The organism is Aquitalea sp. FG25, assembly GCF_057809375.1.
In genome coordinates this window covers 1-57,671 of record NZ_JBMDJV010000024.1, presented here as the reverse complement: position 1 = coordinate 57,671, position 57,671 = coordinate 1, and the positions used below count along the sequence as shown (strand labels likewise).

The window sequence follows — 57,671 nt, the reverse complement described above, 5'->3', positions numbered from 1 at the left end:
TCTCCTTGAAATTATTCGCTTCCGAAAAGAAATGTTCATTCACATTCCAATGCGAACATAGAATTTTCGCACTCATTCGAATGTATACAATCTTCGGGATACAATGCTATTCATTACAGCAAGACATACCTAGCCAGAAAAATTTCATGGCTCGGCCTGCAAAGCCCGGCTAAAACAGCAAAAAACTGCTGATAGACGGCACTAGAGCAAAAGTCGGGCCAGATTTTCATGACTGAATTCCTGTTTTCTGCCCCACAATGCAGCAAGAAAGACTGGTCTGCCCCATAACAGTACAAAAGCCACCCACAGGTGGCTTTTTGCTTGGCGTGCTGGCATGCAGGCAGAATGCATCGGGGACACCTTCTTGCTCTGCCTGCCAGTTCATCACGCTAACTCAGCTGGAAGGGATAAACCGAACCCAAGCGCATGATGCGGGTAAGCTCATCCAGTGCGGTGCGGCACTCGTTCAGCAATGCCGGGTCAGCCAGATCGTCCACACTCAGGCGATCCCGATAATGGCGGTCCACCCAGGCGTTCAGCGTCGCGAACAGATCATCGCTCATCAGCACACCCTGATTGACTGCCGCAATTTCCGCTGCGGACATCGCCACGCGCAAACGCAAGCAAGCCGGGCCACCACCGTTCTGCATCGATTGCTTGAGGTCGAACACGCGGATTTCATTGATCGGGCCGCCGCTCGTGCTCATCTTTTGCAGATAAGTCCACACACGCTCGACATTGCGGCACTCTTCCGGCACCACAATAATCATGCTGCCATCGGCCTTGGACAGCAGCTGGCTGTTGAACAGATAGCTCTTCACCGCCTCGGCCACGCTCACTTCGGCATCCGGCACTTCCACCGGGACAAACTGCCCGCCAGCAACGGCCAGCTTGCGCGACAGCTCCTCCAGCACCCTGCCCTGTTCCAGGAAGGACTTTTCATGATGGAACAGCACATTGCGGTTGCCCACCGAAATCACATCATTGTGGAATACACCCGCATCAATGGTGGCCGGATCTTGCTGGGCATATACCACGCCGGATTCCGACAAGCCATGCAGACGGGCTACTGCCTGGCAGGCTTCCAGCGTCTGGCGCGCCGGAAAGCGCTGCGGCGCCGGGTAACGGCCATCAAATGCTGCTGCGCCAAACACGAAGAACTCTACCCCGGCACCGTCATATTCGGCACAGAAGCGGGTATGGTTGGCCGCGCCCTCATCGCCAAAGTGCATCTGCGCCGGCAGCGCCTCATGCACCATGAAATGCTGCTCATCAGCAAACATCGCCTGCAGCAGGCGGCGGGTGGTGGGATGCTCGATGGAACGGTGGAACTTGTTGTTCAGATTGGCCGGGGTAAAGTGCACCCGCTTGTCGGCAGTATCGCCAGACGGGCTGACCGTGGCGGCATTGGCCGTCCACATGCAGGAAGCCGACGAGGCTGCCGCCAGAATGGCCGGGGCTTCCTTGGCGGCGCGTGCCACCACTTCGCCGTCGGTGCCGGAAAACCCCAGCCGACGCAGGCTGGCCACATCAGGCCGCTCGTGCGGGGCCAGCACGCCCTGCTTGAAACCCAGGTCGTGCAGTGCCTTCATCTTGGCCAGGCCCTGCTTGGCAGCCAGCTTGGGGTTGGACACCGCCTTGGTATTGCTGGTGGAAGCCACATTGCCAAAGGACAGGCCGCTGTAGTTGTGCGTCGGGCCCACCAGGCCGTCAAAATTCACTTCGTAGGCGTTCACAGTGTAATCCCCGGAGAAAGTTGGGCGGGCACGGTCAGGCTGTCGCACTCCAGCGAAGCCACCGGGTAGGCGCAATAATCAGCGGCGTAATAGGCGCTGGGACGATGGTTGCCAGAGGCACCGATGCCACCGAACGGAGCGGCACTGGAAGCACCGGTCAGCGGCTTGTTCCAGTTGACCACGCCAGCGCGGCTTTCCAGCAGATAGCGTTGGTATAGTTCACGGCTATCCGACAGCACACCGCCAGCCAGGCCGAAGCGGGTGTCGTTGGCAATGGCAATGGCTTGGTCAAAGTCGGTATAGCGGATGACTTGCAGCAGCGGGCCGAAGAATTCCTCATCCGGACGTGCAACCGCTGTACTGTCGACAATGCCCGGCGACAGGATGGCAGCATCTGGCGTCAGGCGACGCATTTCCAGCAGGCTGACACCGCCGTTATCCAGCAGCCAGGCCTGGGCCTTGAGCAAGGCTTCGGCGGCGGCATTGGAAATCACCGCACCCATGAATGGTGCCGGTTGCTCGTCATACTTGCCGACCTTGAGCTTGGCGGTAACTTCCACCAGACGCGCCAGCAGTGCATCACCCCACGCGCCTTGCGGTACCAGCAAGCGGCGGGCACAGGTGCAACGCTGACCGGCGGAAACAAAGGCAGACTGGATAATGTGATGCACAGCCGCATCCACATCGGCCACGTCTTCTACGATCAGCGGATTGTTACCGCCCATTTCCAGCGCCACGATCTTGTCCGGCTGACCACCGAAATTGCGGTGCAGCAGTTCGCCAGTGGCCGAGCTGCCGGTAAAGAACAGGCCGTCGATGCCTTTGTGGCCGGCCAGGGCGATGCCGGTTTCGCGCGCGCCTTGCAGCAGGGCGATCACCCCGGCCGGCAAACCAGCCTCAGCCCACAACCGTACGGTTTCCTGCGCGGTCCACGGTGTCAGCTCAGACGGTTTGAACAGCACGCAGTTACCGGCCAGCAGCGCGGGGACGATATGGCCATTGGGCAGATGGCCGGGGAAGTTGTACGGGCCAAACACCGCCACCACGCCATGCGGTTTGTGACGCAGCACCGCCTGGGCATCACCCATGGTCGCGGCGCGCTCGCCAGTACGCTCGTGATAGGACTTCACCGAAATATCCACCTTGTTGACCATGGTGGTGACTTCGGTCAGCGCTTCCCACATCGGCTTGCCGGTTTCCTTGGCAATGATGGTGGCCAGTGCTTCCTTGTTGGCAGTCAGCAGCTCGCCAAAACGGCGGGCAATGGCAATGCGCTCATCCAGTGCGGTACGCGCCCAGGCCTTGAATGCCTGACGTGCATGCGCAACGGCAGCATCTACTTGTGCGGCATCAGCCCCCTGCCCTTGCCAGATGACGTCGGCAGTGGCCGGGTTGGTCTTGCTCAGGGCTGCACCGTTACCGGCCAGCCATTCACCGTTGATAAACAGGGTGCTCATGCTTTCTCCTTGGGCGACAAGGCCACGCAACGTACGTGTTCGCCCTCCTGCACATTCAGGGCCTGCGCTTGTTCTGGCGTCAGGAAGAATTCGTGGGTGGGTGCCGGGGCCTCGGCCAGAATCACCCGAAAACCGGTCAGCGACTCATTGGATACCAGATAGTGGCAGCGCTCGCCTTCCGGCAGCGGGTCGGCCAGTCGCACCGCCACGGTGCGGCTTTCCTTGACCGCACGGATTTCACTGGTATAGGCCTGCACGGTGGGGCCAGCATCAAAGATGTCGACATAACCCTCGTAGCGGAAGCCTTCGGATTCCAGCATGGCCACCGCTGGCCGGGTGTTGTCGTGGGTCTTGCCGATTACCGCCTGGGCATCTGCCGGCAGAAAATCCACATACACCGGGTGCTTGGGCATCAGTTCAGCCACGAAAGCCTTTTGGCCGACGCCGGTGAGGTAATCCGCCTCGGCAAAGTCGATGGAGAAGAAGTGACGCCCCAGGCCTTCCCAGAAGGGAGAGCGGCCATCGGCATCGGATACGCCACGCATTTCCGCCACCACGGTTTTGCCGAACAGCTGCGGAAATTGCGCCAGAAACAGGAAGCGGCTTTTGGACAACAGGCCGCCATTACGGTTGGCGCGGAAATCCGGATGCAGGAACAAGGTGCACAGCTCGGAATAGCCCGTATGGTCGTTGGACAGGAACAGGGTTTCGTGACGCGAGTACACGCCCAGTTCGTCCGAGGCATGCACAATGGTGCCCACGCGATAGTTGTACCAGGGCTCTTTCAGGCCGACGGCGGCTTCCAGCGCGCAAATGCCGCCGACCTGGCCGGTTTCGCTGTCTTCCAGCACGAACACATAGCCCTGGTCGGCGCGGTCCAGCTCGCCAGCAAAGGACAATACCGAGCGGCTGATACGGCGTGACAAGCGGTCTTCATTCACCGGCAAGGAGGTAAGGCCCACACCGGCACTACGCGCCAGATTCATCAGGCCGGGCAGATCGCTATGTGCGATCGGACGGATAATCATCATGCTGTTTCTCCTCAGCCTTGCTGCAAGCCGACCACACGTACGGTGTCGCCACTGCTTACACCCAGCGCTTGGGCGGCATCCGGATTGATGAAGGCCACACCGTCGACAATGGCCACACGGATGGCAGTGGCTACAAAATCACCCACTTGCAGATTGCACACCAACTGCAGGCTGGCCTGGGCTGGCAGGCTGGCCGACACCTCCACCGGATGACAGCGATTACGCTCCAGGGTTTGCAGGCGATCCAGCTCGGCGGTCAGCACTGCGCCGCCATCAAAGATGTCGATATAGTTGTCCGCCTCGAAACCTTCGGTAGTCAGCATGCGACAGGGGCGTTCGAAATTGGCGTGGATCTGGCCGATCGCGTTTTGCGCCTCATCCGGCAGCAGCGGCACATAGATCGGATAGCTGGGCATCAGCTCGGCGATGAAGGTTTTGCTGTGGCCGACAAAGGCCTGCTCCACCTGCAGGAAATCCATATTGAAGAAGCGGCGGCCAATGGCGTTCCAGAACGGTGACTGGCCGGCATCATCATGAATGCCCTGCATTTCGGCAATGATGCGGCGGCCAAAGCGCTCACGCGCCGAGGCGATAAACAGCAAACGCGCGCGTGACAACAGCTCGGCGGCCAGCGGCTCCAGCACGGTGTCGGCATAAAAGCCGCACAGCTGCACCATGCCGGTGAGGTCGTGGCAAATGTTCAGCACATGCACCCGGTTGTTCACCTTGAGGGTGCGTGAGGCATGCACGAAGGTTTCGCTGCGGTAGCTATAGAACGGCTCGTCAAAACCGGCACAGGCGCTGATGGAGGCGGTACCGACTACCTCACCGGCCGATTCCAGCACGAACATATAATATTCACTGCCGGTTTCTGCAGTGGCTTCAAACTCGAAAGATGATGAAGACTGCTGGATACGTTCGAACAGCTTGTCCCGGTTGTTGGGCAGGCTGGTCACACCGATGCCGCTGGCAACAGCCATTCTTTCAATGGCCGGCAGGTCGGCAGTGCGAACAGGGCGCACGATAAACATGGGGAACCTCCCTCTGGGGGGTAAGCCGCTGCGCCGTTTTGCGGGCGCAGCCGTACCCACAGCCACGGCAAAGCCAGGCTGTGGTATCTCTTGCAGGATAAAACGGGGCTTACTTGGCGGCGACGATGTCGGCCACGGCAGCATCAAAACGCTGCAGGGCTTCATCAATGTCGCGGTCTTCCACCACCAGCGAAGGTGCCAGGCGCACAACATTGACACCGGCAACCAGCAGCAGCAGCTGATGCTTGGCTGCGGCAGTGATGAAGTCTTTGGCGCGGCCAGCAAAGGCATCGGTCAGTACGCAACCCAGCAGCAGACCCATGCCGCGCACTTCCTTGAATACCTGGTACTTGGCATTGATGGCGTTCAGACCATCACGCAGGCGCTGGCTCTTGGCGCGTACACCGGCCAGCACTTCCGGGGTGTTGACGATTTCGATTACCTTGAGCGCAACCGAGGCAGCCAGCGGGTTGCCGCCGTAAGTGGTACCGTGGGTGCCGACCGAGAAGCTCTTGGCGATTTTATCGGTGGTCAGCATGGCTCCGATGGGGAAACCACCACCCAGCGACTTGGCGCTGGACAGGATATCCGGCGTCACGCCGTATTCCTGATAGGCATACAGCGAGCCGGTACGGCCCACGCCGGTTTGCACTTCATCAAAGATCAACAGCGCATTGTGCTGGTTGCACAGTTCGCGTGCAGCTTGCAGGAAGGCCTTGTCGGCCGGCAGCACGCCGCCCTCGCCTTGCACCGGCTCGATCACCACGGCGCAGGTTTTGTCACTGATGGCCGCCTTGAGCGAATCGATATTGTTGAACTCGAAATGATGAATACCAGCCGGTACCGGCGCAAAGCCCTCGGTGTACTTGGGCTGGCCACCCACGCTCACGGTAAACAGCGTGCGGCCATGGAAGGAATTCTTGCAGGAAATGATTTCGTTCTTTTCCGGGCCAAAATGATCGGCAGCGTATTTGCGCGCCAGCTTGAAGCAGGCCTCATTGGCCTCGGCACCGGAGTTACAGAAGAAGGCACGGTCGGCAAAGGTGGCGGCGGTCAGTGCATGCGCCAGCTTCAGCACCGGCTCGTTGGTAAACACATTGGATACATGCCACAGCTTGCCAGCCTGTTCGGTCAGCGCAGCCACCAGTTGCGGGTGGCAATGGCCCAGCGAATTCACGGCGATACCGCCAGCCAGATCAATGAATTCACGACCATCCTGATCCCAGACACGCGAACCCAGGCCCTTGACCGGAATGAATGCCGCCGGGCCGTAATTGGGGACCATGACCTGGTCGAAATCAGCGCGGGTGATCGAATTGCTCATCTTTTTAGTTTCCTTCCTGCTTGGTCCTCCGTTTCTGCCTGCTGTCCGGGGCAGTAAACGGCATTGTTATGATTTAATACGCTTGAAATGATTCTAATCGAATCTTCCGACGATCCCATATCCGGTTTGCGACATCAGCTTATAAAATTACTTGACCTATCTCAAAGCAGGCCAACGAGCACAATCCCCATTATTTTCAATTGCTTGTAGCACATTCCACCACCAGCAGCCCTGTATTCCGGCCCCAAAAGTCAATTTCCCTGCCACGCACTGCGGCAATGGCGACATGCAACAACAACTTGCCAGCCCTCGCCCTCGGACCCAAGTCACCGCAGTATGAGTCACAAAAGCTGGCCTGCTGGCGCACTACAGGCGTAAAAAAGCCCGCACAAGCGGGCCACTACATTGATGCTGAAGAAGTGAAGTTATACCTGCTTAGCTACTTCCACCCCCCATGACGGTCCAGCATAATCCCAGCCCTGTCCATGGGGCAGGTAGCCATTCTCAAGGTAGTACTTAGCAGTCATTTTATTACCAATAAAAGCCATCACAAGATTGCTAACTCCCCAAGTCAGGATACCGGCAATGATGAAGGCAACTGCATGTAGCGGCATACCTCTGAAGAAAAAGGGAAAACCACCAAAGAAAAAGATCGTCCAGGAGAAACCTACTTTGGCTTCACGAATCACTCCTGCTGGATTTTTGAATTGTACTTTCATGTTTTCTCCAAAATTTTATGAAATCAACATGATATTTTATTTCTTTGGCATGACAAAGGAAATAGGAATCCGTACTCCACACACTCAAAGTTCAAAAGAAAAAGCCCGCATCGCTGCGGGCTTTTTGCTTCAGACCAAGCGGAATTACTGCTGAGTCTTCAGACCGAAGGCGTCGGCGGTTTCGCGCGCAACCTTGGATTCGTCTTCCAGCAGGGCCTTGATGGACAGGCGGATACGACCACGATCGTCCATTTCGATGGCCTTGACCTTAACGATCTGGCCTTCTTTCAGGTAGTCGGACACATTCTTGATACGCTCGTTGGCGATCTGGGAAATGTGTACCAGACCATCCTTGCCCGGCAGGATGGAAACGATGGCACCAACGTTGTTGTCGAGGATCTTCACTACGGTACCTTCGTAGATCTTGCCCACTTCAACTTCAACGGTGATTTCTTCAATACGCTTCTTGGCCGCTTCGGCGCCTTCACCAGAGATGGAGGCGATGGTGATGGTGCCATCTTCCTCGATATTGATTTCGGTGCCGGTATCCTTGGTGATGGAGCGGATGGTTTCGCCGCCCTTGCCGATCACGTCACGGATTTTCTCCGGGTTGATCTTCATCACGTACAGACGCGGAGCGTGAGCGGACAGCTCTTGCGGGCCGTCCACGGCTTCCTTCATCAGGCCCAGGATATGCTGACGGCCTTCCTTGGCTTGCGCCAGGGCAACCTGCATGATTTCCTTGGTGATGCCCTGGATCTTGATGTCCATCTGCAAGGCGGTAATGCCTTCGGCAGTACCAGCCACCTTGAAGTCCATATCACCCAGGTGATCTTCATCACCCAGGATGTCGGTCAGCACGGCAAAGCGGTTACCTTCCAGAATCAAGCCCATGGCGATACCAGCCACATGCGCCTTCAGCGGTACACCGGCGGACAGCAGCGACAGGCAGCCACCGCAAACCGAAGCCATGGAGGAAGAACCGTTGGATTCGGTAATTTCCGACACCACGCGCATGGAGTAACCGAATTCGGTTTCCGGCGGCAGCACGGCGATCAGCGCGCGCTTGGCCAGACGACCGTGGCCGATTTCACGACGCTTCGGCGGGCCCATGCGGCCAGCTTCACCGGTGGAATACGGCGGGAAGTTGTAATGCAGCATGAAGCGTTCGGTATATTCACCGGCCAGCGCGTCGATGATCTGCTCGTCTTGCTTGGTGCCCAGCGTGGTCACCACCAGACCCTGGGTTTCGCCACGGGTAAACAGGGCGGAACCGTGGGTGCGCGGCAGGACGTTGCTGCGGATGCTGATCGGGCGCACGGTGCGGGTGTCGCGACCGTCGATACGCGGTTCGCCAGCCAGAATCTGGCCACGCACGATTTCCGCTTCCAGACCCTTGAAGATGCCCTTGATCTCGTTAGCCTTCAGAGTGTCGGTATCTTCATTGATCAGCGCAGCCTTGACGTCGCTCCAGGCGTCGTTGATGGCCACGGTACGGGCTTGCTTCTGACGCAGGCGGAAGGCATCGGCCAGCTTGGCACCGGCAATGCCGCGTACTTGGGCGATCAGCTCTTCATTCTTGGCCGGAGCGGCCCAGTCAAACATCACCGGGTTGACTTCGTCAGCCAGTTCGTTGATGGCCTTGATGGCGGCTTGCATCTGGTCGTGACCAAATACCACGGCACCCAGCATCACGGACTCGTTCAGTTCCTTGGCTTCCGATTCCACCATCAGCACGGCGCGTTCGGTACCAGCAACCACCAGATCCATTTCGGAAGTGGCCAGTTCGGTCTTGGTCGGGTTCAGGATGTATTCGCCATTGGCGTAACCCACGCGGGCAGCGCCGATGGGGCCGGCAAACGGCAGGCCGGAGATGGCCAACGCAGCGGAGGCACCAATCATAGCCGGGATGTCGGAATCCACTTCCGGGTTCAGCGACAGCACGGTGGCCACGATCTGTACATCGTGGTAGAAGCCTTCCGGGAACAGCGGGCGGATCGGACGGTCGATCAGGCGGCTGGTCAGCACTTCCTTCTCGGACTGCTTGCCTTCGCGCTTGAAGAAGCCACCCGGGATTTTACCGGCAGCGTAGGTACGCTCCAGATAGTCTACGGTCAGCGGGAAAAAGTCCTGACCCGGCTTGACGTTCTTGCCACCGACAACGGCAACCAGAACCACGGTTTCATCAACGGAAACAATAACGGAGCCGGAAGCCTGGCGCGCTACTTCGCCGGTTTCCAGGGTAACGGTCTGGTTACCATACTGAAACGATTTGGTAATTTTATTGAACACAGGGCATCCCTTAGTCAAAAATGTTTTTTCAAGCTGAAAACACAACGGGAACCCCTAAAAATTCGGACCGGTTTCGATCAAAATTTCTAGAGGCTCCCCCCGTTGTCACAGTAATACAGCGTGCTTGAAGGCCAGCGTGAAAAAGTCGCAGACTTGCTGCGACTTTTTCAAACCTGAACCAATTACTTGCGCAGACCCAGACGGGCAATCAGAGCGCGGTAGCTGTCAGCATCGGTACGCTTGAGGTAGTCAAGCAGGCGACGACGACGGCTCACCATTTTCAGCAGGCCACGACGGCTGTGGTGATCTTTGGTGTTGGCTTTGAAGTGCGGGGTCAGGTCGTTGATACGAGCGGTCAGCAGTGCAACTTGCACTTCGGACGAACCGGTATCGCCTTCCTTGTGTTGGAAGCTTTTAACGATGTCTGCTTTTTGGGCGGCGGTCATTGCCATTTTGGGTAACTCCAAATCAGGTAAGGATCTTGCGATCCGACAAGTGCAGCGAGCCGGTTGCCCAACCCATCCGCACTTCGCTAGCAGGCTGTCTGTTTGACAGCCAGGAGTCTGATCGGGTGCAGCATGTCATCATCCCGCAGCTCGGCCAGACCCAGAAATTCCGCATCAACATCGCTGTAAACACGAAAGCGCGTCATTCTCGCACACTCACCGGCAAAACGCACGGCCTGTCCGTGAATAAAACGCGCAACGCTGGCTGCATCCAGCGTATGTGCCGGAAAGTGTTGCACCAATACGTCGACAGGCAGCAGCAGCGCTTCACGCCCGGCCATCTCCAGCGCTTCTACTGCCGCCAGGGTATGGGCCTGGGACAACTGAAAACCACCGGTGGTGGTACGGCGCAAGCCGGTCAGATGGGCCGCACAATCCAGTGCAATGGCAATGTCTTCCGCCAGGGTGCGGATATACGTGCCCTTGCTGCACAACACGTCGATCACTGCCTCCACCCCGTCAAAGCTGATCAGCTTGAGCGAATGAATGGTGATGTGCCGTGGCTCGCGGTGGATTTCTATGCCTTCGCGGGCATATTCATACAGCGGCTTGCCCTGGTGCTTGAGCGCCGAATACATCGGAGGCACCTGGCTGATTTCGCCGACAAACTGCTGCATCACTTGCAGCAGGCGGGCTTCATCAAATACAACCGGGCATTCACGCACCACTTCGCCTTCGATATCACCGGTACTGGTGGCCGCACCAAAGCGTACCGTGGCACGGTAACCCTTGTCGGCATCCAGCAAATAGGAGGAAAACTTGGTGGCCTCCCCCAGACACATCGGCAACAGGCCGGTAGCCAGCGGGTCCAGCACGCCGGTATGCCCTGCCTTGGCGGCATTGAGCAACCAGCGCGCCTTTTGCAGCGCGTTGTTGCTGGAAATATCGTAGGGCTTGTCGATCAGCAGCACGCCATCAATCTGGCGGCGGTTGCTGCGCGGCTTACTCATTCGGCGCTACCTTCTTGCTCTTGCCCGGCAGCGGCACCCTCGCCTTCGCCAGCACCGAATTTTTCCGCATCTTCTTTGGCCACCTGGTTGATCAGGCTGGTCATGTGCATGCCACGCGATACCGATTCGTCATAGACAAAGTGCAGCTGCGGGGTGGTAAACATCTTGATGCTGCGGCCCAGTTCGGAGCGCAGGAAACCGGCGGAGTGGTCCAGCGCTTCCTGGCTGACTTCGCGGGTTTTCTCATCCATCACGGTGTAAAACACCTTGGCATGGGAATAATCACGCGTCACTTGTACGGCGGTAATGGTGATCCAGCCCACGCGCGGGTCTTTCAGACCGGTACGAACCAGTTCGGCCAACTCGCGCTGAATCTGCTCAGCAATGCGGTCGGAGCGGGAGAAACCTTTTCTGGCTTTAGCCATGATTTCCATCCTGTCTTTATAAAAGCGGCCAACAGCCAGCCGGGCTTGAACCCGGCCTTGTGTCAGCCGCCTTGAATGCAAAAGGCGAGCGCCTTCGAGCCTTCGCCCGAAGCACGCTCGCCGGAGAGCTGCCGCTTACAGCGAGCGAGCCACTTCCACGATTTCGAAAGCTTCCAGTTGGTCGCCTTCCTGGATGTCGTTGAAGTTCTTCAGCATCAGGCCACATTCGTAACCCTGCTTCACTTCCTTCACGTCGTCCTTGAAACGCTTGAGCGAGTCCAGTTCGCCGGTGTGCACCACTACGTGGTTGCGGATCAGACGGATCGAAGCAGTGCGCTTGATCATGCCGTCGGTCACCATACAACCCGCAATATTGCCTACCTTCGACACCGGGATCACCTGACGGATCTCGACGGTACCCAGGATTTGTTCCTTCTTCTCCGGAGCCAGCATGCCGGACAGGGCGGCTTTCACTTCGTCCACGGCATCGTAGATGATGCTGTAGTAGCGAATGTCCACGCCTTCGTTTTCAGCCAGCTTGCGCGCTGCGGCATCGGAACGGGTGTTGAAGCCGATCACGATGGCCTTGGAAGCGATCGCCAGGTTGATGTCCGATTCCGAGATACCACCCACGCCGGAGTGCAGGATGCTGACGCGCACTTCGTCCGTGGACAGTTTCTGCAGGCTGCCAGCCAGGGCTTCGTAGGAACCCTGCACGTCGGCCTTGATGATGATGGACAAGGTTTGTACCTCGCCACTGCCATCGGCCATCTGGGCGAACATGTTTTCCAGCTTGGCGGCTTGCTGCTTGGCCAGGCGTACATCACGGAACTTACCAGCGCGGAACAGGGCGATTTCACGCGCCTTGCGTTCGTCGGTCAGCACCATGGCGTCTTCACCAGCCTGCGGCACGTCGGACAGGCCCAGAATTTCTACCGGGATAGCCGGACCAGCGGTGTCGATGGCCTTGCCGTTTTCGTCCATCATGGCGCGAACACGACCGAATGCCGTACCAGCCAGTACCACGTCGCCCTTCTTCAGGGTGCCGGACTGAACCAGCAGGGTGGCAACCGGGCCACGACCCTTATCCAGACGCGCTTCCACGATGATGCCCTTGGCCGGGGCTTCGATCGGTGCATTCAGCTCCAGTACTTCGGCCTGCAGCAGGATGGCTTCCAGCAGTGCATCGATGTTGGTGCCTTGCTTGGCAGAAACTTCGATGAACTGGGTATCGCCACCCCAATCTTCCGGCACCACTTCGTGCGAAACCAGTTCCTGACGGATGCGCTCTACGTTAGCACCCATCTTGTCAATCTTGTTGACCGCCACCACCATCGGCACCTTGGCAGCCTTGGCATGGTGAATGGCTTCAATGGTCTGCGGCATCACGCCATCATCGGCAGCCACTACCAGCACCACGATGTCGGTTGCCTTGGCACCACGGGCACGCATGGCGGTAAACGCTTCGTGACCCGGAGTATCCAGGAAGGTAATCATGCCGCGCGGGGTTTCCACGTGGTAAGCACCGATATGCTGGGTAATGCCACCGGCTTCGCCCGCAGCCACTTTGGCGCGACGAATGTAGTCCAGCAGCGAGGTCTTGCCGTGGTCAACGTGACCCATGACAGTAACCACCGGCGGACGCGGCAATACTGCCACTTCCACTTCTTCGCCTTCCGGCTTTTCCAGGTAGGCTTCCGGATCATCCGCCTGTGCCGCACGCGGCTTGTGGCCCATTTCTTCCACCACGATCATGGCGGTTTCCTGGTCCAGTACCTGGTTGATGGTCACCATCATGCCCATCTTCATCAGGACCTTGATCACTTCGACGGCCTTGACGGCCATGCGGTGAGCCAGATCGGCCACGGAGATGGTTTCCGGCACCAGCACTTCATGAATGATGGGTTCGGTCGGGGCCTGGAAAGCATGCTGATTGTTCTGCTTGTGCTTGCCCTTGCCACCACGGGATTTCCAGTCGCTGCCGGCATCGCCGCCCTTGGTCTTCAGACCACGGCCTTTTTTGCCTTCTTCCCAGCGCTCGTTACCCTTCTTGGCGCCGCCCTTCTTGGCATCCGGACGACCTGCTACGGTAGCAGGAACGACCGGAGCACCCGGTGCTGCAGCCGGACGCGGGCCACGATTATCGGCACCAGCCGGACGCGGACCACGGTTATCAGCACCCGCCGGGCGCGGACCACGGTTATCACCAGCCGGGCGCGGGCCACGATTGTCACCTGCCGGGCGCGGGCCACGGTTGTCGCCAACCGGGCGCGGACCACGGTTGTCGGCACCAGACGGGCGCGGACCACGCTCATCGCGGCGCTCGTCACTGCGTGCCTCAACCGGCTTCGGCGCTTCAACCGGCTTGGGAGCCGGGGCCGGTGCGGGTTGCTGGGCAGCCAGACGTGCAGCCTGACGGCGCTCTTCGCGTTCAATCTTTTCGCGCATCAGTTCTTGCTGACGGGCACGGAAAGCAGCCTGGCGCTTTTCTTCCGCTTCGCGGGAGGCTACTTCTTCCGGCGACAGAATGGAGGCTACCGTGCGTACCGGAGCCGGTGCAGGCTTGGCAGCAGGTGCGGCTTCCTTGGCCGGGGCTTCCGCAGCCGGGGCTACCGGTGCGGCGGGCTTGGATTCCACCTTGGGTTCAACCTTTACTTGCGGTTCCGGCTTTGCTTCCGGTTTAACTTCAACCGGCTTGGCTTCTGCCGCCGGAGCGGGGGCAGAAACAGGTTCGGCGGCCTTGGCTACCGGGGTGGCAGCCGGCGCAACTTCCGCCGGAGCAACAACCGGACCATCTTCCGGACGAACCACTACGCGCTTCTTGCGCGTTTCCACTTTTACTGTACTACCGTCTGCGGTCTTGATTTCACTGGTGGACTTGCGGGTCAGCGTAATACGCGACTCATCACGGGCGCCATGCGAACGCTTCAGGTAGTCAAGAAGCTGGGATTTATCCTGCTCAGAGAGCATATCATCCGGCGCGCGCTTGGACACACCCGCCGCACGAAGCTGTTCCAGCAATCGTTCAGGCGTGAGGTTCAGCTCACCGGCAAACTGTTTTACATTCGTCAATACCATGCGTCTTCCCAAATTCCGTAAATACTTCCCGAAGAAGCCTTACTGGTTGAACCAGTGTTCGCGCGCTTTCATGATGATTGCACGTGCAGCTTCAGCTTCAATGCCGGTCATGTCCACCAGATCGTCGACGGCCAGATCGGCCAGATCATCCCGCGTGGACACGCCGTTCTCGGCCAACTTGCGAACCAGTTCGGCATCCAGACCTTCGATATCTTTCAGGTCTTCGGATACACCTTCGACTTTCTCTTCGGACGCAATGGCCTGAGTGAGGATGGCGTCACGTGCACGGCTGCGCAGCTCATTCACCAACTCCTCGTCAAAACCGTCGATCTCCAGCATTTCGGTGATCGGCACATACGCCACCTCTTCCAGGGTGGCAAAACCTTCCTGTACCAGCACGGTGGCCGTCGCTTCATCCACACCCAGATGCGTGACGAACAGATCGCGCAATTGCGCGTCTTCCGCCTGGTGCTTCTCTTCCGCTTCGGTCACGGTCATGATGTTCAGGTACCAGCCGGTCAGCTCGGCAGCGAGCTTCACGTTCTGGCCGCTACGGCCAATAGCCAGGGCCAGCTGGTCTTCCTCGACCACCACGTCCATGCTGTGGTTGTCTTCGTCAATCATGATGCGGTTTACTTCAGCCGGGGACAGTGCGTTGATCACGAACTGCGCCGGTTCCGGTGCCCACAGCACGATATCGATGCGCTCGCCTGCCAGCTCCTGGGTCACGGCCTGTACGCGGGAACCGCGCATGCCGATGCAGGTGCCTTGCGGGTCGATGCGGGCATCATTGGCCTTGACGGCAATCTTGGCGCGCAGGCCGGCATCGCGGACTGCCTCCTTGATTTCCAGCAGGCCTTCTTCGATTTCCGGCACTTCCAGTTCGAACAGCTTGATCAGGAACTGGCTGGAAGTACGCGACAGCACCAGCTGCGGACCACGACCCATACGGTCGATGCGCAGCAGGAAGGCTTTCACGCGGTCGCCCACGCGCAGGTTTTCCTTCGGAATCATCTGATCGCGCGGCAGTACGGCTTCCAGCTTGCCGCATTCGATGATGGCATTGCCACGTTCGATGCGTTTGATGGTACCGGTAATCAGGTGCTCGCGACGCTGAAGGAATTCGTTCAGCAGTTGTTCGCGCTCAGCATCGCGGATGCGCTGCAGGATGACCTGCTTGGCAGTCTGCGCACCGATACGGCCAAATTCGACCGCTTCCATCGGCTGCTCGATCACGGCACCCACTTCGATGCGCGGATCATCATCGCGTGCGTCGGTGATGGTGAGTTCACGGCTTTCGTTTTCGATCAGCTCGTTCTGCACTACGGTCCAGCGACGGAAAGTCTGGTACTGCCCGGTGTGACGGTCGATTTCGACACGCACATCCATTTCGTCATCGGTAAACTTCTTTTTGGTTGCCGAAGCAAGTGCCATTTCAAGGGCGGAAAAAACCACGTCCTTGCTGACATTCTTCTCGCTTGCCAGGGCATCAACCAGCAGCAAAATCTCGCGACTCATGCATTCCTCCGAATTTTTGTCCTTGTGCGCGGCACGCGGCCTCGCCTACGCTCAAAACTCAGGCTCTAGCCTGGCTTTGTCGATATTGGTCAGGGCAATCGCCACGATGCGGCCGCCATCTACTTCCAGCTTGACCGCGCCATCTTCAACCCCGACAAGACGACCGGCAAACTTCTTTTGCTGCTCAACCGGCATGCGTGTCTTGATCTTGGCAAGCTGTCCGGCAAAGCGCACGAAGTCGGCCTCTTTCTTGAGAGGACGATCCAGCCCCGGGGAGGAAACCTCGAGCCGTTCGTAATTAACGTTTTCAACCATGAACAGACGGGTCAGGTGGTTGCTAACCTGCACACAGTCTTCAACCGTGATGCCACCAGGCTTGTCCATAAACACGCGATAACCGCCACCCTGGGTCATTTCGAAATCGACCAGCTCATAGCCTAGACCTGGCAGGGTGTTTTCCAGCAGCAAACGAACATCCATTGCTTCTTTCCACAAATAAAAAATGGGCGAAACGCCCATCCCTAAACATCGCGATTGTAACCCATTCCCACAAAAAAGAAAACCGAAGCCTGTCAAGGCCCTATCCGCAGGGGCTGCGCCCACCAGCCTGTGCTTTGCGCGAGTTTTTTACATACTGTAAATTAGCCGCAACCTGACGGAGTTCAGGTATATAGGAAGGGGCGCAATGCCCGTTCGAAAATTCAGAAACAATTATATAGAAGACGCTCGCCACCGCACTTGCTGCAGGCGCGGCACTCTCGTATCAGCACGATGGAGAAACCCTACATATGGAAAAGGTTTGGCTTAAGAATTACCAGCCGGGGGTAGCACATGAAATCGACATCAATCAGTTCCAGTCGATTGTCGAGGTGTTTGATCGCAGCGTTCACAAGTTCCGTGACCGCCCTGCCATGGCCAATATGGACAAGATCCTGCGCTATGGCGAGCTGCAAACGCTAACCGAACAATTTGCGTCCTTTCTGCAAAACACCCTCAAGTTGCGCAAGGGGGATCGCGTAGCCGTGATGATGCCCAATCTGCTGCAGTATCCGGTGGCGGTATTTGGCACACTGCGCGCTGGCTGCACCGTGGTCAACGTCAACCCGCTCTACACCCCGCGCGAGCTGGAACACCAGTTGAACGATTCGGGTGCGGAAACCATCGTTATCCTGGAGAACTTCGCTAATGTGCTGCAAGACGTGATTAGCCGCACCAAGGTCAAGAACGTCATCATTGCCTCGATTGGCGACATGCTGGGCTTTCCCAAGCGCCTGCTGGTGAACTTTGTGGTGCGCAAGATCAAAAAGATGGTGCCGCCATGGAGCATTCCCGGCCATGTCCGCTTCAACGACGTGCTGGCAGCGGGTGCCGCCCAACGCTTCACACCGGTGGAAATCGGCCATGAGGATATCGCCTTTCTGCAATACACCGGCGGAACCACGGGGATTTCCAAGGGTGCCATGCTGGTTCACCGCAACATCATTGCCAATATGCTGCAGGCTGGTGCCTGGGTAAAACCGGTGGCGCGCGAGGGGCAGGAAATCATCGTCACCGCCCTGCCGCTCTATCACATCTTCTCGCTGACAGCGAACCTGATGATCTTTACCGAGCTGGGTGCGCTCAACATCCTGATTACCAACCCGCGCGATATTCCCGGCTTCATCAAGGAAATCAAGAAATACCGCGTTACCGCCATCACCGGGGTCAACACCCTGTTCAATGCCCTGCTGAATAATCCCGAATTCAAGACCGTGGATTTCTCCACCTGGCGTCTGGCACTGGGTGGCGGCATGGCGGTGCAAAAAGCCGTGGCCGACAAGTGGAAGCAATTGACTGGCGTCACCCTGGCCGAAGCCTATGGCCTGACCGAAACCAGCCCGGCCGCCTGCATCAATCCACTGGACATCAAGCAATACAATGGCACCATCGGCCTGCCGGTGCCGTCCACCGATATTGAAATTCGCGGGGCTGATGGCCAGGCGCTGCCGCAAGGCGAGCAGGGTGAGCTGTGCATCAAGGGCCCGCAGGTGATGAAGGGCTACTGGAACCGCCCTGACGAAACCGCCAAGGTCATCGACGCACGCGGCTTCCTGGCTACCGGCGACATGGCCATGGTGACACCGGAAGGGTTCGTCAAGCTGGTGGATCGCAAGAAGGACATGATTCTGGTGTCCGGCTTCAATGTTTACCCCAACGAGGTGGAAGACGTGATTGCCAGCCACCCGGGCGTACTGGAAGTGGCCTGCATCGGTATTCCTGACGACAAGTCCGGTGAGGTGGTGAAGGTATTCGTGGTGAAGAAGGATGACAGCCTGACGGAAAAGGACATCATTCATCACTGCCGCGAAAACCTCACCGGCTACAAGGTACCCAAGCTGGTGGAGTTCCGCAGCGAACTTCCCAAGACCAATGTCGGCAAGATCCTGCGGCGCGCCCTGCGCGACCAGGAAGTCGCCAGACAAGCCTGACTCATCAGCAAATAAAGCCCGCACAAGCGGGCTTTTTTAATGTCGGCTGTCGCTCACCGCCGACTGCAGGCACAATACGTCTATATAAAAGACAGTGTACTGTCAGAACACCCATTCATTTGTATCGGGAATACCAACCATGCTGATGCTGCCATTTTTCAAGTTGATGGCCGACAAACAGGCCAGCGACATCTTTTTCACGGCGGAAGCACCGCCGCAGATCAAGATTGACGGCATAACACTGCCCATCAATGACAAGCCACTGTCTGCCGATATCGTGCGTCAGCTGGCCTACAGCCTGATGAATGAAACCGAAATCGCCACTTTCGAGCGCGAGCTGGAAATGAACTTCGGCCGTCTGGTGGAAGGGCTGGGCAATTACCGTGTCAACATTTTCAAGCAGCGTGGCACGGTGGCCATGGTGGTGCGCTTTATCCGGCCGCGTATTCCGTCACTGTCCGAGCTAAACCTGCCGGATACCTTGCAGGCACTGGTACAGCAAAAGCGTGGGCTGATCATCGTGGTGGGGGCAACCGGCAGCGGCAAGAGCTCCACTGTGGCGTCCTTGCTGGAACACCGCAACCAAAGCCAGTCCGGCCATATCCTGACGGTGGAAGACCCGATCGAGTTTGTTTACCGCCATCAAAAATCCATCGTCAACCAGCGCGAAATCGGCGTGGATACTTTCTCTTACGAAAACGCGCTGAAAAACGCCATGCGCGAGGCTCCGGACGTGCTGATGATAGGCGAAATCCGCGATGCCGAAACCATGACGCACGCCATCAACTACGCGCAGTCCGGCCACCTGTGCATGTCCACCCTGCACGCCAACAACAGCTATCACATGCTCAACCGGGTAATCAGCCTGTTCCCGACGGAAAGCCGCAATGCCCTGCTGATGGACCTGTCGGTTTCGCTGCGCGCCGTTATCTCGCAGCGGCTGGTGCCCACCAAGGATGGCAAGCAGATTCCAGCGCTGGAAATCCTGATCAACACGCCGCACATTGCCGAGCTGATTCGCAACGGCGACGTGGACCAGATCAAGGAAGCCATCGAAAACAGCATGAGCGAAGGCGCACAAACCTTCGAGCAATCGCTGTTCCGCCTGTATCAGCAAGACCGCATCCTGCTGGACGATGCCTTGAAAAATGCCGACTCGCCCACCAACCTGTACTGGCTGATCAACCATGCCCAGAGCAAGCAGGCCGAGGCAAACCCGGTCAGCAATAGCCAGCCGCAGGCCAATCAAGACCCAGACAAGGCTGCCACCAGCTTTGACGGATTCACCCTGGATTTATAAGCACACACACCATGATCACCCTCTACGGCATTCCCAACTGCAATACGGTTAAAAAAGCCCGCCAGTGGCTGACCGATCATCACATCGACTTTGCCTTCCACGACTTCAAGAAGCAGGGTGTCAGCACCGAACAGCTGCACGCCTGGATTGACGCCGTGGGCCTGGACAAGCTGATCAACCGCCAAGGCACCACCTGGCGCGGCCTGTCCGACGAACTGAAAGCCCAGGCCGCCACGGCTGAAGGTGCCATTGCCGTGCTGCAGGCACAGCCATCCATCATCAAGCGGCCGGTGCTGGAACGCCTGGGCAGAACCAGTGTTGGCTTTAACGAAGCCGCCTGGGACGAGGAGTTCCGCGCATGAGCAAGACGCTGGAGCTGACTTGCGAACTGATCCGCCGCGATTCCGTCACCCCCTACGATGCTGGCTGCCAGCAACTGCTGGCCGAACGTCTGCAGGCGCTGGGTTTTGTTATCGAACCGATGCGCTTTGGCGAAGTGGACAATCTGTGGGCACGCCGTGGCAGCAGCGGCCCGCTGCTATGTTTTGCTGGCCACACCGATGTAGTGCCCAGCGGCCCGGTGGAACAATGGGACAGCCCGCCGTTTGAACCGCGCCAACGCAATGGCCTGCTGTACGGGCGTGGTGCGGCGGACATGAAAGCCTCGCTGGCTGCCTTCATCACCGCCATCGAAGCCTTTGTGACCGCTCATCCACAGCACAGCGGCAGCATTGCCCTGCTACTGACCAGTGACGAAGAAGGCGTGGCGGTGGATGGCTCAGTCAAGGTGGTGGACGCGCTGGAAGCGCGTGGCGAGCTGATTGACTACTGCATTGTCGGCGAACCCACCTCCGACCAGCAGCTGGGCGACACCATCAAAAACGGTCGCCGTGGCTCGCTGTCCGGCCGTCTGGTGATTCACGGCATTCAGGGCCATATCGCCTATCCGCATCTGGCCAAGAACCCGGTGCACCTGATGGCTCCGGCGCTGGCCGAACTGGCCAGCACCGAGTGGGATCAGGGCAATGACTTTTTCCCACCCACCAGTTGGCAAGTGTCCAACATCCACGCGGGTACCGGCGCGGTCAACATCATTCCCGGCCTGTGTGAAATCCGCTTCAACTTCCGCTTCAGCCCGGAAAGTTCGGTGGAATCGCTCAAGGACCGTGTGCATGCCATTCTGGACAAGCATGGCCTGGGCTACGAGCTGCACTGGTCGCTATCCGGCATGCCTTTCATTACCGCACCGGGCGCACTGACCGATGCACTGGGCGAAGCCATCTACCAGGTCACCGGCCATAGCGCCGAACTGTCCACCACCGGCGGCACCTCGGATGGCCGCTTCATCAAGCGCATTGCGCGCGAGCTGGTGGAGTTTGGCCCGGTCAACGCCACCATTCACAAGCTGAACGAATGTGTGGAAGTTGCCCACCTGGAACCGCTGGCCGACATTTACCAGCGCACCCTGGAAAAGCTGCTGACCTGATGCGGCATCAGCTGGCGTCAGCTGGCACTCACGGCGCGGCAGGCGGATTGCACAGCGGGCAGGTCGGATCGCCACATTTGAGGGCGTAACGGGCCAGCATGGCGTGCAACTGCTGCGCCGGGTTCACGCACTGATAGCTGCTATTGGCGGGTGCGGTCTGCTGCAAGGCCGCCACACCGGGCGGCGGTTCTGCCGCTGGCATCCCCGCGTGTGCGGCTGCCATCAGGCCGCAACACGCCATGCCAAGGTAAGGTGTATGATCCATGCTTTGCCTGCTCCCGTGACAATCCGGCGATGCAGGCAGTGTAGCATTGCCGACACGTTGCGCTAGCGCTGCCTGCCCCCGTCTCACGACTATGACGACATCCCCCTCTGCACTTGCTGATGCTGCCGCCGGACAGGAATTACTCTACCGGCGTTGCGCCCTGCCATGCTTGCTGCTGGCGCTAGCCTGCCTGCTGGGCGGGCTGCTGCTCTCCGGCTGGACCGCGCGCCTGCTGTGCCTGTCGCTGTCCGCCAGCCTGTGGCTGCTGACTGGCGCGCTGTACAGCAGTAGCAATCTGGCAGGCTGGCGCCGCAGACGACAGGCCTTGCCAGCACTGCCCTTATTCCCCCTGCTTCTGCCAGGCAAATCCAGCCCCGCCAACAATACAGTCCGCACCCACAGCACACCTGGCAAATACAGTCTGCGCCGCTGGCTGCTATGGCCACGCCTGCGCCGCCTGATTGGCCGCCGTACCGGCTGGGCAGTACTCCAACAAGCCAGTGCCAGTCTGCTGACCTTGGCCATCAGCCTGCTGGTATTGCAAGCCACACCGGACAGCCAGATCAACCCGGACGGCCTGCTACCCACCTTGCTTGCCGGGCTGGGCTTGAGTTTTGCCGTGCTGCTGCTGGAACGCAGCCTAGCCTTGAAAGAGGGCAGCCAATGGCCGGAAGCAGACCGGCTGCAAGCCATACTGCGCGCCGTACTGCTGTCCATGCTGCTGCCCTCACTGGTGGCGGCTGGCCTGCTGCTGGGGCTGGGCTGGCTGTTACGCCTGATGCAAGCCGGTGCGCTGCTGATGGCCCTGCTGGCTGGCGAACTGGGCTTGCGGGCGCTATGGCAAATTTTTCAGCCTTACCAGCGCCAGCAGCCTGCCGCCCTGCCTTTCAACAGCCTGCTTGCCAGCCTGCTGGGGCGGGATGGTGTGCGTAACTGGCGTAGCCGCCTGCAACAGGGGCTGGGACTGGAGCTGCGCCAAAGCTGGGCCTTGCAGTACCTGGGCCGCGCCATGCGACCATTTGCACTGGCGCTGCTACTGGGCGGCTGGCTGCTGAGCAGCGTCAATACCATCAATAGTGATCAGCGCGGCGTGTACGAACGCTTTGGCCAGCCGGTGGCAGTGTGGCAGGCGGGCTGGCATCTGGGCCTGCCATGGCCGTTTGGCAAGGTGCGGCGGCTGGAGTATGGCGTGGTGCATCAGCTGGCCAGTGGCCTGCAACAAGACAGCCAGGGGCGTTGGCAAAACCCGGACAGCAATACCACCCCAACGGGTAACAACCATTTGTGGGACGGCAACCATGCTGCCGAAACCACCCAGCTGATTGCCAGCCAGCAAGGCGAGCGCCAGAGCACCCAGCTGGTGGGCCTGGATGTGCGACTGGTGTACCGTCAGGGCCTGCGCGATGCCGACGCCCTGGCGCTCTACCATCAGGCCGACCCCACCGCCCTGTTGCACGCCATGGCCGACCGCGCCTTGTTGCATTACTTTGCCGGGCAGCAGCTGGATGATTTGCTGGGCGAAGCCCTGAATGCGACCGCCCGCCAGTTGCAAGGACAGATCCAGCAGGCGCTGAACCAGTCCGGTAGCGGACTGGAGCTGCTGGCGGTGGTGATCCAGGCCATTCATCCGCCTGCCGCCGCCGCCAATGCCTATCACGGCGTGCAGGCCTCGACGATTCTGGCGCAGGCTCGCGTGGCCGCCGAACGCGCCCAGGCCGTACGCAGCCATAGCGCAGCCATTCAGGCGGCGGTGCAGGCGGCGCGAGAAGCCAGTGCCAGCGCTGCCGAACGGGTGGCGCGCAGCAAGGTGGACGCCATTGCCTTCCAGGCTGATCGTCAGGCCGCCAGTGTTGGCGGGCAGTCCTTCCTGCTGGAACGCTATCTGCACGCCCTTGGCCAGGGGCTGCGTCAGGCACAGCCCATCATCATCGACCATCGCATTCCGGCCAGCGCCCTGCCCACCATTGACCTGCGCCCGGCTGCCAACAACCCCGGCCTGCCCGCCATCGACCTGCATGGCGCGCCGATTGCCACCGAACCGCCCCCCGCCATCGCGGGAACGCACCCCTGAGGAGCCTGAATTGGCGCTGTTTCACCACCACCCTCACGCGAGCAACAGCCCGAGCAGCGGCTGGCGACACTGGAAAACCGCCGCCGCGCTCGGCGTATTGCTGCTGGCTGGCCTGTCCGCCTGCATGCTGCAAGTGCAGTCGGGCGAAGCACTGGTGATTACCCGCTTTGGCGCACCGGTGCGGGTATTGCTGCAACCGGGGCTGGCCTGGCGGCTGCCGCCACCGCTGGAAACCGTGGTTCCGGTCGACCTGCGCCTGCGCACCACCTCCAGCGGCTTGCAGGACGTGGGCACCCGCGACGGCCTGCGGGTGATCATGCAAAGCTATGTCGCCTGGCAAGTACCAGCCGACAGCAGCCACATCACCCGTTTTCTGCGCGCGGTACAAAACCAGCCGGACGAAGCGGCGCGGCAGATTGCCACCTTTGCCGGTTCGGCCATGGAAACCGGCAGCAGCCGCTTTGCGCTGAGCAATCTGGTGAATACCGACCGCAGCCAGTTACGCATCAGCCAGCTGGAACAACAGCTGCGCCAGCAACTGGCTCCGCAATTGCTGGAAAGTTATGGCGTACAGGTGGTGGATGTCGGGCTGGAACGCCTCACCCTGCCCGCCGTCACGCTGGATGCCACCGTGGCGCGCATGCGCGCCGAGCGCGACACCATTGCGGCCGAACGTACCGCCAGCGGCAATGAACAAGCCGCCGCCATTCGCGCCAATGCCGCCCGTGATGCCCGCATTCAGCAAGCCGATGCCAGCGTGGCCGCTGCCGAAATCGAAGCCGGTTCACGCGTACAGGCCGCGCGGATTTACGCCGATGCCTGGCAGAAAGCCCCCGAGCTATACAAAACCCTGCGCTCGCTGGACACCCTCAACGGCATGGTGGGCTCCGGCACGCACTTGATTCTGCGTACCGATGCCGCCCCGTTCCGCGCGCTGGTGGATGGCCCGCCCGGGCTGAACGCAGGCAAAGCGGCAAAGGGCAAATGATGGCGGCCACCCCCTTGCCCGCCAGTGCGCTGCTCCAATCACTGCGACTGGGCCATCGCCTGCTGCTGGCCATCACCCTGTTGGCCGGGCTGGCCTGGTTGCTTGGTCATGTCAGGCCGGTACCCGCCGACAGCCAGGCGGTGGTAGTGCATTTTGGTGCCATCGACCGGGTGCAGCGCGCCGGACTGCTGCTGGCCTGGCCCAGCCCCATCGACAGCATCATCTGGCTGCCCGCCACGGAAAGACTGCAACAACGGCAGGTGGAGGGCCTCAGCCGCAATGCGCATGCGCTGGCACTGGATGGCGCCGGTACATCATTGCAACAAATGGGCGACGAACTGGCCGGTTCGGGATACCTGCTGACCGCTGACGTAGGCGTGGTGCAGCTCAATGCCACCGTGTATTACCGCATCGATGATGCTGCCGCCTACGCCCGACAAGGCGAACAGGCCCTGCCCGCACTGGACCGGCTGGTGAGCGCCGCCGCCTTGCAACTAAGCGCAGGGCGCGATCTGGACAGCATTCTGGTGACGCGCAGCAACCAGCCCTCCAGCCAACAAGCCACCCTGCGCGAACGGCTGCGCGGCGAGCTGCTGCAAGCGGTCAACCAGCGCCTGCAGCAACTGCGCCTGCGCGGGGTGCCGCTTGGCCTGCAAGTGGCGCGCATCGACCTCACCTCCAGCCTGCCGCATGCCGCCCAGGCGGCCTTTGACGCGGTACTGACCGCCGACCAGACGGTAGAGCGGCAACTGGCCCAGGCCCAGACTGCCGCCGCCCAGCAACAGCAACAGGCCAGCGCTGCGGTCAGCACCATCCTCAATAACGCCCATGCCCGCGCCGATGAACGACTGGCGCTGGCACGCAATGAAACCAGCGAAATCCTGGCGCTGGCGCCGCGCATGCAACATCCGGACGGACCAGCCCTGCTGCGTCAGCTGTATCAGGACAAAATCCAGCGGGTACTGGCCAAGGCAGGCCAGGTCACCACCCTGGACCCGGATAGCAGTGGCCGGGTGATTGTGCCGGGAGTGCGTCCATGAGCCAGTGTTGCCCGCATCCACACCACGGTCTGCTGGACGCAGCGGAACAACGGCGAACCGCCCGCCAGCTGCAGCTGGCCTTGCTGGCCATCGGCTTGTTGCTGCTGGCGGCTGTCTGGCATTTCCTGATTCCCGACGGGCAGATCATCGCCCAATGGCTGACCAGCACCGCCGCCTTACTGATGGCCGTACCGCTGCTGCGTGCCGCCTGGCACAGCTTGCGGCACCCCGATCTGCACGGCATGACCGACCTGCTGGTGGCACTGGCCATGCTGGGCGCCTGGGCCAGTGGCGACACCCTCAGCGCCGCCCTGCTACCCATCCTGATGGTGCTGGGCCATGTGCTGGAAGAGCGCAGCCTGCTGGGTTCGCAAGAGGCCATTCGCGCGCTGGCCAGCCTTACCAACAGCCGCTGCCGCCGCTATCTGCCCGATGGCAGTCTGGAAGAGGTGGACAACAGCCAGCTGGGCAGTGGCGACCGGGTGGAAGTGCGCCCGGGGGAACGCATTCCGGCCGATGGCATGGTGGTAAGCGGGCAATCCAGCCTGGACACCTCGGCCATCACCGGCGAAGCGCTGCCGCAGGATGTCGCGCCCGGCAGCCAGGTGTATGCCGGGGCGGTCAATCTGCAAGGCCTGCTGCAGCTGGAAGTCAGCCATACCGGCGCACAATCGGCACTGGGCCGCATCAGCGCGCTGATGCAACAGGCCGAACAAGCCAAGCCCCCCGTCACCCGGCTGGTGGAAAGCCATGCGGCGTCGTATCTGGGACTGGTGCTGGCGATTGCCGCGCTGTGCTGGTTTGTCAGCCACGACAGCCAGGCCATGCTGGCGGTGCTGGTGGCGGCCTGCCCCTGCGCGCTGGTGCTGGCCGCGCCCTCCACCGCCGTGGCCGGGGTGGCGGTGGCAGCACGCCATGGCGTGCTGATTCGCGGCGCGGCCTTTCTGGAAGAACTGGCCGATGTCAACGCACTGGTCATCGACAAAACCGGCACCCTCACCAGCGGCCAGTTGCTGGTGCAGTCGGTGGAAACCCTGGTGAGTGACAGTCCGGCAGACCCCATCCAGCTGGCAGCCGCGCTGGGTGCCTGCAGCACGCACCCGGTCAGCCGCGCACTGGCCGCTCTCGCCACAAACCAAGCAGTGCCCGCCTTGCGCAATGTGCAGGAACAATCCGGCATGGGCATGCAGGCCGATAGCGACTGGGGGCCGGTGCTGCTGGGCCGCCCTGCCCTGTTACAGCAACAGGGAGTGGACTGCACACTGCCTGCGCGCAATGGCGGCGCCGTCACCGGGCTGGCGCTGGATGGCCGCCTGCTGGCCTGGTTTCATCTGGCCGACAGCCCGCGCGCCGAGGCCGCCGAAGCCATGCAACAGCTGCGGCAGCTGGGATTGCAACGGCAAATGCTGCTGACCGGCGACCATCCACAAGCGGCAGAGCCCGTCGGCCAGGCCCTGGGCATGGACCGCGTGGTGGCGCAGGTATTGCCTGCAGGCAAGCTTAAGGCGGTGCAGGCAGAAATCAGCGCTGGTTACCGCCCGCTGGTGGTGGGCGATGGCATCAACGATTCGCTGGCGCTCAAGGCCGGGGCGGTTGGCGTGGCCATGGGTGCCTCCGCTGCCGACATTGCCGTGGCGGCAGCCGATGTGGTGCTGATCAGCCACGACCTGCGCCGTCTGGCCACCGCCATCAGGCTCAGCCGCCGGTGCCGCCGCGTGCTGGCGCAAAACGTCGGCCTGGGGTTGGGCTGGGCAGTAATGCTGACCTTGCTGGCCGCCTTTGGCCTGTTGGGCAGTGCCGGCGTGCTGCTGGCGGCCTTGCTGCACAACCTGAGCACCCTGCTGGTGATGGCCAATGCCGGACGCCTGCTGCGCTTTCATGAGCCCTTGTCCGCTGTCACGCACAAGGGCTGACCGGCAAACCCGGCCGGGTGCGGCTATGCTGCATGAAATTCCCGCCAGCACTGGCGCAAGCCTGCAGCTTTATGTCCCGCCGCTGAATGCCAGCGCAACAGCTTTCACCTAGCATGGATGCACCATGGAACTCGAAATCGCTAAAATTTTTGTCGCCCTGCTGGTGCTGGTCAACCCGCTGGGGGCCATTCCCATCTTTATCAGCCTGACGCCCACGTCCAGCCAGCTGGAGCGCAAGCGTATCGCCAAAACCACCACCCTGGCGGTCGCGGTGGTGCTCTGCCTGTTTGCCCTGGTGGGTGAAACCCTGCTGCGCTTTCTGGGCATCAGCATCGGTTCCTTTCAGGTGGGTGGCGGCCTGCTGGTGATGCTGATTGCCATTGCGCTGATGAATGCCAAACCGGCACCCACCAAGACCACCAAGGAAGAACAATCCGAAGCCGAGGCCAAAACCAATATCGCGGTGGTGCCGATGGCCATCCCGCTGCTTACCGGCCCCGGCACCATTTCCACCGTCATCATTTATGCCTCCACCGCCCACTCTTGGGTGCAGGTGGTGTATCTGCTGATCAGCAGCCTGCTGGTGGCCATTACCTGCTATGGCGCGCTGGTGCTGGCGTCCCCCATCAGCCGCCTGTTGGGCCAGACCGGCATCAATATCGTCAACCGGGTGATGGGCATGCTGCTGGCGGCGGTATCGGTGGAGATCATCGTCGATGGCCTGTACCGCCTGTTTCCCCAGTTGTCGCGCTAGGCAAGCTATTTGATCTGGCGCAAGCATCTGTACCGAATCTGTATGCACACCGGCAAGCAACACCTTCCCCGCCCATATCACAAGATATTGAATAAAAAGAATAATTCACAATCTGTACTGATAAACACAGCCTGATCTGTGCATTGTCTGTCATGGTGACAGCGCCTAAAAAGGGCGGGTTATCTTACCGGACTTCGCACCATGACCCAGCCCGTCCCCATCAAGATTTACCCGCGCCTGACCAGTGGCCGCTTCAACAACATCCGTGTGGCACTGGTCATCCTCACCCAGTTGCTCTTCCTCGGCCTGCCCTGGCTGCAATGGAATCATCGCCAGGCCGTGCTGTTTGATCTGGAGCGTCATCAGTTCTTTGTGTTTGGTGCCAGTTTCTGGCCGGAAGATTTTGTCTACCTGGCTGCCCTGCTGGTGGTGAGCGCACTGGGCTTGTTCTGGTGGACCACGCTGGCCGGGCGACTGTGGTGCGGCTATTCCTGTCCGCAAACGGTGTATACCCAGATCATGCTGTGGATTGAGCGGCTGGTGCTGGGCGACCACAAGGCCAGACGCAAGCTGGATGCCGCACCCAACAGCGCCGGCAAGCTGCTGCGTCTGAGCACCGCCCATGCCCTGATGCTGCTGTTTTCGCTGTGGACCGGCTTTTCCCTGGTGGCCTACTTTGCCCCGGCGGGCCAGCTGGCCAGTAATCTATGGCAGGGCCAGGCCGGGCCGTGGGAAGTGTTCTGGATATTGTTTTACGCCGCATTTACCTATTTGCTGGCGGCGCTGTTACGCGAAAAAGTGTGCAGCCATATGTGCCCTTATGCCCGCTTTCAAGGCGCGATGTTCGACCGTGACACGCTGATCATTTCCTACGACGCACAACGCGGCGAACCGCGTGGCAAACAGGCCGATAAAAGCAGCGGCGGTTGCATCGACTGCGGCATCTGCGTGCAGGTCTGCCCCACCGGCATCGACATCCGCAACGGCCTGCAATATGAATGCATCGGCTGCGCCGCCTGCATTGACGCCTGCGATCAGGTGATGGATCAACTGCACGCCCCGCGCGGGCTGATCCGCTACACCAGCGAAGCCGCGCTGGCAGGCGACAGCACCAGTAAACCCGCCTGGCAACGCCCGCGGGTGCTGTTTTACAGCAGCCTGCTATTGGGCATCATCGTCCTGTCCGTGGTCAGCTTTACCCAGCGCCTGCCATTCAAGGCCGACATCCTGCGCGACCGCGCCAGCCTGGTGCGGGAAACCGACGATGGCTGGCTGGAAAACAGCTATAGTGTGCGGCTGATCAATAGCAGCGAAACCGGCCAGCGCCTGGCTATCAGCGTGGAAGGACTGCCCGGCATCCGGCTGGCGCATGCCAGCGAGCAAATTGCACTGGCAGCCACCGCCACCGAAACCATCGGCTTGCGGGTACAGGTTGAACCACAAAACGCTGCCCGTGGTGCCAATGACATCCGCTTCATCATCCGCTCGCTGGATCAGCCCGGCCATGTACTACATGAAAAGAGCAGCTTTATCGGCGAGTAACGCCCTCATTTGCGAGCCCCGTATCCATGAGCAAAACCCAGCAACTGGCGCAGCTGTTCCGCCATGCCATTGAGCAAGGGCAGCTACGCGCCGGTGACCGTATGCCCTCGCTGCGCCAGCTGTGCCACGACCATGCCGTCAGCCTGACCACCGCACAGCGCGCCTATGCCGAGCTGGAACGGCTGGGCCTGCTGCAGGCGCTGCCGCGCTCCGGCTTTCGGGTGCGTGCCACCCCGGATCGCAGTAGCAGCAACGTAACCGAGCCTGGCAGCACCCTGCGCATGGAGCACCTTACCACCGCCCTGCCCATGCCCTGGGGCTGCCCTTTCATCAATCCGGCGCTGATCAACACCACGCCGATGAACCGGGCGCTGGGGCGTGCTTTGCAGGACTACCGCGCCGCCCTGTCCAGCACGCCGCTGGAGGGTTTTGACGGCTTGCGGCGCGAGCTGGGCCTGCATTATCTGAGCCAGGGCATTGGTCTGGCTGGCGACGAACTGCTGATCACTTGCGGCGGCATGGAAGCGCTCACCCTGGCCATGCGCGCCGCAGTGAGCGCTTCCGGCAGCCAGAGCATGGTGGTGGTCACCCCGGCCTTCCCGGCGGCGCTGGAACAACTGCGCCACCTGGGCATTGCCATCCTGCCCGCCGCCCTGTCCGAACAAGGCAGCCTGGATTTGAGCGCACTGGAAGACATGCTGCGGGAACAACGCCCCGCTGGCATCGTGCTGATGGCCAACTTCCAGCACCCCACCGGGCTACTGATGCCGGAGGCGCAAAAGCGCGCGCTGGTGGCGCTGGCCGAGCAATACCGGGTGTGCATCATCGAGGACGACACCTATCGCGAGTTGTACTTTGGCACGCAGGGAGCCACCCCGCTCAAGGCCTATGATCGCAGCGGCACGGTGCTGCACTGTGCATCGTTCAGCAAATCGCTGGCCCCCGGCTACCGGGTGGGCTGGATAGCCGCCGGGCGGCTAAGCGATACCGTGCGCGGCTTAAAGCTGTGCAGCTCGCTGGGCACGCCCTTGCCCAGTCAGATGGCGCTGGCGCGGCTACTGGCCACCGGCCAGCACGGCGACATGCTGACCCGGCTGCGCGCCAGTCTGCGCCAGCGGCGCGATGCCATGGCACAGCAGATCATGGAAAGTTTTCCGGCGGGCAGCCGGCTGCTACAGGCAGAGGGCGGCTATTTCCAGTGGGTAATCTTGCCGGAGGATCTGGACTGCGCCGCGCTGCTGCCACTGGCCATCGAACAGGGCATTCACTATGCCCCCGCCACCCTGTTCTATCCGCATGCAGTCAATCCCAATGCCTTGCGGCTGAACTTCAGCTTTTTTGATCCGCTACACCAGCGCGAAGGCGTGGCCCTGCTGGGTGCGCTGCTGCGGCAGGCGCAGGACTAAGCCTGCTAGCCGGACTGGGCTGCAGAGTCTGCAGGCACGGTGAGCGACTTGCGTTCGTACACCGCCTGCGCCAGCGTGCTCAGATCGACATACTCCAGCTCGCCACCCACCGGCAGCCCGCGCGCAATACGCGACACCTTGGGGCCACGGCCCTTTAGCAGCTCGGCAATCATGTGCGCGGTCACCTCGCCCTCGGCGGTGAAGTTGGTGGCAATCACCACCTCTTCCACCACCTCGTCCAGCGCGCGCACCATCAGCTTGTCCAGGTTAACTTCCTTGGGGCCGATATTGTCCAGCGGCGAGATACGCCCCATCAGCACGAAATACAGGCCCTGATAGCATTTGGCCTGTTCCAGCGTCATCAGGTCGGCGGGCATTTCCACCACGCACAACTGATCGGGCCGACGCTCGGGGTCGGCGCAGATGCTGCACAGCGGCGTTTCGCTAAAAGTATTGCAGCGCTCGCAATGGGTGAGATGGTTTAGCGCCCGATCCAGCGCCCGCGCCAGCTTGTCCGCCCCGGTCTTGTCCCGTTGCAGCAAATGGAAGGCCATGCGCTGGGCGGTTTTGGGGCCGACACCGGGCAGCACTTTCAGGGCAGCAATCAGTTGTTCAAGCGCGGGTGGATTTTTCATCAGGCGGGCAAACGGGAAGGAAGGGAAAACAAGGGCAACGGCAATGGCCTGCGCACAGATCAGGCCGGGAGACATTGCCTTCGCCAGAAAGCAATGCCACCCAGGCAGAAAATCAGAACGGCAGCTTCATGCCAGCCGGCAGATTCAGGCCATTGGTAAAGCCGGACATTTTTTCCTGGGAAGTGGCTTCCACCTTGCGCACGGCGTCGTTGACGGCGGCGGCAATCAGGTCTTCCAGCATTTCCTTGTCTTCCTTGGCATCGTCCAGCAGGCTGTCGTCGATGGACACGCGTTTCACATCGTGAGCGCAGGTCATGACGATTTTCACCAGACCGGCACCAGACTGGCCTTCCACTTCCACATTGGCCAGCTCTTCCTGGGCCTTCTTCATGTTTTCCTGCATTTGCTGGGCTTGCTTCATCAGACCAGCGATACCGTTTTTACCGAACATGTCACAACTCCTGCAAAGGTTGAATCGTTTCCGCCACCAGCGTGGCACCCATTTCGCGCACCAGTTGCTGGATCACCGGATCGTTTTCCAGGCATTGTCGGGCCTGGGCCAGTTGTTCCTGACGATGACGGGCACCCTGCATGGCCGGTGTTTCCAGCCCCAGTTCCTCTATCGTCACCACCAGTTCCACCGGCTGAGCAAATTGCTCGCTCAGCGCGGCCTTGAGTTTTTCCTGATAGTCGCGCGTGGCCATGTGACGGAAGCTGTCCGGCACTGCCAGTTCCAGCCGCGACTGACTCCAGTTTTTCAGTACTGCATTATGAGCCAGCATGCGGGCCGCGCCCAGCTTTGTCCCCAGCAGGCTCACCAGCGCACCCCAGTCGCCATCAAACTGATAGCTTGCAGGCTCGGCCAGCTCGGCTTCTTCCGCCATGGCGTAGGCTGGCAGCGCATCGTCGGCCTCATCCGCATTATCCCAAGGCGCGGCGGTTTCCAGCTCGCTATCCGGCTCCTCGGCTTCATCCGGCTCTTCAACAGGATTGCTGGCTGCTGCGCTCTGCACCACGGCAGGCGGGGTTACCGGCCTTGCCGTTGGCTCAACAGCCGGAGCCGGAACAACGACAGGCGCAGGCCGGGGGGCAGGTTCTGGGTCGGCGTCGGCCGCCGGGGAAGCCTGCTGCTCAGCCGGACGGCTGGCCGGCTTGCGATTAGCCAGCCCGGCCAGCAAGGCGCGGGCGGCAGCAGAACCATCCGTGGCCTGCTCGGCGACGGTTGCTGCCACCGGGGCGACAGCCGGGGCCGGGCGATTGCCTGCGGTGGCGGCATTGCTGCGCGGTGCAGCCACGCTGTCTGCCTGGGCATGGGCCGGGTGGAAGGCCAGCATGCGCAGCAAGGTCATGCTGAAGCCAGCATGCTCGTCCGGTGCCAGTGCCAGATCTTTGCGGCCATGAATGGCAATCTGGTAATACAGTTGCACGTCTTGCGGGGCAATCAGGCTGGCCAGCGCAAACAGTGCGTCGCGTTCGGGTTCGTCGTCGGCAATGGCGCTGGGCACGGTCTGCGCCATGGCCAGTTGTTGCAGCAGGACGGCCATTTCCGCCAGCACACTGTCAAAGCCGATGCCACGTTGCGCCAGTTGCTCGGCCTCGGCCATCAGACGCGGGCCGTCTCCGGCGGCCAAGGCATCCAGCAACACAAACAGATAACGACGATCCACCGCGCCCAGCATGGCGCGCACGCCCTCTTCCCTGACCTCGCCCATGCCGTAGGCAATGGCCTGATCCAGCAGCGACAGCGCATCGCGCATCGAGCCGGCAGCAGCACGGCCCAGCAAGGCCAATGCAGCCGGTTCAAAGCTTTGTTGCTCCACGTCCAGTACATGCGCCAGATGGCCAGCCACCTGCTGCGGCGTCATATTGCGCAGCGAAAACTGCAGACAGCGTGACAGCACCGTCACCGGCACTTTTTGCGGATCAGTCGTCGCCAGGATGAACTTGACGTGTGATGGCGGCTCTTCCAGCGTCTTCAGCATGGCGTTGAAGGCACTCTTGGACAGCATGTGCACTTCGTCGATGATGTACACCTTGAAGCGGCCGGAGGTAGGCGCGTACTGGGCGTTTTCCAGCACTTCGCGAATATTGTCGATACCGGTATTGGAGGCGGCGTCGATTTCCAGCAGGTCGACAAAACGACCGGCGTCGATCTGGCGGCAAGCGGAACACTCACCGCAGGGCTCGGCGGTGGTGCCGGTTTCGCAGTTGAGGCTCTTGGCCAGAATGCGTGCGATGGTGGTCTTGCCCACCCCGCGCGTGCCAGTCAGCAGATAGGCGTGATGCAGCCGCTCTTCTTTCAGGGCATTGGAGAGGGCGCGCACCACATGCTCCTGACCGACCAGATCGGCAAAGCGTTTGGGACGCCACTTGCGGGCAAGGACTTGATAGCTCATGGGGGCGGATTTTAATGGCAATCGGCCAGCAAGGCGACTCCTTTTGACAGAGCGCCCCGCCAGTCAGGCCGGTCTTACTGGGCCGGGGTTGACGCTTCGGGCTGGGAAGCCGCAGGCTGAGCCGCCTGCAGTGCCTGGGCGTTCAGGTAGCGCAGGCGCAGCTCGCCAGCCAGTTCCTGTGCCACCTTGGCATACAGGGTGCTCTTGTTATAGCGGGTGATGACATAGAAATTGTTCAGCCCCAGCCAGTATTCAGTGACACCGGGCGCGGTTTCCAGCGGCACCAGCACCGCCTGCACATTGTCCGCCACCTGCGCCTGCGGCAAGATGCCGCGCGCTTTGAGTTCACCCACCGTCAGGTGCAGGTTGAACTTGTCTGCCACCAGGGCGCTGATGTCCACACCGGGCTGCACCGCAGCCGGGATGATGATGTCGTCGCCATGACGCCAGCCTTGCAGCTGGAAGTAATGCGCCACGCTGCCGATGGCATCGTCGACGTTATTCCAGATATCGCGATGGCCGCTGCCGTCAAAATCCACCGCCCATTTGCGGAAGCTGGACGGCATGAACTGCGGCAAGCCCATCGCCCCGGCGTAGGAGCCTTTCAGCGTCAGCGGATCCATGCCCTCTTCCTTTGCCAGCTTGAGAAATTCGGTCAGCTCGCCACGGAAATACTCGGCCCGGCGCGGGTAGTTGAAGGCAATGGTGGTCAGCGCATCCGCCAGGCGGAAGCTGCCGGTATTGCGGCCGTAATTGGTTTCAATGCCCAGAATGGCCACGACCATTTCCGGCGGCACACCATACACCTGCTCGGCACGCTGCAAGGTGGCGGCATGCTGCTGCCAGAAGGCCACGCCGCTCTTTAGCAGCCGTTCGTTATAAAAACTGGAACGGAACTGATACCAAGGCCGCGAGGTGGACGGTTTATCCAGAATGGCGATGATATTGGGCTTGAGCTCCACATTGGCAAACACGGCTTCCAGCTCAGGACGGTTGAAGCTGCCGGTGGCCACTTGTTCGTCGATATAGCGTTGTACATCGGGCCGCGCCAGCAAGGCGGCATCAGCCTGGGCCAAGGAAGACATCACGCCGCCGGCAAGGGCGGCGGCCATCAAAAATCGTTTCATCGGGAATTCCGTGTTTTGCCGTCAGTGCGGCTTAATAAGAGAGCGCGCTGGAAACCAGCCGCGCGGTGATGTCCACAATGGGAATCACCCGTTCATAGGCCATGCGGGTGGGGCCGACCACACCCAGCGTGCCCACCACCATGCCATTGATGCTGTAAGGCGCAGTCACCACCGAGCATTCGTCCAGCGTCATCACACCGGACTCTTCGCCGATGAAAATGTTCACTCCTTGGGCATCCTGGCCCTGATTGAGCAGTTTCAGCAGTTCGGTTTTGCGCTCGAAAGTGGCAAACAGCTCGCGCAGTCGTGACAAGTCTTCCGACAGGTCACGCACATTCAGCAGGTTCATGCCGCCGGCAATCACCACGGCGTCACTGGGGCTGCCCAGCGAGCTTTGACCAAAGCGCACCGCAGCGGACATCAATTCGGTGATATTGCCCTGCAGTTCGCGCAGCTCCACCGCCACGCGGCTGGCAATGGCGCTCAGGCCCTGGCCGGCATAATGCTGGCTGATGAAATTACCCGCTTCCACCAGTTCGCTCGGGCTGTAATCGCGCTCGGTGGTCAGCAGGTGGTTCTGCACGTCGCCATCCAGCGTCACCAGAATCATCAGGATGCGGCGCTCGGACAGGCGCAAAAATTCGATCTGGCGGAAGGCCACATCGGAGCGCTGCGGCGTCACCACCACCCCGGCAAAATGGGTGAGATCGGACAGCAAGGTGGATGCCGCCTGGGCAATGCGCTGCGGGCTGTCCGGCTGCAGATTGCTTTCCAGCTCGCGCATGGCCAGCTCTTCCAGCGGCTGGATGGTGAGCAGGTGATCGACAAACAGGCGATAGCCCTTGGCCGTGGGAATGCGCCCGGCCGAGGTGTGCGGCGAGGCAATCAGCCCCATGCCCTCCAGATCGGCCAGAATATTGCGGATGGATGCAGATGACAGTTCCATGCCAGACAGCATGGACAGGGTTTTCGATCCCACTGGCTGACCATCGGCAATATAGCGTTCGATCAGCGTTTTCAGCAGACGTTGTGCGCGCTCGTTCATCATGCTCTCATTTTACCCGACCAGACGATTCCGGCCAGTCTCTCCATGAATACCATGTTGCGCGTGTCGGTGTCATTTCAAGCCGCCAATCGCATTTGTCGGCTCTTGGCTTTGTGCGATAATCCCCCATCTATCGATTCCACTACACGCAATTGGAGACAGCATGGCGTCAGAAGACAAGAGCCGCGCATTGGCGGCAGCCCTTGCCCAGATCGAAAAGCAGTTCGGCAAGGGTTCGATCATGCGCATGAGCGACAACCAGATCAATGAAAACCTGCAAGTGGTATCCACCGGCTCACTGGGCCTGGACCTGGCGCTGGGTATCGGCGGTCTGCCGCGCGGCCGTGTCGTGGAAATCTACGGCCCGGAATCCTCCGGTAAAACCACGCTGTGTCTGCAGGCTGTGGCCGAAGCACAGAAGCTGGGCGGCACTTGCGCCTACATCGACGCGGAAAACGCGCTGGACCCGATCTACGCCCAGAAGCTGGGTGTCAAGGTGGAAGACCTGCTGATTTCCCAGCCGGATACCGGCGAGCAGGCACTGGAAATCTGCGACATGCTGGTACGCTCCAGCGGTGTTGATGTCATCGTGATCGACTCGGTAGCCGCCCTGGTACCCAAGGCCGAAATCGAAGGCGAAATGGGCGACAGCCACGTTGGCCTGCAAGCCCGCCTGATGAGCCAGGCGCTGCGCAAGCTGACTGCCAACATCAAGCGCACCAACACCCTGGTGATCTTCATCAACCAGATCCGCATGAAGATTGGTGTGATGTTCGGCAACCCGGAAACCACCACCGGTGGTAATGCGCTGAAGTTCTACGCCTCCGTACGTCTGGACATCCGTCGCGTTGGCGGCATCAAGAAGGGTGACGAAGTCATCGGTAACGAAACCCGCGTCAAGGTAGTGAAGAACAAGGTATCGCCGCCGTTCCGCCAGGCTGATTTCGACATTCTGTACGGTGAAGGCATCAGCCGCGAAGGCGAAATCATCGAACTGGGCGTCAAGCATGGCTTTGTTGATAAGTCCGGTGCCTGGTATGCCTACAACGGTCAGAAAATCGGCCAGGGCAAGGACAACACCCGCGAATGGCTGAAGTCCAACCCGGCCATTGCCCAGGAAATCGAAGCCAAAATCCGTGACGCGGTCGGCATCAAGGTGGAAATCACCGAGAACGATGCCGAAGAGATGGCTGACGACGTACTGGACGTATAAGCACCCGGCTGGCTGATGGAAAAAAGCCTGAAGGCGCGAGCCGTCGATCTCCTGTCCCGCCGCGAATACACACGGCGGGAACTGGAGCGGCGGCTCGCGCCGTTTGCCGAAAGTGCGGAACAACTGGCCACCCTGCTGGACGAGCTGGCCGAGCGCAACTGGCAGTCCGACAGCCGTTTTGCCCAGCAGTTTACCGACAGCCGTGGCCAGAAATACGGCAGCCGCCGCCTGCAACAGGAAATGCGCCAGCGTGGCGTCAGCCAGGAGCAGATCAGCAGCGTGCTGGATGGTCGCAACGATTTGGCACTGGCCCGGCAACAGTGGGAAAAAAAGTTTGGCAGCGTAGCCAGCACGCCGCAGGAAAGGGCAAAACAGATGCGCTTTCTGGCGGCACGCGGCTTTGCCATGGACATCATCCGTCAGGTGATGGCAGGCAGTGCCGAAGACGATGACTTCCCCGGCGATCCGGACGACTAGTTCCGCCTGCGGTTGCTACCGCAGCATGACCCTTGCCAGCCTTGCCGTGGCTTGACACAATCGGGCATGACTGTAATGGCCGCAGCATGCTGCCCCGCGCCGCTACTAATGTATTCAATCTCGACGAAACCGACATGAAAACCTCCGAAATTCGCCAGAAGTTCCTGGATTTCTTCGCCTCCAAAGGCCACCAGGTAGTAGCCTCCAGCTCGCTGGTACCGTGGGAAGATCCCACCCTGCTGTTTACCAATGCCGGCATGAACCAGTTCAAGGACGTATTCCTCGGCTTTGACAAGCGCCCCTACACCCGCGCCACCACCAGCCAGAAATGCGTACGCGCCGGCGGCAAGCACAACGACCTGGAAAACGTCGGCTACACCGCACGTCACCACACCTTCTTTGAAATGCTGGGCAACTTCAGCTTTGGCGACTATTTCAAGCGTGATGCCATCCACTTTGCCTGGGAATTCCTCACCGGCGAACAATGGCTGGCGCTGCCCAAGGACAAGCTGATGGTGACGGTATACGCCACCGACGACGAAGCCTTCGACATCTGGAACAAGGAAATCGGCGTTCCGGCAGAAAAGATTGTCCGCATTGGCGACAACAAGGGCGCGCCTTACGCCTCGGACAACTTCTGGCAAATGGGCGACACCGGCCCCTGCGGCCCGTGTACCGAAATTTTCTACGACCACGGCGCACACATCTGGGGCGGCCCGCCGGGAAGCCCGGAAGAAGACGGTGACCGCTTCATCGAAATCTGGAACAACGTGTTCATGCAGTTCAACCGCGATGAAACCGGTGCCATGAACCCGCTGCCCAAGCCGTCGGTAGATACCGGCATGGGCCTGGAACGCATCTCCGCCGTGCTGCAACACGTGCATGCCAACTACGAGATCGACCTGTTCCAGAACCTGCTGAAAGCCGCTGCCCGCGAAACCGGCGTGGCCTTCAGCATGGACGTGCCGTCGCTCAAAGTGATTGCCGACCATATCCGCGCCTGTTCCTTCCTGATTGCCGATGGCGTGATTCCGTCCAACGACGGTCGTGGCTACGTACTGCGTCGCATCATCCGTCGCGCCATTCGCCACGGTTACAAGCTGGGTCAGAAGGGTCTGTTCTTCTACAAGCTGGTGGCAGACCTGGCCGAGGAAATGGGTCAGGCTTATCCAGAGCTGCGCCAGAAGCAGGCCGAAATCGAAGACACCCTGCGTCAGGAAGAACTGCGCTTTGCCGAAACCCTGGACAAGGGCATGGCGCTGCTGGAAACCGCACTGGCGGCCAACAGCAAGCAACTGGATGGCGAAACCGCCTTCAAGCTGTACGACACTTTTGGCTTCCCGCTGGACCTGACCGCCGACATCTGCCGCGAACGCGAAGTGGAAGTGGATCAGGACGGCTTCGACAAGGCGATGGAAGCCCAGCGCGAACGCGCCCGTGCCGCTTCGTCCTTCAAGATGGCCGGCAATGTGGACTACAGCGGTGCCGACACCGTATTCAACGGCTACGAATCCACCAGCGTGGATGCCAAGGTACTGGCGCTGTACAAGGGCAATGAAGCGGTACAGCAGCTGAATGCCGGCGACGAAGGCATTGTGGTGCTGGACAATACCGCCTTCTACGCCGAAGGCGGCGGCCAGGTGGGCGATGTGGGTGAAATCTCTGCCCAAGGCGGCGTAGCTGCACTGTTCGACGTGACCGACACCCAGAAGGTGCAAGCGGCGGTATTCGGTCACAAGGGCCGTCTGGCGCGTGGCAGCCTGCAGGTGGGCGACAGCGTCACCGCCACCATCGACCTGCACAAGCGTGCCGCCACCGCACGCAACCACTCTGCCACCCACCTGCTGCATGCCGCCCTGCGCCATGTACTGGGTGAACACGTGGCGCAGAAGGGTTCGCTGGTGAACCCGGAACGTGCCCGCTTCGACTTTGCCCACAACGAACCGGTTTCTGCCGAGCAACTGGCCGAAGTGGAGCGCATCGTCAACCGCGTGGTGATCCACAACGTGGAAGTCAGCGTCGGCCACATGTCCTACGATGACGCCATCAAGGCCGGTGCCATTGCGCTGTTTGGCGAAAAATACGGCGACACCGTGCGCGTACTGAAGATGGGCGATTTCTCCACCGAACTGTGCGGCGGTACCCACGTCAAGCGCACCGGGGATATCGGCCTGTTCAAGATCATCGCTGAAACCGGCGTGGCTGCTGGCGTACGTCGTATCGAAGCCGTCACCGGCGAAGGTGCCGTCGCGCTGGTACAGGCGCAGGATGGCGAGCTGAAAGCCGCCGCCACCATCGCCCAGGCACAACCAGGCGAACTGCTGGCCAAGCTGGAAAAGCTGCAGGCCGAACTGAAAGCTGCACAGAAACAGGCGCAGCAGCTGAAGGGCCAACTGGCACTGGGTCAGCTTGACCAGTTGCTGGCCAGCCAGCAGCAAAGCATCAAGGGCGTGGCCTGCCTGATCAGCAAGATCGACGACATCGATGCCACCACCCTGCGCGACATGAGCGACAAGCTGATGGACAAGCTGGAAAGCGGCGTGGCGCTGCTGGCCTGCGTGGCCGACGGCAAGGTCAGCCTGATTGCCCGTGTTTCCAAAGACCTGACCGGCAAGGTCAAGGCCGGTGAACTGGTGAATCAGGTGGCTCTGCAAGTGGGTGGCAAGGGCGGTGGTCGTCCGGACATGGCTCAGGCTGGCGGTACGCAGCCGGAAAACCTGGCCGCCGCGCTCTCCAGCTTGCCATCCTGGCTGGAAGGCAAGCTGTAATCTGATCTGTATGCGTACGCAAGCCGCAGGGACAACCCTGCGGCTTTTGTCGTTTATAGTGTTATCACCACCCTGCCTAACGGAGAGCACTGCGCATGACCGTCATCCGCTCCCGCCTGTCATTGCTGCGCCAGGTACTGCCCTGGCTGCTCCTGCTGTGCGCCTGCCTGCCACCAGCAGCGCTTGCTGACGGCAAACTGCTGGTGGTCACCGAAAACTCTTCCTGGCTCAGCACCATCGACCCCCAGGGGAATATTGCCGGACGCCATACCCAGTTGGTGAAAGATATTCTGAGCCGCGCCGGCCTGAAGGCCGATTTCCAGGTGTTGCCCTGGGCCAGGGCATACCGCATAGCCGCCACCCGCCCCAACACGCTGATTTATTCGATTGCCCGTACCGACACCCGCAAAAACCAGTTTGTCTGGCTAGGCCAGATTGGTCACATGCAAAGGGTGTTCTACCGTCTGAATGGCGAAACCGGCATTGCACCGCAATCCCTGGAGCAAGTGAAAAGCTGCTGCAAGGTGTGCGTGGGCAATCATGATGTGCAGGAAGAGTTTCTGGTCAAATCCGGTTTTGCGCCAGGCAGCCAGTACATCACCACCAACAGCCAGCAGGAATGCCCGCGCCTGCTGCAAAGCGGTGCGGCCCAACTGCTGATTGCCGACCCGGACCAGCTACGCAGCCAGCTGGCCAAGCTGAACGTCCCGGAACAGCAATTCCAGGCGCTATTTAGCCTGCCGCAGGGCGATCCGCTGTATCTTGCTGCCAACCCCGCTACCGACCCTCGCATCATCCAGGCCATCATCGAAGCCATGCATTCACCGCACGCGCACTAAGCGCTGCAGCAGGCCAGTGTCCGCCACAGACCCTCACGATTACCCCCCCAACTCCCGCCCTCAGCCCTTGGCAGCACAGCTACCACATGGCCGCAATCCGTGGCGGTGGCAGGAAGTGGCTGAAAACAAATGCACATTTTCCAGTGCATTTGTTCTTATATTCCAAGCAAATAATCAGTCTGCATTCCCGCCATCCTTGACTCATATCAAAACGATTTAGAGCCAAATGAAAATAATAAACACCTTCTCATAAGTCTTGATGACAGCGGCAAGCATGCTCGTGCCGAGCTTGGCCCTGTCAACAGATTTGCCGCTAAAACCCATGTTCTGGCGGCAATCCTTACGCAAGGAACAGTCATGGCTCTGGTGCTTTACGATGACGGCAATCACAAGTGCGTCGCCTTTACCGAACTGGTACAAGGTGAAGGTATCCAGTCCAACCAGTTTGCCATCATCGATAAGGGTGACGGCATGTTGCTGGACCCGGGTGGCAACCTCACCTACAAACACCTGATTGCCGAGCTGGCCGATTATTTCCTGCCTTCGCATACCCGCTATATCTTTGCCTCGCACCAGGATCCGGACATCATCGCCTCGGCCAATGGCTGGCTGCTGATTACCGATGCGCAGATCATCATCGCCCAGGAATGGGTGCGCTTTTTACCGCACTTTTGCATTCGCGGCGTAACCGAAGGCCGGCTGATTCCGATTCCGCCACGCGGCATGAATGTGACGCTGGGCGAATCCACGCTCAAGGTGGTACCGGCGCACTATCTGCATACCGTCGGTTTCTTCCAGGTTTACGACCCCATCAGCAAAATCCTGTTTTCCGGCGATATCGGCGCTTCGCTGATGGATGGCCACGAAGCGGGCAAGCCGGTAAGCGATTTTGACGCCCACCTGATCGACAGCCACATGCTGGGCTTTCACAAGCGCTACATGACCAATAACAAAGCCTGTCGGCTGTGGGTGCAGATGGTGCGCCAGCTGGATGTGGAGTGGATCGTGCCGCAGCACGGCGGCTCGTTCAAGGGCAAGGAAATGGTGACACGCTTCCTTGACTGGTTTGAAACCCTGGAATGCGGCACCGACCTGATCACCGTTGCCGACTTCACCCTGGATTGAGCCTGCTGCCCATGGACACCATCACCGCCCTGCTCAGCCAGCTGAGTGCGTCCCCAGAAGCCATGGCAGCCAGCGCCGTATTGCTGCTGCTGATTGCCACCTTGCTGATTACCCTGCTGCGCCGCCAGTCCGGGCCGACAGCAAGCAACGCCGACCACCAGCCGCAATTGCTGCCCGAAGCAGTCATCCGCCGACCGCAATCGGCCGCCACCGAACAGGCTATGGTCCAAGCGGCAGCCCCGGAGGCAGAAACGATGGCCGAGGCAGAGGCCGGCCTGGACGAGGATGATGCCGATGAACAGACGCTGTCCTATGAAGTGGATGATCTGGACACACTGGCGGAAATCGAAGTGTTCCTGGAGTTTGGCTACCTGGAACAGGCGGCCATTGCACTACGCAGCTATGTGGATGGTAGCTCGATCAACGCACCCAGCCAGCTCAAGCGCCTGTCCGAACTGTATCTGACCCTGCGCTGGATCGACGACTACAGCGATATGCTGGAGCGCCTGCACGAGCGCAGCATGCTGGACCGTCAGCAGCTGACCGACGCCGTGTTTCTCGGCCTGCAGGAAGACCCGCAAAACCTGTCGCTACGGGTACTGGCAGAAAGCCGGCTGGGCCTGGGCATAGAGGAAGTCAACCAGCAGCTGGGTGACCATCTGCCAACGGCAGGCCACGAGGAAATCCTGCTGCGAGCCGTGGTGCAGACACCAGGCCAGCCCGCCGTGTCCGCCATAGAAGCCGTTCAGCTGGCGGCCCATCTGCCGCGCGTTCCGCTGGTGGAAGGCCGTGCCGAGCTGGCACCGCTCAGTGCGCGCGAAATCACCCTGCTTACCACTATGCTGCCGCGCCCGCGTCAGGCCAGCATTCTGCTGGCCTGTCACGAACCGGCTGCCGCCCTGCCGGCACTGCAGGATATGGCCAGCGAAGAAGGCGTATCGCTGTCGCGGCTGATCGACACCCTGCGCGCCTGCTATATGACGCGCAGGCTGTCGTTGTTCTGCCGCTATCTGTGGCAGTTTCATGTTGGCATCGGCAATGCCGGTCACAGCCTGAAACAGCAGCTATTCCAGCTGGGCTGCCAGTTGGGTGAGCACCCGGTCCTGCTGGCACTGGAAAGCCAACCCGACCGGCTGGAGCTGGAAGAAATCGGCCGTCGTTTCGCCTATATCACGCCCATCAGCCAACCGGCAGCACCACTACTGCTGGTCACCTCCAGACAGGCGGAAAACACGGCGTCCCCGCTGAACAACGCACTGTCCGAAGCGGAACAGTTCATCGAGTTCGGCCAGATCGACATGGCTATCCAGACGCTGGAAACGGCCATCCTCACCAGCCCGACCGAAGCCGAACTCTACCCGCCCCTGCTCAAGCTGTACGAACACCTGGGCGATCTGGCCCGCTTCACCTGGCTGGCCCGGCAGATTCGCGAGCGGCTGGCCAACCCGCCAGATGACATTACCGCCATGCTCAGCCGTTTCGTGCAATCCATGCAGCAACGCCTAAACCAGCAACGTCTTGCGGCCTGAGAAACCAGACCATGATGCTTAGCAACGCCACCCAGCCTCAACTCGTCACCGTATTGCCCGTGGGAATGGACCCCCGCAAGCTGTCGGTATTTCGCATGGCGTTCCGCATGCACCATTCGCACCAGCTTTACCAATTGCTGGATGAGGCACCCGGCCTGCTACCCGATCTGGCCATTGTGGATGTCGACAGCGTGGACGGCTGGAATGCCTGGCACGATTTTCGGGCCGAACATCCCCATCTGCCGGCACTGATTGTCACCACCACCCCTCCCGGAGAGGCGCCGGCAGCCGTACTGCGCAAGCCGGTCAGGATTGAAACCCTGTTCCCGCAAATGCGCGAACTGCTGGGCAAGACACCGCGCTCGCAGCCAGGCGCCGCCATGGAGGCAACAACGGTTGCGCTGCACCATGCGGCCAGCCTCACGGCAACACCAACCCGCCCTGCCGCCGCAACAGCCCCAGAGGCCATCAGCGCAGCCGCCGCCTATGTGGCCAGCGTGGCACCAACACTGTCCGAGGTCATTACCCAGTCCCAGGAGGCACACCGCGCCGCCACGGCCGCCCTGCAGAATGTCGCCGTGGCACCGGCATCCGACCTGCCGCAGTTAATGGATTTGCCAGATGCCGAACCAGCAAGCGACAGCACCGCAGCCAACCACGAGCAGGTAGACGTGGTACGCAGCATGCTACCTGCCGCGCGTCCGGCCAGCACAACAACAGAACAGCACGCTGATGCGGGCAAGGTCGATCACACCAAGATCAGCTTTGCCCGTTTCGACCCCAATGCCGGCCTGTTCGGCATGGTGGCCCGCTTGCTGCGCCAGCGTAGTGCCGCCATGGTACGGGTCAGGGGAATACCGGTTTTGGTATTGCTGCCGGCACAGGACAAGGCGCTGTTGCTACAGCCGCTGGACAGCCTGCAGGCCTTGTGTGCCGTCCCCAGCCAGGATGTAGATCAGCAAGCCTATACCAACGAACCCTTGCCAACAGTCAGTCAGGAACTGCGCCCGCAAACGCTGGCCTGGCAGCTGGCTATCTGGACTTGTCAGGGCCGCCTGATGCGTGGCATCAGTGCCGATACCCCAATCCGTCTGCGCTTCTGGCCTAACCTGACGCGGCTGGCTCCCATTCCGGAAGCCATGCGCATTACCGCCTTCCTGACCCGGACCCCGGTCAATCTCAAGCTGATCACCCGCCTGCTCAAGGTACCGCCGGAACATCTGTTCAACTATCTGGCCGCCGCCTACGGCATCGGGATTCTCGACATCCCCAACCGCAACAGCAATCTGTCGGTGATTACCACCGAACCGGTAAGGCCAGTGGCCCGGGTGGAGGCCGCTGCCGGCAGTGCGGCAAGCAGCGCCAGCAACCCGGCCACCGCCGCAGTGAAACCTCCACCGGGCAGTGGCAACCTGCTGTCCCGCCTGCTGAAAAAAGTCATCGGCCTGTAAACAGGAAAACTCGAATCCATGCGTGCTTACGATAACAAGATCATCTTTGCCGGCCCCGTCGGCGCAGGCAAAACCACAGCCATCGGTGCCATCAGCGATATTGCACCGGTAACCACCGATGCCCGTGCCTCTGACATGACCCTCAACCGCAAGGACACCACCACCGTGGCGCTGGACTACGGCGTGCTGATGCTGGATGAAAGCACCAAGGTGCATCTCTATGGCACACCCGGCCAGGAGCGGTTTGATTTCATGTGGGACATCCTCAGCCATGGCGGCATCGGCCTGATTCTGCTGCTGGACAATACCCGTACCAATCCGGTGAAGGATCTGCAGTTCTTTCTGAATGCCTTCCGCGACATGCTCAAGGACGCACCACTGGTGATTGGCGTCACCAAAACCGATATGCGCGCCACACCCAGCATCGAAACCTATGCCGCCCTGCTGGAAAAGTTTGATATGCGGCCACCCATTTTCGAAATTGATGCCCGCTCCCGGGAGGACGTCAAAAAGCTGGTGCTGGCCCTGCTGTTCTCCATTGATCCCGGGCTGGAAAGCTGATCATGTCAGACAACCTTTCGCTCAAGGACGCGCTGTACCCGATTGCCAGCCCGGCCGGAGCCTACTACGCCGTGTCCAGCCCCGAGCAGGATGCCGCCCGCGTGTTGCTGACCCAGATTCTGCGGCTGGGCCATTCTGTTCCGCTCACCGAAGCCCTGCTGGCCGAGTGGAGCAATAACGACCTGGACAAAGGGCTGGAGACGCTATACCGGCTGCAGCGGCTGGACTTTGTCCACGGCACGGAAGAGCCGCGTCCTTCGCTGGCGGTCAATCTGGAAAGCCAGCTGCCATCGCTGCTGGCTGCACTGTCGGACAACGGCCGGGCCCTGCTGGCCGACGACAACGGCCTGTATTACGCCACGGCAGGCTTTCATCACGAGTCCGCCGAGGAAATCGCCGCCCTGGCCGGCGACATCATGTCGCTGAACCGTCGCCACGCCCTGCTGCTGAAGAACAACCTCAACATCAGCAGCCTGGCCTGGTCGGTCAGCAACCCTGCCGGGCAGAGCGAGCTGGGGTTTTTCCCCTTGCACGTGGGGCAGCAGTCTTTCGTGCTGGTGATTGGCGGTACCCCGCGCCTGCAGGACGAACACTTTGTGACGCTGATCGAATTGCTCAGCCGTCGTTACGCTTGAATAAACAGCAGCCCCGCTGCGGGCCACAGAATACCCACTGGAGAAAACCATGCGTGAACAGATGCTCAAGTCCATCCTGAGTGACCTAAACGGTGCCTCGGCCGATATCGAAGCCTCGGCCATCATCTCATCCGATGGCCTGACCATGGCCGCCCTGCTGCCGCAGGATGTGGATGAAGACCGGGTTGGTGCCATGGCCGCCGCCATGCTGTCGCTGGGTGAACGCACCGCCAAGGAGCTGGCGCGTGGCGAACTGGAACAGGTGATGGTAAAGGGCGACAACGGCTACATCCTGATGAGCTATGCAGGCCGCGATGCCGTGCTGACCGTGATTGCCCGGCGCGAAGCCAAGCTGGGGCTGATTTTCCTGGATGCCAAGCGCGCCGCGCGCAATATTGCCGAAATCCTCTGACCAGACAGACAGCCGGTGGCCGGTGGCCTTCACGCCCGCCAGCCCCGGCATCGCCTGTCCGGACAGCGCCGCCCTGCACCATTCTCAACCACAGCCTGCACCACCGTTTGCACCCGTGTGTCATTAAGGTGCAGCACCGCTATCTTTGTGAATTTTTTACAGCATAATTAATCAATCAATTTTTAATGCCACGCTAAAAAACCGCCACGCGCACCAAATCTCCCTACCTGCCCGTCTGGCGGTTTAACCACGCCACCCCTGCACCTAGCTGACTCACGGTCAAAATGACGGTTGCCCGGCATTTTTGGGCACGCTTATTGCCTTACTCCCTTTACAAGCCATCAAGGGGGAATGCGCGATGCACCGGATTACACCGCTAGACCACACCCACTACGACGAAATGCTGGCACCGGATCAGGACACCCGTCCGTCCTACCAGCACTTTGCCAACTGGCTTAACCAGGCGCCGCTCGCCTGGCTGCGCGACAAGCAAAGCGAGGCCGACACGCTGTTTCGCCGCGTCGGCATCACCTTTGCCGTTTACGGCGACGAAAGCGGCTCGGAACGGCTGATTCCGTTTGACACCATTCCACGCATCATCTCGGCCAGCGAATGGAAAACCCTGGAAGCAGGCTGCATCCAGCGCGTCACAGCGCTCAACCGCTTTTTGCACGACATCTACCACGAGCAGGACATCCTCAAGGCCGGCATCATCCCGCCGGAGCAAATCCTCACCAATGCCGGTTACCAGCTGGCCATGCAGGGCATCGATCTGCCGCGCCAGGTGTACGCCCACATCGCCGGGGTGGACATCATCCGCCACAGCGACGGCGGCTTTTACGTACTGGAAGACAATCTGCGCACCCCGTCCGGCGTGAGCTACATGCTGGAAAACCGCAAGATGATGATGCGGCTGTTTCCCGAGCTGTTTGCCAGCCACGACATCACCCCGGTGGAGCACTACCCCAATATGCTGCTGGACACCCTGCGCGCGGTGGCACCCACCGAGGTGGACAACCCCACCGTGGTGGTACTCACCCCCGGCCAGTACAACAGCGCCTATTTCGAGCACGCCTTTTTGGCCAGCCAGATGGGGGTGGAACTGGTGGAAGGGCAGGACTTGTTCGTGAAAAACGGCCATGTCTACATGCGTACTACCTCCGGCCCGCAGCGGGTGGATGTGATCTACCGCCGGCTGGATGATGCCTATCTGGACCCGCTGGCCTTCAATGCCGGCTCCATGCTGGGCGTGCCGGGGCTGATGTCGGTCTATCGCGAGGGCCGTGTCAGCGTGTGCAATGCGGTGGGCACCGGCGTGGCGGATGACAAGTCCATCTACCCCTATGTGCCGGACATGATCCGCTTTTACCTGGGCGAAGAACCCATCCTGCACAATGTGCCCACCTGGCAATTGCGCAAGCCGGACGACCTGGCCTACGTACTGGATCACCTGGCCGAGCTGGTGGTGAAGGAAGTCCACGGCGCAGGCGGCTACGGCATGCTGGTGGGCCCGGCCTCCACTCAGGCGGAAATCGATGCCTATCGCCTGCGCATTCTGGAAGACCCGGCCAACTTCATTGCCCAGCCCACGCTGTCCTTGTCCACCTGCCCCACTTTTGTCGAATCCGGCATCGCACCGCGCCATATCGATCTGCGCCCCTTTGTGTTGTCGGGCAAGAAAGTACAGCTGGTGGCCGGTGGCCTCACCCGCGTGGCACTGCGCGAAGGCTCGCTGGTGGTCAATTCCTCGCAAGGCGGCGGCACCAAAGACACCTGGATTCTGAAGGAGGACATCACATGCTGAGCCGAATGGCAGGGTGCCTGTACTGGATGGCACGCAATATGGAACGCGCTGAAAACACCGCACGCTTGCTGGATGTCAGCTTGCAGATGTCGCTGCTGCATGCCTCGTCGCAGGACGATCTGCTGGTGCCGCTGGATGTCACCGGCAGCACCGCCGACTTCCTGCAGCGCCACCACACCCCCACTCCGCAAGCGGTGCTGCACTATCTGGCGCTGGACAGCGACAACCCCGGCAGCATCTACAACTGCATGCGCAGCGCCCGCGAAAATGCCCATGTGGTGCGGGTGAAGATCACCACCGAGATGTGGGAACAGGTGAACGGTACCTGGCTGGAAATGCGCGAATGGCAAAGCCGTGGTCTGGACACCCGCAGCGCATCTGCCTTTCTGGAATGGGTGCGCGAGCGCTCGCACCTGTTCCGTGGTGCGGGCTACGGCACCATGCTGCGCAACGACACCTTCCACTTTTCCCGCCTGGGCACCTTCATCGAACGCGCCGACAACACTGCGCGCATCCTGAATGTGAAAACCAAGCAGATCAGCGATAACGAGCCGGAAGCGGAAAACATCCTCGACTACTACCAATGGGCCGCGCTGCTGCGCTCGGTATCCGGCTTTGAAGCCTATCGCGACATCTACCGCGACAGCATCACGCCGCAGCGGGTGGCCGAGCTGCTCATCCTGCGCAACGACATGCCGCGCAGCCTGCGCGCCTGTTTTGGCGAAATCAACAAGGTGCTGGCGCGCATCGAAGGCCAGGCAGGCCGCACCGCCCGCCGCCGCGCCAGCGAAATCCAGGCGCGGCTGACCTACAGCAGCATCGAGGACATCTTTGCCGATGGACTGGAGCAAACACTGGACAGCCTGATCGGCGACATCATCCTGCTGGGCAATTCCATTCACCACAGTTATCTGGAAACTGCCTGAACGCAGGCCGGTTTTCATCTTCAGAAAGGGCTCGCCATGAGACTCGCCATCAGCCATGAAACGCTGTACCGCTACGATAGCCCGGTGCGTCACAGCACCCAGTATCTGCGCCTGACCCCGCAGGGCGGCAATGGCCTGCGCATTCTGGACTGGCAGCTGGAATTGCCGGAATCAGCCCATCGCAGCACCGACAGCTACGGCAATATCCTGCATGTGCTGACGCTGGACTACCCGCACCAGGAAATCCGCATCAAGGTAAGCGGCACGGTGGAAACCGAAGACACCGCCCCGGTATGTGACTCCCTGCCGCCATTGTTTTTCCTGCGCCAGACCGAACTGACCACCCCAGACGACGCACTGCGCAACTTTGCCGCCAGCTATCGCCAGCAGATACCCAGCCTGAGCCAGCTGCAAAGTCTGGTAGAGGGCATACGCGAATGCATGCCCTTCCTGCCGGGCGAAACCCAGAGCCACACGCCGGCAGCCACTGCTTTTGCCAAAGGCGCCGGGGTATGCCAGGACCACACCCATGTTTTCCTCAGCTGCGCCCGCCAGTTAGGGATTCCGGCGCGCTATGTCAGTGGCTATGTCTACTCCCCGGCGCATGCGGCAGACCACGTCTCCAGCCATGCCTGGGCCGAAGCCTGGGTGGACGGAGCCTGGCACAGCTTCGACGTGGCCAATGCCGTGGCCGCCAACGAACATCACCTCAAGCTGGCCATCGGCATGGATTACCTGGATGCCTGCCCGGTACGCGGCGTGCGCTTTGGTGGCGGCACCGAAAGTATGAGCGCCCAGGCGCGCGTCTGGCTGGACGGCCAGTGACACAGCAGCTAGATTGATTCAACTCCACCACACAAGTAGCTGCATCATGACTTACTGCGTCGCCATGAATCTGGCATCCGGCATGCTGTTCGCCTCGGACTCCCGCACCAACGCCGGGGTGGACCACGTGTCCACCTTCCGCAAAATGCAGTTTTTCCAGCAGCCGGACGAGCGGCTCTTGGTGCTGCTGTCCGCTGGCAACCTGGCCACCACCCAAAGCGTGGTCAGCCTGCTGCGCCAGCGCACCAATAACCCCAAAGACGAGCGCACCATCCTGAACGTGCCGTCGATGTACGATGCCGCCTGTCTGGTGGGCGATACCCTGCGCGAAATCGCCGAGCGCGACGGCCCGGCACTGAGCCAGTCCAAGATCGAAGTCGGCTGCTCTTTTCTCTTGGGCGGGCAGATTCGCGGCGAAGCACCGCGCCTGTTCAATATCTACCCGCAGGGCAATTTCATCGAAGCCACGCAGGACACGCCCTACTTCCAGATCGGCGAAGCCAAATACGGCAAGCCCATCATCGACCGGGTGGTGAATTACCACACCCCGGTGGAGGACGCGGCCAAGTGCGCGCTGATCAGCTTTGACTCCACCATGAAGAGCAATCTGTCGGTCGGCCTGCCCATCGACATGCTGGTGTATGACAAAGACGACTTCGGCCCCGGCATTCACCAGCGCATTACCGAACACGACCCCTATTTCCAGCAACTGCACACCGGCTGGGGCCAAGCCCTGCGCGAAGCCTTTGCCGCCCTGCCGCCCATGCGCTGGAAGGAATAAGACACAACGTGATTGGTCAGCCGGGGGGCTGATCGGTAATAATGCGGCATTGCCACTGAAAGACCCGCCGATGAAACACGCTCCGCTGACCGAGGCCGACTACCAGCGCCTGTCTGCCACCCTGCAACGCTTTGAAAGCCTGCAGTGCATGAACCTGGAAAAGCTGGACGGCTTCTTCACCGCGCTGCTGTGTGGCCCGGAGGCCATCAAGCCCACCGAATGTCTGCCGCTGATCCTGGGTGAGGCCTTTGATGACGAGCAGGCCTTTCGCAGCGAGAAGGATCTGGAAAAGTTTGTCTCCCTGCTGATGGGCCACTGGCTGGACATCACGCACACCCTGCAACAGGGTGAAGAGTTCCAGCCCTGGCTGGATGCCGATGCACAGGGCGTGGTGCATGGCAATGACTGGGCCGAAGGCTTTGTCGAAGGCATGCAGCTGCTGCAAGACGACTGGAACCTGCTGTTTGACGATGCCGAGCATGCCGACGCGCTGGAAGCCATCATGGCCCTGGCGTTCGAACGTCACCCGGACCCGGAAATGCGTCCCTACATCGACAACAGCGACAGCAGCCAGCGCGAACAGTGGCTGGCCGCCATCTCCCCTGCCGTGCAGGAAATCCACCAGTTCTTTGCCAGCATCCGCGCCGCCATGGAAGCCGAGCTGGAAGAGGATGCGCTTGATCCCAAACACTGAAACCTGCTGATAAATCATCTGCCCCAGCCGTGTGCCGCCTTGCTCTACTACGGCCAGTGTCGGCATCGGCACGCCTTGTCCGGGTGTGCGGTCACGCTTTGTCAGCAGCCGCCGCCCGGCATGCGTCGATGACAGGTCATCAAAATGACATTTTTGCGTGATAAAACGGTGCGTTTCCATTATTTGCGTACACCGCCCTTATCACGATGAATCCCGTTGAAGCACTGCTGTTTGCAGTTATCCAAGGTATCAGCGAACTGTTTCCGGTTAGCAGCCTGGGACATGGCATCCTGATTCCCGACTGGCTGCACTGGTCGCTCAATCGCAGCAATCCTGACTTTCTGCCCTTCATGGTCATGCTGCACCTGGGAACAGCCCTGGCCCTGCTGCTGTTTTTCTATCGTGACTGGCTGCAGTTGATTGCCGGCTTCGTCCGCGCCAAAGGCGGCGGCGGCAACCCGGAAGCACGGCTGATGTGGCGACTGATCGCCGGCACCATCCCTGCTGGTCTGCTGGGCTTGCTGCTGGAAAAACAACTGCGCGTGCTGTTTAGCAGCGCCACTGCGGTACTGGTTTTTCTCAGCATCAATGGCCTACTGCTGCTATTGGGCGAGCGCCTGGGACAGCGCCGGGCGCACAAGAGCCTGGATGAATTGAGCATTGCGGGTGCCATCAAGATCGGCAGCGGCCAGGCACTGGCGCTGTTGCCGGGCATCTCCCGCTCTGGCGTCACCTTGCTCAGCGGACTGGCACATGGCCTGGATCATGCCTCTGCCGCCCGTTTTTCCTTCTTGCTGGCAACCCCCATCATCCTGGCAGCAGGCGTGCTGGAAATCCCCAAACTGGCCCACGCCGGACATGCCCAACACTGGGGTCTGCTACTTGGCTGCGGTGCCGTTGCCGGCCTGTGCGCCTACGCCAGCACCTGGTTTCTCATGCGTTATTTCAAGAAAACCGAAATCGAATCGCTGCGCCCCTTTGGTTGGTATTGCCTGCTGCTTGGCCTGGGTGGACTGGCTTACCGCCTGGTTTGACTAACTGTAAAGTTGACCAATCCTGGTACTACAGACAGGAAGGTATGCTACGAATCCAAACATTACAGGTATAAAGAAGCATTGACTGTTTGTCGCTACCGGATGGTTACATTAGAATAGCCAACAGAACTGGGCCGCCATTTGCGGCCCGTATCTGTTATATAGAGACGCATGAGAAATCTGGACGACAAAAAGCCCGATCAACGCCTGCCGGCAGATCTGGCAAGACGTGCCACCGCCATTATCGAATTGCCCGATGGTGTACTGGTCACTGCAGCACGCGGCAGCCGCTACAACCTGCCAGGCGGCAAGGCCAACCGGGGCGAGTTACGCTCCCAGGCCCTGATCCGCGAAATTCGAGAAGAAACCGGCCTGCGCATCAATTCCATGCTCTACCTATTCGACCACATCACCCCCCACAATGCCCACAAGGTATACCTGTGCATTGCGCAGGGTCAGGCAAAGCCACAGGGTGAAATCGAACGTATTGCACTGGTTTCCTCGCCGGATACCGATCTCGACCTGTTTGTGGAAAGCCGCGCCATCCTGCGCCGCTACGCCCGCCTGCGTAATGAAGAAACCGCCAAGGGCCAGGCATTGCGCGCCATTCTGGGACTGGCCCGCTACATCGCCAAGGTTGACTGAACCACCATGGCCAGCGTCCCCTGGCTGCTGCTGGACGAGTTTGGTTTCTACCAGCGGCTGGCCACACTGCACGGCAATACACTCGTCCTGTTCGGCCAACCCGGCTGCTCAGCCTGCCGCGCATGGCGTCAACTGCTGCAGGATTGGCAGCCCGACGGCTTGCAGCAACTGGCTTATGTTGATGTGCAGCAAAGCATGGCCCTGGCCCATGCCTTCGAAATCTTTCATCTCCCTACCCTGTTGCTGTTTGTCGATGGCCACTATCACGGCCAGTTGCGCAGCGCCATGCAACGCCAAAGCGTGCAACAGGCCTTGCTCACGCTGCTGGCCAGCCCTGCGGACGAAGAGCCCTGAAGGATACTGGCTGTTACAGAAAAGGGCTGCCCGCAGGCAGCCCTTTTCTGTAACAGCCACTACGCAGCGACTCACAAATCGCTACTATCCTTGCCCGCAGCCGGGGTATCGCTGGCCGGTGCCGTCGCCTCGCTCACCGAGTTGAGCATGTCCTGCGGAATGGTCACCCAGCCCATGCTGCCAGCCATCTGCAAGGTCATGGCCAGCGTCAGCATGGCCACCGGGGCAAACAGCATCACCCCCAGCAACACCCGCAGGCGGCCTACACCGGAAACCAGCGCCAGCCCGTTGACCATCAGGGCGATGGTCAGCAAGGAGAGTGCCAGATCAGCACCGAGAGCCACATCGTCCGGCAGCCAGCTGGTGAGCGGCTCAACAAACTGCAGGCTGTTACACAGCACGATCAGGCCAAACAGTGAACCGGTCGGCTGCCACTTGGCCAGCCGCAGCCATACCGTCATGAACTGGGTGAACAGCAGCATTTCCAGCCAGGTAAACAGCAGCATGAAACCCATGCGCCCGACAATATTATTGCCCAGCTCTCCGGTACCGCCGCTGGCGACAAGCCCGAGTACGGTAAGCAACAGTGCGGGCATCCAGCGTGGATACTGGTATTGCTCCAGTGGCCCCACGCGAAAGCGCAGCAGGCCCAACAAGTCATCAATCAGACGGTGCATGGTGCCGGCTCAGTCAAAAACAACGGTCTTGTTGCTGTAAGACAGGATGCGGTCATCCACATGCCAGCGCACCGCGCGGGATAGCACCACTTTTTCCAGATCGCGGCCTTTCTGGATCAGGTCTTCCACGTCGTCACGGTGGGAAATACGGGTGACTTCCTGCTCAATGATCGGGCCTTCGTCCAGATCTTCGGTCACGTAATGGCTGGTAGCACCAATCAGCTTCACGCCACGGGCAAAGGCACGGTGATACGGCTTGGCCCCATCGAATGCCGGCAGGAAGCTGTGGTGAATGTTGATGACGCGATCGGGATAACGCTTGACGAACTCGCCGGACAACACCTGCATGTAACGCGCCAGCACGATGAAATCGGCACCGGCCTCTTCCAGCAGGCGGAACTGCTCAGCCTCGGCTTCGGCCTTGTTGTCGCGGGTTACCGGAACAACATGGAAGGGAATGCCGTTGAATTCCACCAGGCGGCGGCAGTCTTCATGGTTGGAAATCACCAGCGGGATATCGCAATTGAGCTCACCAATGCGCCAGCGGTGCAGCAAATCCACCAGGCAGTGTTCGTATTTGGATACGAAAATCGCCATACGCGGCTTGCGGCTGGACAGCGACACCTTCCAGGTCATGTTGTGCTCGGCGGCAATGGGCTGAAACGCGGCAGAAAACGCATCCATCGGCAGGGTAAAGCCTTCCAGCTCCCACTGGATCCGCATCAGGAACAGGTTTTCGCTGGCATCCTGATGCTGGTCGGCATGCATGATGTTGGCGTTGTAAGTCATCAGGAAGTTGGCCAGGGCCGCTACCAGGCCCTTCTTGTCCGGCGCACTGATCAGCAGTGTGGCCGATTGTCGGGTATTGCTCATTATTACAGTCTCTTTGTCATTACATGATCAACGGCAGCCTTGCGGCTGTCACTTGCCAATTCTGTTCTGCCCGTACGCACACCGCCAATGACAAACGCCACACGCGACAGGGGTAAGCCCCTGCAGCCTGTGGCGCTGTATGCCGGTGAACGGGATCAGGCGTTCAGATTGGCCGAATCCAGCGTATTCTGCAACAGCGTTGCCACGGTCATCGGACCGACACCACCCGGAACCGGGGTGATGAAACTGGCGCGCTCGGCAGCAGCAGCAAACTCCACATCACCGGCCAGCTTGCCGGTATCCAGACGGTTGATGCCAACATCAATCACTACGGCACCGGGCTTGATCCACTCGCCCTTGATGAAGCCAGGAATACCAACGGCAGCCACCACGATATCAGCCTGGGCTACTTCATGTGCCAGATCGGCGGTGGCGCTGTGGCACACCGTCACCGTGGCACGTGCCAGCAGCATTTCCAGCGCTTGCGGACGACCCACAATATTGGAAGCCCCCACAATCACAGCCTTCTTGCCCTTGGGATCGATGCCGTATTCTTCCAGCAGCGTCATCACACCACGCGGCGTGCATGGACGCAGCAGCGGCATCTTGATAGCCAGGCGGCCCATATTATAGGGGTGGAAGCCGTCGACATCCTTTTTCGGGTCGATACGTTCGATCACGGCTTGCGGGTCGATCTGCTTGGGCAGTGGCAGCTGCACCAGAATGCCATCCACGGTTGCGTCGGCATTCAGGGTATCAATAATGTCCAGCAATGCCTGCTGGCTGGTTTCAGCCGGCAGATCGTAAGCCACCGAACGGATACCCGCTTTTTCGCAAGAGCGTTTCTTGCTGCCTACATAAACACTGGATGCCGGGTCGTTGCCCACCAGGATCACTGCCAGCGCGGGTGCGCGCTTGCCTGCAGCCACGCGCTGCTTTACGCCTTCGCCTACCTTGGCGATGAGTTGTTCTGCTACTGCCTTACCATCAATGAGTTGCGCCGCCATGCCTGATTCCGTATGGAACTTGAAAAGAGGCGGCAATTTTCTCATTTTTTAGCTTTTTACGAAACCACAAAAATACATTAGGAATAATTTCACGTAAAGAAAAATTCGCAAAATAAGCATCTATATATCATGCAGTTAGTTATGCCCGCGTTACAGCCGGATGTCGGCTTCGCCATAGCCTGCCCACCGGCCACCCGAAAAAAGATTGCAACACAGTATTGACAGGAAACAGGCCTTTCCTTATAGTTGCGCTCTCTGTCGTCGGGGCGTAGCGCAGCCTGGTAGCGCACCTGATTTGGGATCAGGGGGTCGCGAGTTCGAATCCCGCCGCCCCGACCAGAAAAAGCCCGATACGTGTGTGCCCGTAGCTCAACTGGATAGAGCACCGGCCTTCTAAGCCGGGGGTTACAGGTTCGATTCCTGTCGGGCGCGCCAGTACTCAAGCAGTGCTGGCAACAGTAGTAGAAGAATGCAGTACCCTGTGGTGGATGTAGCTCAGTTGGTAGAGTCCAGGATTGTGATTCCTGTTGTCGTGGGT

At 60.3% G+C, this 57,671-nt stretch carries 51 protein-coding genes and 2 tRNA genes; 31 read left to right on the top strand and 22 right to left on the bottom strand.

The genetic code is table 11. From position 1 onward, the window contains the following. Nucleotides 1-389: 389 nt before the first annotated feature. The 13 genes from astB to rimP form a co-directional block, all read right to left on the bottom strand. Nucleotides 390-1,736, bottom strand: a complete 1,347-nt coding sequence (gene astB, locus ACODR9_RS19065) for an N-succinylarginine dihydrolase (RefSeq protein ID WP_488811319.1) — start codon at nt 1,734-1,736, stop codon at nt 390-392. Beyond that, a complete protein-coding gene (gene astD / locus ACODR9_RS19060; protein ID WP_488811317.1) occupies nt 1,733-3,193 on the bottom strand; it encodes a succinylglutamate-semialdehyde dehydrogenase in 1,461 nt (486 codons plus the stop codon). Before astD ends, astB begins: the two co-directional genes overlap by 4 nt. Beyond that, nucleotides 3,190-4,224, bottom strand: a complete 1,035-nt coding sequence (gene astA, locus ACODR9_RS19055; RefSeq protein ID WP_488811315.1) for an arginine N-succinyltransferase — start codon at nt 4,222-4,224, stop codon at nt 3,190-3,192. The genes astD and astA overlap by 4 nt, the downstream gene beginning before the upstream one ends. A gap of 11 nt (nt 4,225-4,235) precedes the next feature. Beyond that, complete coding sequence (gene aruF / locus ACODR9_RS19050) at nt 4,236-5,255, bottom strand: arginine/ornithine succinyltransferase subunit alpha (protein ID WP_488811313.1); 1,020 nt, start codon at nt 5,253-5,255, stop codon at nt 4,236-4,238. Nucleotides 5,256-5,364: 109 nt separating this feature from the next. Continuing rightward, nucleotides 5,365-6,579, bottom strand: coding sequence for an aspartate aminotransferase family protein (locus tag ACODR9_RS19045; protein ID WP_488811311.1), 1,215 nt, complete (start codon nt 6,577-6,579; stop codon nt 5,365-5,367). A gap of 425 nt (nt 6,580-7,004) precedes the next feature. Further along, entirely contained in the window at nt 7,005-7,298 is a 294-nt protein-coding gene (locus ACODR9_RS19040; RefSeq protein ID WP_488811309.1) for a hypothetical protein, read from the bottom strand. A 144-nt stretch (nt 7,299-7,442) separates the two neighbouring features. Continuing rightward, entirely contained in the window at nt 7,443-9,590 is a 2,148-nt protein-coding gene (gene pnp, locus ACODR9_RS19035) for a polyribonucleotide nucleotidyltransferase (RefSeq protein WP_488811307.1), read from the bottom strand. A gap of 182 nt (nt 9,591-9,772) precedes the next feature. Beyond that, complete coding sequence (gene rpsO / locus ACODR9_RS19030) at nt 9,773-10,042, bottom strand: 30S ribosomal protein S15 (RefSeq protein ID WP_159875540.1); 270 nt, start codon at nt 10,040-10,042, stop codon at nt 9,773-9,775. Between the two features lie 80 nt (nt 10,043-10,122). Next, nucleotides 10,123-11,046: a tRNA pseudouridine(55) synthase TruB gene (gene truB, locus ACODR9_RS19025; protein WP_488811305.1), complete on the bottom strand. Its 924-nt coding sequence runs from the start codon at nt 11,044-11,046 to the stop codon at nt 10,123-10,125. Beyond that, nucleotides 11,043-11,471 (bottom strand): 30S ribosome-binding factor RbfA, encoded by a 429-nt coding sequence (gene rbfA, locus ACODR9_RS19020; RefSeq protein WP_488811303.1) that lies wholly within the window; start codon nt 11,469-11,471, stop codon nt 11,043-11,045. The genes truB and rbfA overlap by 4 nt, the downstream gene beginning before the upstream one ends. Before the next feature lie 135 nt (nt 11,472-11,606). Beyond that, complete coding sequence (gene infB / locus ACODR9_RS19015; RefSeq protein ID WP_488811301.1) at nt 11,607-14,549, bottom strand: translation initiation factor IF-2; 2,943 nt, start codon at nt 14,547-14,549, stop codon at nt 11,607-11,609. 39 nt (nt 14,550-14,588) lie between these two features. Then, entirely contained in the window at nt 14,589-16,067 is a 1,479-nt protein-coding gene (gene nusA / locus ACODR9_RS19010) for a transcription termination factor NusA (RefSeq protein ID WP_488811299.1), read from the bottom strand. Nucleotides 16,068-16,118: 51 nt separating this feature from the next. Continuing rightward, a complete protein-coding gene (gene rimP, locus ACODR9_RS19005; RefSeq protein ID WP_159875535.1) occupies nt 16,119-16,547 on the bottom strand; it encodes a ribosome maturation factor RimP in 429 nt (142 codons plus the stop codon). Nucleotides 16,548-16,855: 308 nt separating this feature from the next. On the opposite strand from rimP, the gene ACODR9_RS19000 reads away from it, so the two are divergent. The 4 genes from ACODR9_RS19000 (at nt 16,856) to dapE (ending at nt 21,321) form a co-directional block, all read left to right on the top strand. Beyond that, nucleotides 16,856-18,535, top strand: a complete 1,680-nt coding sequence (locus ACODR9_RS19000) for a long-chain-fatty-acid--CoA ligase (RefSeq protein WP_488811296.1) — start codon at nt 16,856-16,858, stop codon at nt 18,533-18,535. Nucleotides 18,536-18,674: 139 nt separating this feature from the next. After that, complete coding sequence (locus ACODR9_RS18995; RefSeq protein WP_488811294.1) at nt 18,675-19,835, top strand: PilT/PilU family type 4a pilus ATPase; 1,161 nt, start codon at nt 18,675-18,677, stop codon at nt 19,833-19,835. An 11-nt stretch (nt 19,836-19,846) separates the two neighbouring features. Next, nucleotides 19,847-20,197: an ArsC family reductase gene (locus ACODR9_RS18990; protein ID WP_488811291.1), complete on the top strand. Its 351-nt coding sequence runs from the start codon at nt 19,847-19,849 to the stop codon at nt 20,195-20,197. Then, the gene (dapE, locus tag ACODR9_RS18985; protein ID WP_488811289.1) at nt 20,194-21,321 is read left to right on the top strand and encodes a succinyl-diaminopimelate desuccinylase; all 1,128 of its coding nucleotides are present in this window, start codon (nt 20,194-20,196) and stop codon (nt 21,319-21,321) included. The genes ACODR9_RS18990 and dapE overlap by 4 nt, the downstream gene beginning before the upstream one ends. Nucleotides 21,322-21,349: 28 nt before the next feature. On the opposite strand, the gene ACODR9_RS18980 is transcribed toward dapE, so the two are convergent. Continuing rightward, nucleotides 21,350-21,586: a hypothetical protein gene (locus tag ACODR9_RS18980; RefSeq protein ID WP_488811287.1), complete on the bottom strand. Its 237-nt coding sequence runs from the start codon at nt 21,584-21,586 to the stop codon at nt 21,350-21,352. A 91-nt stretch (nt 21,587-21,677) separates the two neighbouring features. Here ACODR9_RS18980 and ACODR9_RS18975 point away from each other — a divergent pair, with 91 nt between their 5' ends. The 7 genes from ACODR9_RS18975 (at nt 21,678) to ACODR9_RS18945 (ending at nt 31,300) form a co-directional block, all read left to right on the top strand. Next, a complete protein-coding gene (locus tag ACODR9_RS18975; RefSeq protein ID WP_488811285.1) occupies nt 21,678-23,657 on the top strand; it encodes an SPFH domain-containing protein in 1,980 nt (659 codons plus the stop codon). 10 nt (nt 23,658-23,667) lie between these two features. Then, the gene (locus ACODR9_RS18970; protein ID WP_488811283.1) at nt 23,668-24,645 is read left to right on the top strand and encodes an SPFH domain-containing protein; all 978 of its coding nucleotides are present in this window, start codon (nt 23,668-23,670) and stop codon (nt 24,643-24,645) included. Further along, nucleotides 24,642-25,685, top strand: a complete 1,044-nt coding sequence (locus ACODR9_RS18965; RefSeq protein ID WP_488811281.1) for an SPFH domain-containing protein — start codon at nt 24,642-24,644, stop codon at nt 25,683-25,685. The genes ACODR9_RS18970 and ACODR9_RS18965 overlap by 4 nt, the downstream gene beginning before the upstream one ends. Then, nucleotides 25,682-27,598, top strand: a complete 1,917-nt coding sequence (locus tag ACODR9_RS18960; RefSeq protein ID WP_488811279.1) for a heavy metal translocating P-type ATPase — start codon at nt 25,682-25,684, stop codon at nt 27,596-27,598. Before ACODR9_RS18965 ends, ACODR9_RS18960 begins: the two co-directional genes overlap by 4 nt. A 124-nt stretch (nt 27,599-27,722) precedes the next feature. Next, complete coding sequence (locus ACODR9_RS18955) at nt 27,723-28,352, top strand: MarC family protein (protein WP_488811277.1); 630 nt, start codon at nt 27,723-27,725, stop codon at nt 28,350-28,352. A gap of 201 nt (nt 28,353-28,553) precedes the next feature. Beyond that, the gene (ccoG, locus tag ACODR9_RS18950) at nt 28,554-29,894 is read left to right on the top strand and encodes a cytochrome c oxidase accessory protein CcoG (RefSeq protein WP_488811275.1); all 1,341 of its coding nucleotides are present in this window, start codon (nt 28,554-28,556) and stop codon (nt 29,892-29,894) included. A gap of 26 nt (nt 29,895-29,920) precedes the next feature. Then, entirely contained in the window at nt 29,921-31,300 is a 1,380-nt protein-coding gene (locus ACODR9_RS18945; protein ID WP_488811273.1) for an aminotransferase-like domain-containing protein, read from the top strand. 5 nt (nt 31,301-31,305) lie between these two features. Here ACODR9_RS18945 and recR read toward each other — a convergent pair whose 3' ends face one another. The 5 genes from recR to hrcA all read right to left on the bottom strand — a co-directional run bounded on the left by recR (nt 31,306) and on the right by hrcA (nt 36,503). Continuing rightward, a complete protein-coding gene (gene recR / locus ACODR9_RS18940) occupies nt 31,306-31,935 on the bottom strand; it encodes a recombination mediator RecR (protein ID WP_488811375.1) in 630 nt (209 codons plus the stop codon). 112 nt (nt 31,936-32,047) lie between these two features. Beyond that, on the bottom strand, nt 32,048-32,386 hold the full coding sequence (locus tag ACODR9_RS18935) for a YbaB/EbfC family nucleoid-associated protein (RefSeq protein ID WP_488811271.1): 339 nt from the start codon (nt 32,384-32,386) through the stop codon (nt 32,048-32,050). 1 nt (nt 32,387) lies between these two features. Then, the gene (gene dnaX / locus ACODR9_RS18930; RefSeq protein WP_488811269.1) at nt 32,388-34,331 is read right to left on the bottom strand and encodes a DNA polymerase III subunit gamma/tau; all 1,944 of its coding nucleotides are present in this window, start codon (nt 34,329-34,331) and stop codon (nt 32,388-32,390) included. Nucleotides 34,332-34,405: 74 nt separating this feature from the next. Next, nucleotides 34,406-35,458, bottom strand: coding sequence for a lytic murein transglycosylase B (mltB, locus tag ACODR9_RS18925; protein ID WP_488811267.1), 1,053 nt, complete (start codon nt 35,456-35,458; stop codon nt 34,406-34,408). A 31-nt stretch (nt 35,459-35,489) separates the two neighbouring features. Then, nucleotides 35,490-36,503 carry a heat-inducible transcriptional repressor HrcA gene (gene hrcA, locus ACODR9_RS18920; protein ID WP_488811265.1) on the bottom strand — a complete coding sequence of 338 codons (1,014 nt, stop codon included), beginning with the start codon at nt 36,501-36,503 and terminating at the stop codon, nt 35,490-35,492. 163 nt (nt 36,504-36,666) lie between these two features. Here hrcA and recA point away from each other — a divergent pair, with 163 nt between their 5' ends. The 18 genes from recA (at nt 36,667) to ACODR9_RS18830 (ending at nt 54,576) form a co-directional block, all read left to right on the top strand. Continuing rightward, entirely contained in the window at nt 36,667-37,716 is a 1,050-nt protein-coding gene (recA, locus tag ACODR9_RS18915) for a recombinase RecA (protein ID WP_488811263.1), read from the top strand. A gap of 15 nt (nt 37,717-37,731) precedes the next feature. Further along, complete coding sequence (recX, locus tag ACODR9_RS18910) at nt 37,732-38,193, top strand: recombination regulator RecX (protein ID WP_488811261.1); 462 nt, start codon at nt 37,732-37,734, stop codon at nt 38,191-38,193. A gap of 134 nt (nt 38,194-38,327) precedes the next feature. Next, on the top strand, nt 38,328-40,961 hold the full coding sequence (gene alaS, locus ACODR9_RS18905) for an alanine--tRNA ligase (RefSeq protein WP_488811259.1): 2,634 nt from the start codon (nt 38,328-38,330) through the stop codon (nt 40,959-40,961). A 95-nt stretch (nt 40,962-41,056) separates the two neighbouring features. Next, complete coding sequence (locus ACODR9_RS18900) at nt 41,057-41,800, top strand: substrate-binding periplasmic protein (RefSeq protein WP_488811257.1); 744 nt, start codon at nt 41,057-41,059, stop codon at nt 41,798-41,800. A gap of 357 nt (nt 41,801-42,157) precedes the next feature. Beyond that, the gene (locus tag ACODR9_RS18895; protein WP_488811255.1) at nt 42,158-42,925 is read left to right on the top strand and encodes an oxygen-binding di-iron domain-containing protein; all 768 of its coding nucleotides are present in this window, start codon (nt 42,158-42,160) and stop codon (nt 42,923-42,925) included. An 11-nt stretch (nt 42,926-42,936) separates the two neighbouring features. Next, the gene (locus ACODR9_RS18890) at nt 42,937-44,454 is read left to right on the top strand and encodes a type IV pilus assembly protein FimV (RefSeq protein ID WP_488811253.1); all 1,518 of its coding nucleotides are present in this window, start codon (nt 42,937-42,939) and stop codon (nt 44,452-44,454) included. A gap of 11 nt (nt 44,455-44,465) precedes the next feature. Beyond that, nucleotides 44,466-45,905 carry a hypothetical protein gene (locus tag ACODR9_RS18885; protein ID WP_488811251.1) on the top strand — a complete coding sequence of 480 codons (1,440 nt, stop codon included), beginning with the start codon at nt 44,466-44,468 and terminating at the stop codon, nt 45,903-45,905. A gap of 18 nt (nt 45,906-45,923) precedes the next feature. Beyond that, nucleotides 45,924-46,466, top strand: a complete 543-nt coding sequence (locus ACODR9_RS18880; RefSeq protein WP_488811249.1) for a GTP-binding protein — start codon at nt 45,924-45,926, stop codon at nt 46,464-46,466. 2 nt (nt 46,467-46,468) lie between these two features. Beyond that, a complete protein-coding gene (locus tag ACODR9_RS18875; RefSeq protein ID WP_488811247.1) occupies nt 46,469-47,101 on the top strand; it encodes a peptidase M23 in 633 nt (210 codons plus the stop codon). 49 nt (nt 47,102-47,150) lie between these two features. Beyond that, nucleotides 47,151-47,513, top strand: a complete 363-nt coding sequence (locus tag ACODR9_RS18870; protein ID WP_059284502.1) for a roadblock/LC7 domain-containing protein — start codon at nt 47,151-47,153, stop codon at nt 47,511-47,513. Between the two features lie 358 nt (nt 47,514-47,871). Next, nucleotides 47,872-49,317, top strand: coding sequence for a circularly permuted type 2 ATP-grasp protein (locus ACODR9_RS18865; RefSeq protein WP_488811245.1), 1,446 nt, complete (start codon nt 47,872-47,874; stop codon nt 49,315-49,317). Continuing rightward, nucleotides 49,311-50,243 (top strand): alpha-E domain-containing protein, encoded by a 933-nt coding sequence (locus tag ACODR9_RS18860; protein WP_488811243.1) that lies wholly within the window; start codon nt 49,311-49,313, stop codon nt 50,241-50,243. The genes ACODR9_RS18865 and ACODR9_RS18860 overlap by 7 nt, the downstream gene beginning before the upstream one ends. Nucleotides 50,244-50,279: 36 nt before the next feature. Further along, nucleotides 50,280-51,068, top strand: a complete 789-nt coding sequence (locus ACODR9_RS18855; RefSeq protein WP_488811241.1) for a transglutaminase family protein — start codon at nt 50,280-50,282, stop codon at nt 51,066-51,068. 46 nt (nt 51,069-51,114) lie between these two features. Beyond that, nucleotides 51,115-51,849 (top strand): proteasome-type protease, encoded by a 735-nt coding sequence (locus ACODR9_RS18850; RefSeq protein WP_488811239.1) that lies wholly within the window; start codon nt 51,115-51,117, stop codon nt 51,847-51,849. Between the two features lie 70 nt (nt 51,850-51,919). Continuing rightward, complete coding sequence (locus ACODR9_RS18845; protein WP_488811237.1) at nt 51,920-52,543, top strand: YecA/YgfB family protein; 624 nt, start codon at nt 51,920-51,922, stop codon at nt 52,541-52,543. A gap of 206 nt (nt 52,544-52,749) precedes the next feature. Beyond that, entirely contained in the window at nt 52,750-53,577 is an 828-nt protein-coding gene (locus tag ACODR9_RS18840) for an undecaprenyl-diphosphate phosphatase (protein ID WP_488811235.1), read from the top strand. 171 nt (nt 53,578-53,748) lie between these two features. Next, nucleotides 53,749-54,222, top strand: a complete 474-nt coding sequence (locus ACODR9_RS18835; RefSeq protein WP_488811233.1) for an NUDIX hydrolase — start codon at nt 53,749-53,751, stop codon at nt 54,220-54,222. Nucleotides 54,223-54,228: 6 nt separating this feature from the next. Next, nucleotides 54,229-54,576 (top strand): thioredoxin family protein, encoded by a 348-nt coding sequence (locus ACODR9_RS18830; protein ID WP_488811231.1) that lies wholly within the window; start codon nt 54,229-54,231, stop codon nt 54,574-54,576. A 71-nt stretch (nt 54,577-54,647) separates the two neighbouring features. Here the strand turns inward: ACODR9_RS18830 and ACODR9_RS18825 are convergent, their stop codons facing one another. From ACODR9_RS18825 to folD, 3 genes are all read right to left on the bottom strand, one after another. Beyond that, nucleotides 54,648-55,253 (bottom strand): hypothetical protein, encoded by a 606-nt coding sequence (locus tag ACODR9_RS18825; RefSeq protein ID WP_488811229.1) that lies wholly within the window; start codon nt 55,251-55,253, stop codon nt 54,648-54,650. A 9-nt stretch (nt 55,254-55,262) separates the two neighbouring features. Next, complete coding sequence (gene purU, locus ACODR9_RS18820) at nt 55,263-56,126, bottom strand: formyltetrahydrofolate deformylase (protein WP_488811227.1); 864 nt, start codon at nt 56,124-56,126, stop codon at nt 55,263-55,265. 155 nt (nt 56,127-56,281) lie between these two features. Then, complete coding sequence (folD, locus tag ACODR9_RS18815) at nt 56,282-57,133, bottom strand: bifunctional methylenetetrahydrofolate dehydrogenase/methenyltetrahydrofolate cyclohydrolase FolD (protein WP_488811225.1); 852 nt, start codon at nt 57,131-57,133, stop codon at nt 56,282-56,284. Between the two features lie 262 nt (nt 57,134-57,395). Between folD and ACODR9_RS18810 the strand changes: the two genes are divergently transcribed. Together ACODR9_RS18810 and ACODR9_RS18805 are read left to right on the top strand one after the other, a co-directional pair. Next, a tRNA-Pro gene (locus tag ACODR9_RS18810) sits at nt 57,396-57,472 on the top strand. A 19-nt stretch (nt 57,473-57,491) separates the two neighbouring features. Continuing rightward, a tRNA-Arg gene (locus ACODR9_RS18805) sits at nt 57,492-57,568 on the top strand. The last annotated feature ends 103 nt before the right edge of the window (nt 57,569-57,671 follow it).

Excerpts from the sequence above, each read along its gene's own strand:
- astD (WP_488811317.1), bottom strand. The coding sequence starts at position 3,193 with ATGAGCACCCTGTTTATCAACGGTGAATGGCTGGCCGGTAACGGTGCA.
- astA (WP_488811315.1), bottom strand. The coding sequence starts at position 4,224 with ATGATGATTATCCGTCCGATCGCACATAGCGATCTGCCCGGCCTGATG.
- aruF (WP_488811313.1), bottom strand. The coding sequence starts at position 5,255 with ATGTTTATCGTGCGCCCTGTTCGCACTGCCGACCTGCCGGCCATTGAA.
- ACODR9_RS19045 (WP_488811311.1), bottom strand. The coding sequence starts at position 6,579 with ATGAGCAATTCGATCACCCGCGCTGATTTCGACCAGGTCATGGTCCCC.
- ACODR9_RS19040 (WP_488811309.1), bottom strand. The coding sequence starts at position 7,298 with ATGAAAGTACAATTCAAAAATCCAGCAGGAGTGATTCGTGAAGCCAAA.
- rpsO (WP_159875540.1), bottom strand. The coding sequence starts at position 10,042 with ATGGCAATGACCGCCGCCCAAAAAGCAGACATCGTTAAAAGCTTCCAA.
- truB (WP_488811305.1), bottom strand. The coding sequence starts at position 11,046 with ATGAGTAAGCCGCGCAGCAACCGCCGCCAGATTGATGGCGTGCTGCTG.
- rbfA (WP_488811303.1), bottom strand. The coding sequence starts at position 11,471 with ATGGCTAAAGCCAGAAAAGGTTTCTCCCGCTCCGACCGCATTGCTGAG.
- infB (WP_488811301.1), bottom strand. The coding sequence starts at position 14,549 with ATGGTATTGACGAATGTAAAACAGTTTGCCGGTGAGCTGAACCTCACG.
- nusA (WP_488811299.1), bottom strand. The coding sequence starts at position 16,067 with ATGAGTCGCGAGATTTTGCTGCTGGTTGATGCCCTGGCAAGCGAGAAG.
- rimP (WP_159875535.1), bottom strand. The coding sequence starts at position 16,547 with ATGGATGTTCGTTTGCTGCTGGAAAACACCCTGCCAGGTCTAGGCTAT.
- ACODR9_RS19000 (WP_488811296.1), top strand. The coding sequence starts at position 16,856 with ATGGAAAAGGTTTGGCTTAAGAATTACCAGCCGGGGGTAGCACATGAA.
- ACODR9_RS18995 (WP_488811294.1), top strand. The coding sequence starts at position 18,675 with ATGCTGATGCTGCCATTTTTCAAGTTGATGGCCGACAAACAGGCCAGC.
- ACODR9_RS18990 (WP_488811291.1), top strand. The coding sequence starts at position 19,847 with ATGATCACCCTCTACGGCATTCCCAACTGCAATACGGTTAAAAAAGCC.
- dapE (WP_488811289.1), top strand. The coding sequence starts at position 20,194 with ATGAGCAAGACGCTGGAGCTGACTTGCGAACTGATCCGCCGCGATTCC.
- ACODR9_RS18980 (WP_488811287.1), bottom strand. The coding sequence starts at position 21,586 with ATGGATCATACACCTTACCTTGGCATGGCGTGTTGCGGCCTGATGGCA.
- ACODR9_RS18975 (WP_488811285.1), top strand. The coding sequence starts at position 21,678 with ATGACGACATCCCCCTCTGCACTTGCTGATGCTGCCGCCGGACAGGAA.
- ACODR9_RS18965 (WP_488811281.1), top strand. The coding sequence starts at position 24,642 with ATGATGGCGGCCACCCCCTTGCCCGCCAGTGCGCTGCTCCAATCACTG.
- ACODR9_RS18960 (WP_488811279.1), top strand. The coding sequence starts at position 25,682 with ATGAGCCAGTGTTGCCCGCATCCACACCACGGTCTGCTGGACGCAGCG.
- ACODR9_RS18955 (WP_488811277.1), top strand. The coding sequence starts at position 27,723 with ATGGAACTCGAAATCGCTAAAATTTTTGTCGCCCTGCTGGTGCTGGTC.
- ccoG (WP_488811275.1), top strand. The coding sequence starts at position 28,554 with ATGACCCAGCCCGTCCCCATCAAGATTTACCCGCGCCTGACCAGTGGC.
- ACODR9_RS18945 (WP_488811273.1), top strand. The coding sequence starts at position 29,921 with ATGAGCAAAACCCAGCAACTGGCGCAGCTGTTCCGCCATGCCATTGAG.
- recR (WP_488811375.1), bottom strand. The coding sequence starts at position 31,935 with ATGAAAAATCCACCCGCGCTTGAACAACTGATTGCTGCCCTGAAAGTG.
- ACODR9_RS18935 (WP_488811271.1), bottom strand. The coding sequence starts at position 32,386 with ATGTTCGGTAAAAACGGTATCGCTGGTCTGATGAAGCAAGCCCAGCAA.
- dnaX (WP_488811269.1), bottom strand. The coding sequence starts at position 34,331 with ATGAGCTATCAAGTCCTTGCCCGCAAGTGGCGTCCCAAACGCTTTGCC.
- mltB (WP_488811267.1), bottom strand. The coding sequence starts at position 35,458 with ATGAAACGATTTTTGATGGCCGCCGCCCTTGCCGGCGGCGTGATGTCT.
- hrcA (WP_488811265.1), bottom strand. The coding sequence starts at position 36,503 with ATGAACGAGCGCGCACAACGTCTGCTGAAAACGCTGATCGAACGCTAT.
- recA (WP_488811263.1), top strand. The coding sequence starts at position 36,667 with ATGGCGTCAGAAGACAAGAGCCGCGCATTGGCGGCAGCCCTTGCCCAG.
- recX (WP_488811261.1), top strand. The coding sequence starts at position 37,732 with ATGGAAAAAAGCCTGAAGGCGCGAGCCGTCGATCTCCTGTCCCGCCGC.
- alaS (WP_488811259.1), top strand. The coding sequence starts at position 38,328 with ATGAAAACCTCCGAAATTCGCCAGAAGTTCCTGGATTTCTTCGCCTCC.
- ACODR9_RS18900 (WP_488811257.1), top strand. The coding sequence starts at position 41,057 with ATGACCGTCATCCGCTCCCGCCTGTCATTGCTGCGCCAGGTACTGCCC.
- ACODR9_RS18895 (WP_488811255.1), top strand. The coding sequence starts at position 42,158 with ATGGCTCTGGTGCTTTACGATGACGGCAATCACAAGTGCGTCGCCTTT.
- ACODR9_RS18890 (WP_488811253.1), top strand. The coding sequence starts at position 42,937 with ATGGACACCATCACCGCCCTGCTCAGCCAGCTGAGTGCGTCCCCAGAA.
- ACODR9_RS18885 (WP_488811251.1), top strand. The coding sequence starts at position 44,466 with ATGATGCTTAGCAACGCCACCCAGCCTCAACTCGTCACCGTATTGCCC.
- ACODR9_RS18880 (WP_488811249.1), top strand. The coding sequence starts at position 45,924 with ATGCGTGCTTACGATAACAAGATCATCTTTGCCGGCCCCGTCGGCGCA.
- ACODR9_RS18875 (WP_488811247.1), top strand. The coding sequence starts at position 46,469 with ATGTCAGACAACCTTTCGCTCAAGGACGCGCTGTACCCGATTGCCAGC.
- ACODR9_RS18870 (WP_059284502.1), top strand. The coding sequence starts at position 47,151 with ATGCGTGAACAGATGCTCAAGTCCATCCTGAGTGACCTAAACGGTGCC.
- ACODR9_RS18865 (WP_488811245.1), top strand. The coding sequence starts at position 47,872 with ATGCACCGGATTACACCGCTAGACCACACCCACTACGACGAAATGCTG.
- ACODR9_RS18860 (WP_488811243.1), top strand. The coding sequence starts at position 49,311 with ATGCTGAGCCGAATGGCAGGGTGCCTGTACTGGATGGCACGCAATATG.
- ACODR9_RS18855 (WP_488811241.1), top strand. The coding sequence starts at position 50,280 with ATGAGACTCGCCATCAGCCATGAAACGCTGTACCGCTACGATAGCCCG.
- ACODR9_RS18850 (WP_488811239.1), top strand. The coding sequence starts at position 51,115 with ATGACTTACTGCGTCGCCATGAATCTGGCATCCGGCATGCTGTTCGCC.
- ACODR9_RS18845 (WP_488811237.1), top strand. The coding sequence starts at position 51,920 with ATGAAACACGCTCCGCTGACCGAGGCCGACTACCAGCGCCTGTCTGCC.
- ACODR9_RS18840 (WP_488811235.1), top strand. The coding sequence starts at position 52,750 with ATGAATCCCGTTGAAGCACTGCTGTTTGCAGTTATCCAAGGTATCAGC.
- ACODR9_RS18835 (WP_488811233.1), top strand. The coding sequence starts at position 53,749 with ATGAGAAATCTGGACGACAAAAAGCCCGATCAACGCCTGCCGGCAGAT.
- ACODR9_RS18830 (WP_488811231.1), top strand. The coding sequence starts at position 54,229 with ATGGCCAGCGTCCCCTGGCTGCTGCTGGACGAGTTTGGTTTCTACCAG.
- ACODR9_RS18825 (WP_488811229.1), bottom strand. The coding sequence starts at position 55,253 with ATGCACCGTCTGATTGATGACTTGTTGGGCCTGCTGCGCTTTCGCGTG.
- purU (WP_488811227.1), bottom strand. The coding sequence starts at position 56,126 with ATGAGCAATACCCGACAATCGGCCACACTGCTGATCAGTGCGCCGGAC.
- folD (WP_488811225.1), bottom strand. The coding sequence starts at position 57,133 with ATGGCGGCGCAACTCATTGATGGTAAGGCAGTAGCAGAACAACTCATC.